At 74.2% G+C, this 56,679-nt stretch carries 47 protein-coding genes (2 of these 47 cut by a window edge); 23 read left to right on the plus strand and 24 right to left on the minus strand.

Annotated features, from left to right (window positions below):
* The 3 genes from iolC to iolD form a co-directional block, all read left to right on the plus strand.
* Window positions 1-490: the 3' portion of a 5-dehydro-2-deoxygluconokinase gene (gene iolC, locus AC3EVP_RS22055; protein ID WP_435132313.1), read on the plus strand. The gene continues 443 nt to the left of window position 1, outside the view; the window shows 490 of its 933 coding nt (coding positions 444-933); the start codon falls outside the window, past its left edge; it ends in the stop codon at window positions 488-490.
* 83 nt (window positions 491-573) lie between these two features.
* Window positions 574-1,470 carry a 5-deoxy-glucuronate isomerase gene (iolB, locus tag AC3EVP_RS22060; protein ID WP_435132316.1) on the plus strand — a complete coding sequence of 299 codons (897 nt, stop codon included), beginning with the start codon at window positions 574-576 and terminating at the stop codon, window positions 1,468-1,470.
* On the plus strand, window positions 1,467-3,317 hold the full coding sequence (gene iolD, locus AC3EVP_RS22065) for a 3D-(3,5/4)-trihydroxycyclohexane-1,2-dione acylhydrolase (decyclizing) (RefSeq protein WP_435132098.1): 1,851 nt from the start codon (window positions 1,467-1,469) through the stop codon (window positions 3,315-3,317). The genes iolB and iolD overlap by 4 nt, the downstream gene beginning before the upstream one ends.
* A gap of 356 nt (window positions 3,318-3,673) precedes the next feature.
* On the opposite strand, the gene aroA is transcribed toward iolD, so the two are convergent.
* The 4 genes from aroA to AC3EVP_RS22085 all read right to left on the minus strand — a co-directional run bounded on the left by aroA (window position 3,674) and on the right by AC3EVP_RS22085 (window position 8,409).
* Window positions 3,674-4,909 (minus strand): 3-phosphoshikimate 1-carboxyvinyltransferase, encoded by a 1,236-nt coding sequence (gene aroA, locus AC3EVP_RS22070; RefSeq protein WP_435132101.1) that lies wholly within the window; start codon window positions 4,907-4,909, stop codon window positions 3,674-3,676.
* A 425-nt stretch (window positions 4,910-5,334) separates the two neighbouring features.
* Window positions 5,335-5,958, minus strand: a complete 624-nt coding sequence (locus AC3EVP_RS22075) for a bifunctional 4-hydroxy-2-oxoglutarate aldolase/2-dehydro-3-deoxy-phosphogluconate aldolase (RefSeq protein WP_435132104.1) — start codon at window positions 5,956-5,958, stop codon at window positions 5,335-5,337.
* A 200-nt stretch (window positions 5,959-6,158) separates the two neighbouring features.
* The gene (locus tag AC3EVP_RS22080) at window positions 6,159-6,980 is read right to left on the minus strand and encodes an AIM24 family protein (protein WP_335979631.1); all 822 of its coding nucleotides are present in this window, start codon (window positions 6,978-6,980) and stop codon (window positions 6,159-6,161) included.
* Between the two features lie 94 nt (window positions 6,981-7,074).
* The gene (locus AC3EVP_RS22085; protein WP_335979632.1) at window positions 7,075-8,409 is read right to left on the minus strand and encodes an ROK family transcriptional regulator; all 1,335 of its coding nucleotides are present in this window, start codon (window positions 8,407-8,409) and stop codon (window positions 7,075-7,077) included.
* 148 nt (window positions 8,410-8,557) lie between these two features.
* On the opposite strand from AC3EVP_RS22085, the gene AC3EVP_RS22090 reads away from it, so the two are divergent.
* Genes AC3EVP_RS22090 through AC3EVP_RS22105 form a run of 4 tightly spaced genes read left to right on the plus strand, consistent with a single transcriptional unit; the run spans window position 8,558 to window position 13,136 of the window.
* Window positions 8,558-9,877 carry an ABC transporter substrate-binding protein gene (locus AC3EVP_RS22090; RefSeq protein WP_335979633.1) on the plus strand — a complete coding sequence of 440 codons (1,320 nt, stop codon included), beginning with the start codon at window positions 8,558-8,560 and terminating at the stop codon, window positions 9,875-9,877.
* A 16-nt stretch (window positions 9,878-9,893) separates the two neighbouring features.
* Entirely contained in the window at window positions 9,894-10,898 is a 1,005-nt protein-coding gene (locus tag AC3EVP_RS22095) for a carbohydrate ABC transporter permease (protein ID WP_435132109.1), read from the plus strand.
* Window positions 10,891-11,760: a carbohydrate ABC transporter permease gene (locus tag AC3EVP_RS22100; protein ID WP_435132112.1), complete on the plus strand. Its 870-nt coding sequence runs from the start codon at window positions 10,891-10,893 to the stop codon at window positions 11,758-11,760. The genes AC3EVP_RS22095 and AC3EVP_RS22100 overlap by 8 nt, the downstream gene beginning before the upstream one ends.
* A gap of 20 nt (window positions 11,761-11,780) precedes the next feature.
* Window positions 11,781-13,136 (plus strand): GH1 family beta-glucosidase, encoded by a 1,356-nt coding sequence (locus tag AC3EVP_RS22105; RefSeq protein ID WP_435132115.1) that lies wholly within the window; start codon window positions 11,781-11,783, stop codon window positions 13,134-13,136.
* Between the two features lie 73 nt (window positions 13,137-13,209).
* On the opposite strand, the gene allB is transcribed toward AC3EVP_RS22105, so the two are convergent.
* A complete protein-coding gene (gene allB, locus AC3EVP_RS22110; protein WP_435132118.1) occupies window positions 13,210-14,586 on the minus strand; it encodes an allantoinase AllB in 1,377 nt (458 codons plus the stop codon).
* Window positions 14,587-14,797: 211 nt separating this feature from the next.
* Here allB and AC3EVP_RS22115 point away from each other — a divergent pair, with 211 nt between their 5' ends.
* A complete protein-coding gene (locus AC3EVP_RS22115) occupies window positions 14,798-15,550 on the plus strand; it encodes an IclR family transcriptional regulator (RefSeq protein WP_335979642.1) in 753 nt (250 codons plus the stop codon).
* 102 nt (window positions 15,551-15,652) lie between these two features.
* Here AC3EVP_RS22115 and AC3EVP_RS22120 read toward each other — a convergent pair whose 3' ends face one another.
* Both AC3EVP_RS22120 and AC3EVP_RS22125 read right to left on the minus strand, forming a co-directional pair.
* The gene (locus AC3EVP_RS22120; RefSeq protein ID WP_335979644.1) at window positions 15,653-15,979 is read right to left on the minus strand and encodes a DUF5955 family protein; all 327 of its coding nucleotides are present in this window, start codon (window positions 15,977-15,979) and stop codon (window positions 15,653-15,655) included.
* Window positions 15,980-16,085: 106 nt separating this feature from the next.
* The gene (locus tag AC3EVP_RS22125) at window positions 16,086-18,095 is read right to left on the minus strand and encodes a protein kinase family protein (RefSeq protein WP_435132122.1); all 2,010 of its coding nucleotides are present in this window, start codon (window positions 18,093-18,095) and stop codon (window positions 16,086-16,088) included.
* Window positions 18,096-18,223: 128 nt separating this feature from the next.
* On the opposite strand from AC3EVP_RS22125, the gene AC3EVP_RS22130 reads away from it, so the two are divergent.
* The 3 genes from AC3EVP_RS22130 (at window position 18,224) to AC3EVP_RS22140 (ending at window position 21,104) form a co-directional block, all read left to right on the plus strand.
* Window positions 18,224-18,847 (plus strand): nucleotidyltransferase family protein, encoded by a 624-nt coding sequence (locus tag AC3EVP_RS22130; protein ID WP_435132125.1) that lies wholly within the window; start codon window positions 18,224-18,226, stop codon window positions 18,845-18,847.
* Between the two features lie 134 nt (window positions 18,848-18,981).
* Entirely contained in the window at window positions 18,982-20,601 is a 1,620-nt protein-coding gene (gene aceB / locus AC3EVP_RS22135; protein WP_335979650.1) for a malate synthase A, read from the plus strand.
* Window positions 20,598-21,104, plus strand: a complete 507-nt coding sequence (locus tag AC3EVP_RS22140; RefSeq protein WP_435132128.1) for a GNAT family N-acetyltransferase — start codon at window positions 20,598-20,600, stop codon at window positions 21,102-21,104. The genes aceB and AC3EVP_RS22140 overlap by 4 nt, the downstream gene beginning before the upstream one ends.
* A gap of 65 nt (window positions 21,105-21,169) precedes the next feature.
* Here the strand turns inward: AC3EVP_RS22140 and AC3EVP_RS22145 are convergent, their stop codons facing one another.
* The 6 genes from AC3EVP_RS22145 to AC3EVP_RS22170 all read right to left on the minus strand — a co-directional run bounded on the left by AC3EVP_RS22145 (window position 21,170) and on the right by AC3EVP_RS22170 (window position 25,187).
* Entirely contained in the window at window positions 21,170-22,579 is a 1,410-nt protein-coding gene (locus AC3EVP_RS22145) for an 8-oxoguanine deaminase (RefSeq protein ID WP_335979654.1), read from the minus strand.
* A 13-nt stretch (window positions 22,580-22,592) separates the two neighbouring features.
* Window positions 22,593-23,546: a factor-independent urate hydroxylase gene (pucL, locus tag AC3EVP_RS22150; protein ID WP_435132131.1), complete on the minus strand. Its 954-nt coding sequence runs from the start codon at window positions 23,544-23,546 to the stop codon at window positions 22,593-22,595.
* 4 nt (window positions 23,547-23,550) lie between these two features.
* Entirely contained in the window at window positions 23,551-23,955 is a 405-nt protein-coding gene (gene uraH, locus AC3EVP_RS22155; RefSeq protein ID WP_435132134.1) for a hydroxyisourate hydrolase, read from the minus strand.
* Window positions 23,952-24,452 (minus strand): 2-oxo-4-hydroxy-4-carboxy-5-ureidoimidazoline decarboxylase, encoded by a 501-nt coding sequence (gene uraD, locus AC3EVP_RS22160; protein WP_435132137.1) that lies wholly within the window; start codon window positions 24,450-24,452, stop codon window positions 23,952-23,954. The genes uraH and uraD overlap by 4 nt, the downstream gene beginning before the upstream one ends.
* A 94-nt stretch (window positions 24,453-24,546) precedes the next feature.
* Window positions 24,547-24,927: a helix-turn-helix domain-containing protein gene (locus tag AC3EVP_RS22165; RefSeq protein WP_335979663.1), complete on the minus strand. Its 381-nt coding sequence runs from the start codon at window positions 24,925-24,927 to the stop codon at window positions 24,547-24,549.
* Complete coding sequence (locus AC3EVP_RS22170; protein ID WP_435132139.1) at window positions 24,924-25,187, minus strand: YkoF family thiamine-binding protein; 264 nt, start codon at window positions 25,185-25,187, stop codon at window positions 24,924-24,926. The genes AC3EVP_RS22165 and AC3EVP_RS22170 overlap by 4 nt, the downstream gene beginning before the upstream one ends.
* A gap of 215 nt (window positions 25,188-25,402) precedes the next feature.
* Here AC3EVP_RS22170 and AC3EVP_RS22175 point away from each other — a divergent pair, with 215 nt between their 5' ends.
* Window positions 25,403-26,143, plus strand: coding sequence for a hypothetical protein (locus AC3EVP_RS22175; RefSeq protein WP_335979668.1), 741 nt, complete (start codon window positions 25,403-25,405; stop codon window positions 26,141-26,143).
* Window positions 26,144-26,177: 34 nt separating this feature from the next.
* Here AC3EVP_RS22175 and AC3EVP_RS22180 read toward each other — a convergent pair whose 3' ends face one another.
* Window positions 26,178-27,839, minus strand: a complete 1,662-nt coding sequence (locus AC3EVP_RS22180; RefSeq protein ID WP_435132142.1) for an AMP-binding protein — start codon at window positions 27,837-27,839, stop codon at window positions 26,178-26,180.
* Entirely contained in the window at window positions 27,836-29,518 is a 1,683-nt protein-coding gene (locus AC3EVP_RS22185; protein ID WP_435132145.1) for an AMP-binding protein, read from the minus strand. Before AC3EVP_RS22185 ends, AC3EVP_RS22180 begins: the two co-directional genes overlap by 4 nt.
* Before the next feature lie 86 nt (window positions 29,519-29,604).
* Here AC3EVP_RS22185 and AC3EVP_RS22190 point away from each other — a divergent pair, with 86 nt between their 5' ends.
* The 4 genes from AC3EVP_RS22190 (at window position 29,605) to AC3EVP_RS22205 (ending at window position 34,289) form a co-directional block, all read left to right on the plus strand.
* A complete protein-coding gene (locus AC3EVP_RS22190) occupies window positions 29,605-30,486 on the plus strand; it encodes a helix-turn-helix transcriptional regulator (RefSeq protein ID WP_335979673.1) in 882 nt (293 codons plus the stop codon).
* Window positions 30,487-30,599: 113 nt separating this feature from the next.
* Complete coding sequence (locus tag AC3EVP_RS22195) at window positions 30,600-31,346, plus strand: LysE family translocator (RefSeq protein ID WP_435132148.1); 747 nt, start codon at window positions 30,600-30,602, stop codon at window positions 31,344-31,346.
* A 262-nt stretch (window positions 31,347-31,608) separates the two neighbouring features.
* Window positions 31,609-33,150, plus strand: a complete 1,542-nt coding sequence (locus tag AC3EVP_RS22200; RefSeq protein ID WP_335979677.1) for an MFS transporter — start codon at window positions 31,609-31,611, stop codon at window positions 33,148-33,150.
* Window positions 33,151-33,905: 755 nt separating this feature from the next.
* Window positions 33,906-34,289, plus strand: coding sequence for an SAV_915 family protein (locus AC3EVP_RS22205; RefSeq protein ID WP_435132151.1), 384 nt, complete (start codon window positions 33,906-33,908; stop codon window positions 34,287-34,289).
* Window positions 34,290-34,350: 61 nt separating this feature from the next.
* Here AC3EVP_RS22205 and AC3EVP_RS22210 read toward each other — a convergent pair whose 3' ends face one another.
* From AC3EVP_RS22210 to AC3EVP_RS22220, 3 genes are all read right to left on the minus strand, one after another.
* A complete protein-coding gene (locus AC3EVP_RS22210; protein WP_435132319.1) occupies window positions 34,351-38,484 on the minus strand; it encodes a beta-galactosidase in 4,134 nt (1,377 codons plus the stop codon).
* A 232-nt stretch (window positions 38,485-38,716) separates the two neighbouring features.
* Entirely contained in the window at window positions 38,717-40,693 is a 1,977-nt protein-coding gene (locus AC3EVP_RS22215; protein ID WP_435132153.1) for a sigma-70 family RNA polymerase sigma factor, read from the minus strand.
* Window positions 40,694-41,064: 371 nt separating this feature from the next.
* On the minus strand, window positions 41,065-42,828 hold the full coding sequence (locus AC3EVP_RS22220; protein ID WP_435132156.1) for a DUF4132 domain-containing protein: 1,764 nt from the start codon (window positions 42,826-42,828) through the stop codon (window positions 41,065-41,067).
* 161 nt (window positions 42,829-42,989) lie between these two features.
* On the opposite strand from AC3EVP_RS22220, the gene AC3EVP_RS22225 reads away from it, so the two are divergent.
* Window positions 42,990-44,096, plus strand: coding sequence for a winged helix DNA-binding domain-containing protein (locus AC3EVP_RS22225; protein WP_435132158.1), 1,107 nt, complete (start codon window positions 42,990-42,992; stop codon window positions 44,094-44,096).
* 54 nt (window positions 44,097-44,150) lie between these two features.
* On the opposite strand, the gene AC3EVP_RS22230 is transcribed toward AC3EVP_RS22225, so the two are convergent.
* From AC3EVP_RS22230 to AC3EVP_RS22245, 4 genes are all read right to left on the minus strand, one after another.
* Complete coding sequence (locus AC3EVP_RS22230; protein ID WP_435132161.1) at window positions 44,151-45,275, minus strand: XdhC family protein; 1,125 nt, start codon at window positions 45,273-45,275, stop codon at window positions 44,151-44,153.
* 88 nt (window positions 45,276-45,363) lie between these two features.
* Complete coding sequence (gene pucD, locus AC3EVP_RS22235; RefSeq protein WP_435132164.1) at window positions 45,364-47,799, minus strand: xanthine dehydrogenase subunit D; 2,436 nt, start codon at window positions 47,797-47,799, stop codon at window positions 45,364-45,366.
* A 2-nt stretch (window positions 47,800-47,801) separates the two neighbouring features.
* Window positions 47,802-48,278 (minus strand): (2Fe-2S)-binding protein, encoded by a 477-nt coding sequence (locus AC3EVP_RS22240; RefSeq protein ID WP_335979691.1) that lies wholly within the window; start codon window positions 48,276-48,278, stop codon window positions 47,802-47,804.
* Entirely contained in the window at window positions 48,269-49,156 is an 888-nt protein-coding gene (locus AC3EVP_RS22245; protein ID WP_435132166.1) for an FAD binding domain-containing protein, read from the minus strand. Before AC3EVP_RS22245 ends, AC3EVP_RS22240 begins: the two co-directional genes overlap by 10 nt.
* Before the next feature lie 402 nt (window positions 49,157-49,558).
* Here AC3EVP_RS22245 and AC3EVP_RS22250 point away from each other — a divergent pair, with 402 nt between their 5' ends.
* From AC3EVP_RS22250 to AC3EVP_RS22265, 4 genes are all read left to right on the plus strand, one after another.
* A complete protein-coding gene (locus AC3EVP_RS22250; RefSeq protein ID WP_435132168.1) occupies window positions 49,559-51,256 on the plus strand; it encodes a PucR family transcriptional regulator ligand-binding domain-containing protein in 1,698 nt (565 codons plus the stop codon).
* Between the two features lie 364 nt (window positions 51,257-51,620).
* The gene (locus tag AC3EVP_RS22255; protein ID WP_435132170.1) at window positions 51,621-52,373 is read left to right on the plus strand and encodes a hypothetical protein; all 753 of its coding nucleotides are present in this window, start codon (window positions 51,621-51,623) and stop codon (window positions 52,371-52,373) included.
* A gap of 168 nt (window positions 52,374-52,541) precedes the next feature.
* Complete coding sequence (locus AC3EVP_RS22260) at window positions 52,542-53,249, plus strand: SDR family NAD(P)-dependent oxidoreductase (protein WP_435132172.1); 708 nt, start codon at window positions 52,542-52,544, stop codon at window positions 53,247-53,249.
* Window positions 53,250-53,408: 159 nt separating this feature from the next.
* The gene (locus AC3EVP_RS22265; RefSeq protein WP_435132174.1) at window positions 53,409-54,053 is read left to right on the plus strand and encodes a TetR/AcrR family transcriptional regulator; all 645 of its coding nucleotides are present in this window, start codon (window positions 53,409-53,411) and stop codon (window positions 54,051-54,053) included.
* A 628-nt stretch (window positions 54,054-54,681) separates the two neighbouring features.
* Here the strand turns inward: AC3EVP_RS22265 and AC3EVP_RS22270 are convergent.
* Window positions 54,682-55,533: a DUF4253 domain-containing protein gene (locus tag AC3EVP_RS22270; RefSeq protein WP_435132177.1), complete on the minus strand. Its 852-nt coding sequence runs from the start codon at window positions 55,531-55,533 to the stop codon at window positions 54,682-54,684.
* 341 nt (window positions 55,534-55,874) lie between these two features.
* Between AC3EVP_RS22270 and AC3EVP_RS22275 the strand changes: the two genes are divergently transcribed.
* A complete protein-coding gene (locus AC3EVP_RS22275) occupies window positions 55,875-56,048 on the plus strand; it encodes a hypothetical protein (RefSeq protein ID WP_435132179.1) in 174 nt (57 codons plus the stop codon).
* A gap of 173 nt (window positions 56,049-56,221) precedes the next feature.
* Window positions 56,222-56,464, plus strand: coding sequence for a DUF6879 family protein (locus AC3EVP_RS22280; protein ID WP_435132181.1), 243 nt, complete (start codon window positions 56,222-56,224; stop codon window positions 56,462-56,464).
* A 19-nt stretch (window positions 56,465-56,483) separates the two neighbouring features.
* On the opposite strand, the gene tgmC is transcribed toward AC3EVP_RS22280, so the two are convergent.
* Window positions 56,484-56,679, minus strand: partial view of an ATP-grasp peptide maturase system methyltransferase gene (tgmC, locus tag AC3EVP_RS22285; RefSeq protein ID WP_435132184.1) — the final stretch only. It continues 971 nt past the right edge of the window; 196 of the gene's 1,167 nt are visible here — the last part of the coding sequence; its start codon lies beyond the right edge, outside the window; the stop codon is at window positions 56,484-56,486.

Raw genomic sequence — 56,679 nt, forward strand, 5'->3', positions numbered from 1 at the left:
GCTGGACGCCCGGGAGGAGGGCACGGAGGTCTGGTTCGACCTGGACTGGCGCCCGGTGTTCTGGGCCGACCCCGCCGACGCCCCGGCCCTGTACGCCCGCGCGCTGTCGTACGCGACGCTCGCGGTCGGCAACGTCGCCGAGGCGGAGGTCGCCACCGGCAGCCGCGACCCGGCGCGGGCCGCGGAACTGCTGCTGCGCCGAGGGGTGCGCACGGCCGTGGTGAAGCAGGGCCCGGCCGGCGTGCTGGGCCGTACCGCCACCGAGTCCATCACGGTCCCGCCGGTGCCGGTCCGGGCGGTCAACGGGCTCGGCGCCGGCGACGCGTTCGGCGGCGCGCTGTGCGCCGGGCTGCTGGCGGGCGAAGGGCTGCGGGACGTGCTGCGGGCGGCGAACGCGGCGGGCGCGCTGGTGGCGTCGCGGCTGGCGTGCGCGGACGCGATGCCGACCCGCGCGGAGATCGACGCGGCGCTGCGGAAGGAGCCGGTGTGAGCACGGAAGAAGCCGGTGCGGGCACGGAAGGAGCCGGTACGGGCACGACGGACTGCGACCGGCCCCGGACACGGGCCCGGCATGTGCCGGCCGGAAGCACGGCACGGGACGGCTACGACCTGTGGGTGGACCCGCGGTCGGCCGGCTGGGAGCACTCCGCGCTGCGGGTGCTGACGCTGGCGCCCGGCGGCTCGGCGGACTTCGCGGCGGGCGGCAGCGAGTGGGTGGTGCTGCCGCTGGGCGGGGGCTGCACCGTGGACGTGCAGGAGGCCGGGCCCGGCGCGCGGCCGCGCTCGTTCACCCTGCGCGGCCGCGCCGACGTCTTCTCCGGCACCACCGACTTCTGCTACCTGCCGCGCGACAGCCGCGCGGTGATCGGCAGTACGGACGGCGGCCGGTTCGCGCTGGCGGGCGCGCGCTGCGCGCGGCGGCTGCCCGCACGCCGGGTCCCGGCGTCCGCGGTGCCGGTGGAGCTGCGCGGCGCGGGCAGCGCGAGCCGCCAGGTGAACAACTTCGCGGCGGCCGACGTGCTGGACTGCGACCGGCTCATCGCCGTCGAGGTGCTGACCCCGGGCGGCAACTGGTCGTCGTACCCGCCGCACAAGCACGACGAGGACGGGCCGCACGAGACCCGCCTGGAGGAGATCTACTACTACGAGCTGCGCGGCGGCCCGGCCGCGATCGGCTACCAGCGCGTCTACCCCTCGCCGACGGGCAGTGGCGACGTGCTCGCCGAGGTGCGCGGCGGCGACGCGGTGCTGATCCCCGACGGCTGGCACGGCCCGAGCATGGCCGTGCCCGGCTACGACATGTACTACCTGAACGTCATGGCCGGGCCGGGGCCGGTGCGGGCCTGGCTGATCAGCGACGACCCGGCGCACGCCTGGGTGCGGGAGACCTGGCGCGACCAGCGGCCCGACCCGCGGCTGCCGCTGTACCGGGCGCCGCGCGCCGCCGAGGAGGAAGAGGAGGACGTATGAGGCTCACCGTCGCGCAGGCGCTGGTCCGCTTCCTGTCCGCGCAGTACACCGAACGCGACGGCGTACGGCACCGGCTGGTCGCGGGCATGTGGGGGATCTTCGGCCACGGCAACGTCGCGGGCGTCGGCCAGGCGCTGCTGGAGGCCGGGCCGGAGGCGATGCCCTTCCACCAGGGCCGCAACGAACAGGCGATGGTGCACGCCGCGGTCGGCTACGCGCGCACCACGCACCGGCTGTCCGCGATGGCCTGCACCACCTCGATCGGCCCCGGAGCGACCAACCTCGTCACCGGCGCCGCGCTGGCCACCGTCAACCGCGTGCCGGTGCTGCTGCTGCCCGGCGACGTCTTCGCCACCCGCCCCGCCGACCCGGTGCTCCAGCAGCTCGAAGTGCCCTGGGCGTACGACGTGTCGGTGAACGACGCGCTGCGGCCGGTCTCCCGCTTCTTCGACCGGATCTGGCGGCCGGAGATGCTGGCGCCCTCGCTGCTCCAGGCGATGCGGGTGCTGGCCGACCCGGCCGACACCGGCGCGGTCACGCTCGCCCTGCCGCAGGACGTGCAGGCCGAGGCGTACGACTTCCCCGACGAGCTGTTCCGGACCCGGGTGTGGCCGGTGCGGCGGCCGGTGCCCGACGCCGGGGCGGTCGCCGAGGCGGCGGCGCTGCTGCGCGGCGCGCGGCGGCCGCTGGTCGTGGCCGGCGGCGGGGTGCGGCACTCCGAGGCGGGCGCGGCGCTGGCCGCCTTCGCCACGGCGACGGGGATTCCGGTGGCCGAGACGCAGGCCGGCAAGGGCGCCGTGCGCTGGGACCACCCCGGCAGCCTCGGGGGTCTGGGCCACACCGGTACGGCGCCGGCGGACACCGCCGCGCGCGCCGCCGACGTGGTGCTCGGCATCGGCACCCGCTGGACGGACTTCACCACCGCGTCCGGCTCGCTGTTCGGCCCGCGGACCCGGTTCGTGAACCTCAACGCGGCCGCGTTCGACGGCCACAAGATGGCGGGGCTGGCGCTGACCGGTGACGCCCGGGCCGGGATCGAGGCGCTGGCCGCGGAGTTGGGCGGCCACCGGTTCCCGGTGCCCGAGGACCAGGCGGCGGCCGTCGCCGACTGGCGGGCCCGTACGGACGCGGTGTTCACCGGCGCGGGCCCGGACAGCGGACCGGCGGGGGGCCTGTCGCAGGGCGAGGTGATCGGCGCGCTCGACGCGGTGCTGCACGACCGCGACGTGCTGGTCAACGCGGCCGGCTCGCTCCCCGGCGACCTGCACCGGCTGTGGCGGGCCCGCGACCCCGGGCAGTACCACCTGGAGTACGGCTACTCCTGCATGGGGTACGAGATCCCCGCCGCGATCGGCGTGAAGCTGGCCGCCCCCGACCGCGAGGTGTTCGCGCTGGTCGGCGACGGCACCTACCTGATGCTGCCCACCGAGATCGTCACGGCCGTGCAGGAGGGCATCCCGATCAACGTGGTCATCGTGCAGAACCACGGCTACGCGTCGATCGGCGGGCTGTCCGAGCAGGTCGGCGCCGAACGCTTCGGCACCGCCTACCGCTTCCGCGCCCCCGACGGCTCCTTCACCGGCGCGCCGCTGCCCGTCGACCTCGCGGCCAACGCCGCCAGCCTCGGCCTGGAGGTCCACACCGCCCGCACCGCCGAGGAGTTGCGCGCCGCGCTGGCCGCCGCCCGCGCCTCGCCGCGCCCCACCGCCGTCCATGTCACCACCGACCCGGACCGCCCGGGCCTGCCCGCGCAGGCCTGGTGGAACGTCCCCGTGGCCGAGACCGCCACCCGCCCGGCGGCCGTCGCCGCCCGCGCGGCCTACGACGCGGCGAAGGGCGCGCGCTAGGCCGTGTCTGACAAATAGCGTCGTCCCGCCCAAAGGGCGGGGGCCGACGGGGCCTGGTGCTCCCCCATGGCCTACGGCATGGGCGGTGCCCCCTGATCGCAAGGCGGAGGGTGGGGGTCCCTCCCAGGCGAAGCTCTGGGGGAGAGAGCGCAGCGGGCTGCGCCGACGACCGACAACGCTGGGGGCACCTCCCGCCGAAGGCAGGGGGAGAGCGTGCGTGCCAGGCCCCGCCCCCATGGCCAGGAGGCATGGGGGCGGGATTTGTCAGACACGGCCTAGGCCGGCCCGGACGGCGGGCGCTCAGCCGCCGGACGGGCCTCCAGGGCGTCGAGCTCCGTGCCCGCCCCGGGGGCGGGTCAGACGTCCCAGGTGCGGCGCAGGTCCGCGAAGAAGGAGTGGAACTGCGGGAACGTCTTCTTCACGCACCCCGGGTCATCGAAGGTGGTGCCCGGGGTGCGCAGCCCCGCGACGGCGAAGCTCATCGCGATGCGGTGGTCACCGTGGCAGGCGATCTCCACCGGCCGCGGTGTGCCCGGGCGGATCTCGATCCAGTCCCGGCCGGTGGCGACCTCGATGCCCTGCGCGCGCAGGTTCAGCGCGCACGCCTCCAGCCGGTCGCACTCCTTGACGCGGGTGTTGTAGACGTCCTCGATCCGGACCGGGCCGTCCGCGAAAGGCGCGATGGCCGCGAGGGTCGGCATCGTGTCGGAGATGTCCCGCATGTTGGCGGTCAGGCCGTGCAGGGTGCCGGTGCCGGTGACCGTGGTGGCGTCGGCCGTCGTCTCCACGTGCGCGCCCATCCGGCGCAGCACCTCCACGAAGCGCAGGTCGCCCTGGAGGGCGTCGCGGCCCAGCCCCGGAACGGTGGCCGTGCGCCCGGCCAGCGCGGCCGCGGCGAAGACGTAACTGGCGGTGGAGGCGTCCGGCTCGATCGGGTAGTCCTGGGCGCGGTAGCCGCCCGGCGGGACCACGAAGGTGTCACCCTCGCGGGTCACGTCGACGCCGAAGCGGCGCATCATCGCGAGCGTGATCTCCACGTACGGCACCGACACGATGCCGGTCACCCTGATCCGCAGGCCCTCGGCGGTGAGCGGGCCGACCAGCAGCAGGGCGGTGAGGAACTGCGAGGACAGGCTCGCGTCCAGGTCGATCGCGCCGCCCTTGAGGCTGGCTGCCGCCAGCCGCAGCGGGAGGTGGCCCTCCTGCTCCTCGTACGCCAGGTCCACGCCCAGGGTGCGGAGCGCTTCGGTGAGCGGGGCGACCGGGCGGCGGCGCATCTGCGCCGACGCGTCGAAGCGGAAGGTGCCGTGGCCGGCGGCGGCGAGTGCCGGCAGGAAGCGGGCGGCGGTCGCCGCGTCCCGCGTGAACACCTCGGCCCGGTCCGCCGGGGGGCCGGCCGGGCGGCCGGTCACCCGCCACTCGCCCTCGCGCCGCTCCACCTCGTACCCGAGCCGGGTCAGGCCCTCGGCGAAGCCCTCCGTGTCGTCCGATACCAACGGGCCGCGCAGCACCGTCGTCCCGTCGGCCGCCGCCGCCAAAAACAACGCCCGCGCGGTCACGGACTTCGAACCAGGCACACCCATCACGGTCACCCGCCGATTCTACGGTTCCCTGCGGGTGCGTCGTGGCGGGCCGCGGGTGCGCCCTGCCCCTCCCGGGTGCGTCGCGGTCCGCGGCTGCGTCGTGGCGGGCCGCGGGTGCGCCCTGCCCCTTCTGGTGCGTCGCGGTCTGCGGGCGCGTTGTGGCGGGCCGCGGGTGCGCCCTGCCCCTGGCGTACGTGCGGCTGCTCCGCAGCGCACAGCACCGGACCACGGCGAGCAACCACAACAGGGGCGCGGGGAACTGCGCGCGCAACCACCCACCGGGCGGCACCCGGCCGACTAGAGGCACCCCCACGGCGGGGAACCGCAAAACCCACCGCACCGCACCCGGCCGACGACACGTACCCCCACGGCGGGGAGGCGGGGCCGCCGGCCTGCGGCCGGCGGCGAGCGGCTGAGCCCCCGGCGGGGAACCGTCAGGAGGAGTCGGCCAGGCGGTCGAGGAGTTCGGTGAGGCGCTTGGTGACCGTGGAGCGGTCACCGTCGGTGAGGGCGGAGCCCATGCCGACGGCGACCGCACCCGCGGCGACCCAGTCGGGCGCCTGGCTGACGGTGATGCCGCCGATGGGCAGCAGCGCGGCCTGGGGGATGATCGCGCGGACGTCCCCGACCCAGGCGGGGGTGAACGCGGTCGCCGGGTAGAGCGTGAGCGCGTCGGCCCCGAGCTCCATCGCCCGGACCGCCTCGGTGGGCGTGGCGACCCCGGGGAAGACCGGAATCCCGTAGCGGTGCCCGGTGCGCAGCACCGACTCCTCGAGGTTGGGCGACAGCAGGAAGCGGGCGCCCGCGTCGATCGCCATCCGCGCGGAGACCTCGTCGAGCACGGTGCCCGCGCCGATCACCGCGTCGTCGCCGACCTCGCGCACCAGCGTGGTGACGGCTTCCAGCGCGAACGGCGTGGTCAGGGAGATCTCCAACGTCGTCAGGCCGGCCGACAGCAGCGTGTCCGCGGTGGCGGCGGCCTGGTCGTAGCTCTCGCTGCGGATCGTGGCGAATACCCGCTGGGCCAGCGCGGCCCGGGTGATCTCCCAGCGGTACACGGCTGTCGGTCCACCTTCCTGCGCGGATGCCACGCGCGGGTCATGCGGGGCTGCGGGATGCACGTGATCAGACGCTACCTGCCGGGCGGTACCGCCTTGGACCCCGGCGGAGGAGCTGTCACCGCACCGTGACATGAGAGGAGCATGAGACCCGAGGTGCGGGCCGGTCAAGGCGGCCCGCACCGGGGAAGCGGAACCGCTCAGCCGGCGTGCGTGGAGAACAGCCCGCCGGTCGGCCCCTGCTTGTCGCCGCCCTGCGCCTTCTTCAGCGCGTTGGCCAGCCCCTCGATCGTCATGGACTGGAGGATGACCTGCCCGTTGCCCTCCAGCGTGGCCAGCGACAGGCCCTCGCCGCCGAAGACGGCGTTCATGATGCCCTGCCGGTTGAGCCCGCCGATGCGCTGCACGCCGTACTGGATGCCCTCCTCGAAGGCGACGATGCAGCCGGTGTCCACCTCGATCCGGCCGCCGAAGTCGGCCGGGTTGAGGTCGATGAAGTTGCCGGCGCCGGCGATGATCACGGTGCCGGTGCCGGTGAACTTCTCCAGGATGAAGCCCTCGCCGCCGCTCATGCCCTGCCGCCCGCCGGCGAAGGCGATGCCGAAGCGGACGCTCTCCTCGGCCGCGACGAAGGCGTCCTTCTCGGCGAACCAGGCGCGCGAGCCGTTGAGTTCCAGGGCGCGCATCTCGCCGGGCAGCACCCCGGCGAAGCCGACGGTGCCCTCGCCGCCGGCGGCGGTGAAGTACTGGAAGGCCAGCGACTCGCCGGCCAGGGCGCGCTGGCCGACCTGCATCGCGGTGCCCATCGCCTGGCGCAGCAGCCCGCCCATGCCGCCGCCCTGCCCGCCGGGGCCGCCGCCCTGGCGGTTGCCGCCGCCGGGGCCGCCGAGCCGGGTCTCCATGCTGACGTTGGCGGTCTTGAAGAGGAACTTGCCCGCCTCGCAGTACACGGTCTGCCCGGGGTCGAGGCTGCAGACGGCCATCTGCATGGCGTTGCCGACGATCTGCTGTCGAAGGGTCATGGGCGGGCTCCTGGGGGCATGCTCGGCAAAACGCGACAATACGGTGCGAAGGCGGGCGTTCCGCGGTGCCCGCGGTGCGCCCCGCACCGACGTGTCAACGTACCGTCCGGGCGGATCGGTTCCGTACCGGAGCGCCGGGAACGCCACCCGAACGTGACCCGCGGCCCGCCGCCTGGGGCGAGGGGCCCCGGTCCTGCGCGGGCAGCCGCACCGGCCGCTCGCCGCCGGTGTCGAGGAAGCGGGCCAGCGGCAGCGTCGCGGCGCCGACGGTGACGGCGTCCGCGCCGAGCCGGCCGAGTTCGATCGAGGTCTGCGCGCAGGGGTGGCGCAGCGCGTACGCGGCGGCCACCTCGCGTACGGCGGGCAGCAGCCGGGGGCCCAGCAGCAGCCCGGCCCAGCCGCCGATCACGATCCGCTGCGGGTTGAAGAGGTTGATCAGGTCGGCGATGCCCGCGCCGAGGTACTCCGCGGCCTCGGCGAGCACCTCGGCGACCTGCGGGTCGTGGTCGGCGGCGGCCAGCAGCGCGGCGAGCGCGGTCTCCTCGCTGACCCCGCGCGGCGCGTGCGGCCAGCGGCGGAGCAGCGCCTCGGCGCCGACGTACGCCTCCAGGCAGCCGCGCGAGCCGCAGCGGCAGGCGCGGCCGCCGACCCGCAGGGTGGTGTGCCCCCACTCCCCCGCGCTGCTGCTGGCGCCGCGGTAGGGGCTGCCGTCGGCGACCACGCAGGCGCCGACGCCGGAGCCGATCAGGGCGATCACCACGTTGCGGAAGCCGCGGCCGCCGCCGAACCACATCTCGGCCTGGCCGAGGGTCTTGGCGCCGTTGTCGATGAACAGCGGCAGGTCGGTGCCGGCCCGCAGCAGGCGGCCGAGCGGCACCGCGTCCCAGCCGATGGTCTGGCCGTGCACCACGATGCCGTCGCCGATCCCGGCGGCGGCGTCCGGCGGCTCGCCCTGCGCCACGATGCCGGGCACGCCGATGCCGACGCCCAGCACCTCCCGCTCGTCGACGCCGGCCTCGCCGACCACGGCGGCGATGCCCTCCAGGGCGAGCCGGACCACCAGGTCCACGTCGTGCCCGCTGTCGGACAACGGCAGGTCCGCCGACGCCCGTTCGGTCAGGGCGAGGTCGAACAGCTCGACCCGCACCCGGGTCTCGCCGACGTCCACGCCGATCACGTGGCCGTAGCCGGGGGCGACCTGGAGCAGGGTGCGCGGGCGCCCGCCGTCGGAGTCGACGGCGCCCGCCTCCTCGACCATGCCGTCCGCGATCAACTCTCCAACGACGTTGCTGATCGAGCCGGCGCTCAGGCCGGTGTCCCGGCCCAGCTCCTGCCGGCTGAGGGGGCCTTCGAAATACAAATGACGCAGAAGCGAGGCACGGTTGCCGCGCCGCAGGTCACGCACCGTGCGCTTGGCCCGCTCAGCCATCTGGGCTCCCCTCTGCTCCGCCCCGCTGGAACCTATCGCTGCACGGGGTCTTGACGCCACCTTTTCTCACAAGTTAAATCACGGCCTGAATTAAGTCACAGGCGCTGTTCACTTCCTGAAGCGACCCCACCCCTGAGAGGGAACCGTTATGCGCACCAACAGAGTCTTCGCGGCCACCGCCCTCGTGGCCGCGCTGGGCCTCACCGCAGCCGCGTGCGGCGGTGGTTCGAGCGACAGCAGCAGCGGCAAGAACGGCAGCGACAAGGGCGTCACCCTGACGTACTGGGCGAGCAACCAGGGCACCAGCCTCGGCAACGACAAGCAGGTGCTCACCCCGGAACTCAAGAAGTTCGAGCAGCAGACCGGCATCAAGGTCAAGCTGGAGGTGATCGGCTGGGCCGACCTGCTCAACCGCATCCTCGCGGCGGCCACCTCCGGCCAGGGCCCGGACGTGCTGAACATCGGCAACACCTGGTCGGCCTCCCTCCAGGCCACCGGCGCCCTGCTGCCGTTCGACAGCGCCAACTTCACCGCCATCGGCGGCAAGGACCGCTTCGCCGCCTCGGCCATCGCCGCCTCCGGCGCGGCCGGCCAGGACCCGGCCGCGGTGCCGCTGTACTCCGAGTCGTACGGCCTGTACTACAACAAGAAGATGTTCGCCGACGCCGGCCTCCAGCCGCCGACGACCTGGGCCGAACTGGACGCCGACGCGAAGAAGCTGACCAAGGGCGGCGTGCACGGCATAGCCGTCGAGGGCAGCAACGGCGCCGAGAACATCCACCACGCGTTCGTGCTCGCCAAGCAGCGCGGCGCCGACTGGTTCGACTCCTCCGGCAAGCCCACCTTCACCGGCGACGCCAACGTGGCCGCGGTCAAGCAGTACGTCGACTTCATCGCCAGCGGCGAGGCCGCCAAGGGCGACGCGGAGTACGACCAGAACCAGACCATCACCGACTTCGCCACCGGCAAGGCGGCGATGATGATGTGGCAGTCCGCCGCCGCCACGATCAAGGCGCACGGCATGTCGCAGGACCAGTACGGCGTGGTGCCGGTGCCGACCCAGACCGCCGGCGCGACCGGTGACGCCGGGATCACCTCCATGGTGGCGGGCATCAACATCGCGGTGTTCAAGAGCACCAAGCACCAGTCCGCGGCGCTGAAGTTCGTGAACTTCATGACCAGCCCGGCCGAGCAGAAGATCCTCAACTCCACCTACGGCACGCTGCCGCCGGTCACCGCGGCGCAGAGCGACCCGGCGTTCCAGACGCCCGACCTGAAGACGCTGGCGAGCGTGCTGTCCAAGTCGGCCGCGCCGCTGCCGCAGGTGCCCAACGAGAGCCAGTTCGAGACCACCGTCGGCACCGCCATCAAGGACCTGTTCGCCGACGCCGCCGGCGGCAAGTCGGTCACCACCGCCGACGTCAAGGCCGCACTGGTCAAGGCGCAGTCGCAGATGCCCGCGTCCTGAGGATCGGCTCTCCCCCATGACTGCCACCACACCCCTGGAAAGCGCCCCCGAGGCCGGTCCCGACAGCGGCAAGCCCGCTGGCCGGGGCCGGCTCCGGCGGCGCGTCACGGCACGGCTGCGCCAAGGCGGCCTGCCCTACCTGCTGTTGCTGCCCGCGATCCTGCTGGAACTGCTGATCCACATCGTGCCGATGCTCTTCGGCATCCTGATCAGCTTCAAGGGCCTGACGCTCTTCTACATCCGCAACTGGAGCACCGCCCCCTGGACGGGCTTCGACAACTACAAGATCTCGGTCAAGTTCCACCAGCCGATCGGCGAGGCGCTGCTGCACTCGTTCCGGGTGACGCTGGAGTTCACGGTGCTGTCGGTCGGCCTGTCCTGGCTGATCGGCACCGCGGCGGCGATCCTGATGCAGGAGACCTTCCGCGGCCGGGCGGTGATGCGCGCGATCTTCCTGGTGCCGTACGCCCTGCCGGTGTACGCGACGGTGATCACCTGGACCTTCATGTTCCAGCAGAACACCGGCCTGGTGAACCACGTGCTCCACGACCAGCTGCACCTGACGTCGGACAAGTCGTTCTGGCTGATCGGCGGCAACAGCTTCTGGGCGCTGCTGATCGTCTCGGTCTGGAAGTCCTGGCCGTTCGCGTTCCTGGCGCTGATGGCCGGCCTGCAGAACATCCCGCGCGAACTGTACGAGGCCGCCGCCATGGACGGCGCCGGGGTGTGGCAGCAGATCCGGAAGATCACGCTGCCCTCGCTGCGCCCGGTCAACCAGGTAATGGTGCTGGTGCTGTTCCTGTGGACCTTCAACGACTTCAACACGCCGTACGTGCTGTTCGGTTCGGCGCCGCCGCACCAGGCGGACCTGATCTCCCTGCACATCTACCAGTCGTCGTTCATCACCTGGAACTTCGGCGAGGGCTCGGCGATGTCGGTGCTCCTGCTGCTGTTCCTGCTGCTGGTCACGGCGGTCTACCTGCTGCTCACGTCCCGGAAGCGAGGCGACGCCGATGCCTAGGACCTCAGTACCGCGGTCCCCGATGGCGCAGCCCAGGTCGTTCGTCTGGACCCGGCGCGTCGTGCTGACCCTGCTGCTGCTGTTCGTGCTCGTGCCGGTCTACGTGATGCTCAGCTCCTCGCTGAAGAGCCTGTCGGACGTGCAGGGTTCGTTCCAGTGGATTCCCCGGCACGTCACGGTCAAGCCGTACGTCGACATCTGGCACACCATCCCACTGGCGCACTACTTCGCGAACTCGCTGATCGTGTCGGTGAGCGCGACGGTGCTGTCGGTCGCGGTGGCGATCTTCGCGTCCTACGGTGTCAGCCGGTACCGCTTCGTGGGCCGCCGGCTGTTCACCGTCACGGTGCTGTCCACCCAGATGTTCCCCGGCATCCTCTTCCTGCTGCCGCTGTACCTGATCTTCGTCAACATCGGGAACGACACCGGCATCACGCTCAACGGCAGCCGGCTCGGGCTGGTCATCACCTACCTCACCTTCTCCCTGCCGTTCTCCATCTGGATGCTCGTCGGGTACTTCGACTCGATCCCCCGGGACCTGGACGAGGCGGCGAAGGTCGACGGCTGCGGGCCGATGGGCGCGCTGTTCCGCGTGGTGGTGCCGGCCGCGATCCCCGGCATCGTGGCGGTGAGCGTCTACGCCTTCATGACCGCCTGGGGCGAGGTGCTCTTCGCGTCGGTGATGACCAACGAGGGCACCCGCACGCTCGCGGTGGGCCTGCGCGAGTACGCCACCCAGAACGACGTGTACTGGAACCAGGTCATGGCCGCCTCGCTCGTGGTGAGCGTCCCCGTGGTCGCCGGATTCCTGCTTCTTCAGCGTTACTTGGTGGCCGGGCTGACCGCCGGCGCCGTCAAGTGACCCCCAGCGAAAGGCAACTCGTGAACGACCTGAGCGCTCTTCCCGCGGATTTCCTCTGGGGGGCGGCCACCGCCGCCTACCAGGTCGAGGGCGCGGTGGACGAGGACGGCCGGGCCCCGTCCATCTGGGACACCTTCTCCCACACCCCCGGCAAGGTCGCGGGCGGCGACACCGGCGACGTCGCCTGCGACCACTACCACCGCTGGAGCGAGGACCTGGGGCTGATGAAGTCCCTTGGCCTGGACGCCTACCGGTTCTCCATCGCCTGGCCGCGGATCGTGCCCGCGGGCGGCGGCGCGGTCAACCAGGCGGGCCTGGACTTCTACGACCGACTGGTGGACGGCCTGCTGGAGGCGGGCATCACCCCGAACGCGACGCTCTACCACTGGGACCTGCCGCAGGCGCAGCAGGACCGCGGCGGCTGGCCGGAGCGGGAGACCGCCGAGCGGTTCGCCGAGTACGCGGCCGTGGTCGGGCAGGCGCTCGGCGACCGCGTCACGTACTGGGCGACCCTCAACGAGCCGCTGTGCTCGGCCTGGATCGGCCACCTCGAAGGCACCATGGCCCCGGGCTGGACCGACCTGACCGCCGCGGTCCGCACCTCCTACCACCTGCACCTGGGCCACGGGCTCGCGGTACAGGCGCTGCGGGCCGCGCACAGCGGACTGCAGATCGGCATCGTCAACAACCTCAGCCCGTGCCTGCCGGCCAGCGACCGCGCGGCGGACGTGGCCGCCGCCCGGCGCGCCGACGGCCACACCAACCGCTGGTGGCTCGACCCGATCCACGGCCGCGGCTACCCGCAGGACATGGTGGACCTGTACGGCGTCGAACTCCCGGTCCGGGACGGCGACATGGAGCTGATCGCGGCGCCGCTGGACTGGCTGGGGCTGAACTACTACTTCCCGCAGTACATCACGGACGACCCGACCGGCCCGGCACCGTGGGCGAAGATGGCCTACCGCCCGGGGGTGCCGCGCACCGCGATGGACTGGGAGGTCGACGCGGACGGCCTGGAGTCGCTGCTGGTCCGGCTCAAGGAGGAGTACGGGCCGCACAAGATCTTCGTCACGGAGAACGGCTCCGCCTACCGCGACGTGGTCGGCCCGGACGGCCAGGTGGACGACCCGGAGCGCACGCGGTACCTGGAGGACCACCTCGCCGCCTGCGCCCGAGCGGTACGGCGCGGGGTGCCGCTGGCCGGCTACTTCGCCTGGTCGCTGCTGGACAACTTCGAGTGGGCATACGGCTACGACAAGCGCTTCGGCCTGGTGCACGTCGACTACGCCACGCAGCAGCGCACCATCAAGGGCAGCGGGCGGCGCTACGCCGACATCGTTGCCGGGCACCGCAGGAAGGGGCGTCGCGCGGCCTGACCCGCGCGACCGGTGGACCCGGCGGCGTGTCCCGCTCCAGGGGCGTGCCGCCGGGTCCGCTGCTGTCCGCGGCTCAGTTCCGGGCGGCCGGGCGGGTGATGAGGCGGCCGGCCGGCTCGCCCGTCGCGCGGGCCGGGCCGGCGCCGCCCACCTGCCCGGCGACGAGGCGGCCGCGCAGGTAGGTGGCGCGGACCACGCCGTGCAGGGTGCGGCCGGCGTAGGCGGTGATCGGGTTGCGGTGGTGCAGCCGGGCGGGGTCCACGGTGAAGGTCCGCTCCGGGTCGAGCACCGCGAAGTCCGCGTCGCGGCCCGGGGCGATCGCACCCTTGACCGCGTCGAGCCCGGCCAGCCGGGCCGGACCGGCCGACATCCAGCCGGCCACGTCGGCGAGGGTGTGCCCGCGCCGGCGGGCCTCGGTCCACACCGCGGGCAGGCCGAGCTGGAGGGAGGAGATGCCGCCCCAGGCGGTGGCGAAGTCCCCGGTGTCCTGGTGCTTGAGGTCGATGGTGGACGGCGAGTGGTCGGAGACGACGCAGTCGATGACGCCGTCGGCGAGCGCCTGCCACAGCACGTCCTGGTTGGCGGCCTGCCTGATCGGCGGGCAGCACTTGAACTCCGTCGCGCCGTCGGGGACTTCCTCGGCGGTGAGGGTGAGGAAGTGCGGGCAGGTCTCCACGGTCAGCCGGACCCCCTCCCGGCGGGCGGCGGAGATCAGCGGGACCGCGCCGGCGGAGGACAGGTGCAGGACATGCACCCGGGTGCCGCGTGCGGCGGCCAGTTCGATCAGCCCGGCGATCGCGTGGTCCTCGGCGGCCGGCGGGCGGGAGGCGAGGAAGTCCGCGTAGCGGCGGCCGCCGCGCTGCGGGGCGCCCTCGATCAGCGCCCGGTCCTCGGCGTGCACGATGAGCAGGCCGTCGAAGCGCGCCAACTCGTCCATCGCCTCCGCCAGTCCGGGCCGGTCCAGGTGCGGGAACTCCTCGACGCCCGAGGGCACCAGGAAGCACTTGAAGCCGAAGACGCCCGCGTCGTGGAGCGCCTCGAGGCCGGCGGTGTTGCCGGGCACCGCGCCGCCCCAGAAGCCGGTGTCGGTGTGCACCCGGCCCACGGCGGCGGCGCGCTTGACCTCGAGGTGGGCCGCGGTGGTGGTGGGCGGCAGGCTGTTGAGCGGCATGTCCACCAGGGTGGTGACGCCGCCGGCCACGGCGGCCGCGGTGGCGGTGGCGAAGCCCTCCCACTCCGCGCGGCCGGGGTCGTTGATGTGTACATGGGTGTCCACCAGGCCGGGCAGCAGCACGTCGTCGCCGAGGTCGGTGCAGCGGGCGCCGGGGGGCGGCACCGCGTCGTGCGGCAGCACCGCGGTGATCGTGCCGCCGGCGACGAGCACCGCTGCGGGCCGTTCGCCCTCCGGGGTGACCACCCGCGTCGAGCGCAGCACCTGCTCCTCCACCATGCGACCTCCGCCGTCCGGCCCGCTTCAACGTTCTGTTGACGGACATGGTGGGCAGCGCGCCCCGGGACGTCAAGGGCGGTAGGATTCCGCGAAGCGAAAACCTCCTTCCGCGCAGGAGGTGCGGCACCCCCGGGCGCGGCCCGCCGCGAGGTCCGCCACAGGTCCGTCACAGTGGTCCGCCACAGGTCCGCCACGAACGAGGGGAACGCAGGTGCCTGCTGACCGCGCCGGAGGCGTGCAGTCGCTCGCACGCGCCTTCGACCTGCTGGAGCGGATGGCCGACGCGGGCGGCGAGGTCGGGCTGAGCGAGCTGTCGGCCGGCAGCGGGCTGCCGCTGCCGACCATCCACCGCCTGATGCGCACCCTGCTGGACTGCGGCTACGTCCGCCAGCAGCCGAACCGGCGGTACGCCCTGGGCCCCCGGCTGATCCGGCTCGGCGAGAGCGCGTCCCGGCTGCTGGGCACCTGGGCCCGCCCGTACCTCGCCGAACTCGTCGACGCCACCGGCGAGACCGCGAACATGGCGCTGCTCGACGGCGACGAGGCGGTCTACGTCGCGCAGGTGCCCTCGCGGCACTCGATGCGGATGTTCACCGAGGTCGGGCGGCGGGTGCTGCCGCACTCCACGGGCGTCGGCAAGGCACTGCTGGCGCAGCTCCCGGACGAGCAGGTGCGGGCGCTGCTCGGGCGGACGGGGATGCCGGCCGCGACCGAGCACACCCTCACCGACCCGGACGTCTTCCTCACCGCGCTGGAGCGGGTCCGGGCACAGGGCTACGCCGTCGACGACAATGAGCAGGAGGCCGGGGTGCGGTGCCTGGCGGTCAGTGTGCCCGGTGCGCCGACCGCCACGGCGATCTCGATCTCCGGCCCGGCCGGGCGGGTGACCGAGGCGGCCACGGCCGCGATCGTGCCGGTGCTGCGGGACGTGGCCGGGAAGTTGGCGCTCGCGCTGACGACGTGAGGCGCGAAGGCGCGTCCGCGCGGGGAGCCCGTGCCGATGGAGCGCGTGCCCATGGAGCGCGTGCCCATGGAGCGCGTCAACAGGTGCACGCGGGCGCACGATTCAGGGGCGTGGTGGGGCCAGCAACTCGACGGCCTCGCGCAGGGCGTCGAGCGGGGCGGCGAGCGCGCTCACCGAGCCGATCACGGCCACCACCAGGAGTAAGGAGTGGCGCATCCGCTCGCAGTCCGCCGGGTCCGGCACCTGGTCCATGGCCGCGGCCGTCCGTGCCAGCGCGTCGAGTTCGTCCTCGGCGACGGCCCGGTCCGGCAGCGGCCGCCGGTAGGCGATCAGCTCCCGGCGCATCCGGCCGACCGCGGCCGCCAGGCCGGCGCCCAGCCCGCTCCCGGCCGGGCCCGTGTCCGCACCGCCGCACCCGTTGTCGAGCACGCGCGTCTCCCCCACCGCCACGTATGACCCACCCTTGCGTCGAACTGCGCCCGGGCGCCGTCCGGCAAGGGGCGCCCCGGGGCCGATCAGTATTCGCCAACCGGCGTTATTCCGCCACTGAGTTGACGAAATCTGCGCTGATTCCCGTACCCGGGGCGGAACGGCCGGCCACCTCGTGCCAGACGGTGACGTCGAACACGGCTGCGGTGTCCGGGTTCTGACGGGTCGGCAGCTGACGGAACGTCACCAGTGCGGTGACGGTGCCGTCGGCGGAGCGCACGCACAGCCGGGTGCCCGCGCCGAGCGTGGCCGCTTGGACGGAGTCCACGGCGTTCGAGGACTGGCAGGTGGCGGCGGTCCCGGCGCGGCCGGCGTCGATCAGGGCGAGGGTGTCCCGGGAGCGGTCCACGGTGAAGGCGCCGGCGTCCGCGGTCAGCCCGAAGTCGCCGCTGTAGGTGCCGGAGCCGACGGTCGGCGGGTCGGAGCGCAGCGACACCCCGTGGCCGGGCGGCAGCTTCAACTGCTGGTAGACCAGGCCGGTTTCGGGCGGTGAACCGGTGGCGCCGCCACCGGGCGGCGGCGAGGTCGCCCCGGGCGACGGCACCCCCTGGGCGGGCGGCGTCGTCGTGGGCGAGGGCTGCGGAAGGCCGCCCTGCGGCTCCTGGGACCCGACGGACGGCTGCCCGCCGCCCGAGGACAGCGCGACCGCGGCGGTGGCCGCGACCGCGACACAGGCGACCGCGGCCACCACGCCGACCGCCTTGCGCCGCTTGCGCGGCAGAGGCAGCGGCACATGGACGTACGGGGCGCGCGGCCACTGCTGCGGGTGCCACAGGTAGGTGCCCGGCGGACCGGCGGGGGGCGCGGGCGCCGGTACGGGAGCCGGTGCCGGTACGGGCGCCGGTGCCGGTACGGGCGCGGGAGCTGCGGCGTCGGGCCGTACCGGCTGCGGGCGCGCGGCCTGGGACGGCGGCCCGGCCGGGGGCGGGGAGAAGTGCGGCGGGGGTATCGCCGGGAGGATCGCGGCGAGCAGCGGTGCGGGCAGCCAGGACACCGGGCGGGACTCGGGCGCGGCCTGCGCGCACATCGTGGTGATCTGGGCCAGCGAGGGCCGCAGCGCGGGGTCCTTGATCAGGCAGCGGGTGACGATCTCCCGCAGCTGGCCCGGGAGTTCGTTGAGGTCCGGCTCCGCGCTCTGCACCCGGGAGCCGTCGCCGAAGGGCGCGGCGCCGATCGAGGCGTACGCGGCTATCTGCCCGAGTGCGAAGACGTCGGTGGCGGGCCGGGCGGGCTGGCCGGCGGCCTGCTCGGGTGAGCGGAAAGCGGTCGCCTCACCGACCGCGGCGGGTCCGTCCGCCGCGCCGGAAGAGCCCGCGGCCGCACCCGCGCCCGGCTCCGTACCGGTCCCCGGCTCCGTACCTGTGCCCGCGGCCTGTTCGCGCGCCGCAGCGGCGTCCGCGCCCTCGCCCGTGCCCGTACCGGCAGCGGCACCGGCACCGGCACCGGCACCGGCACCGGCACCCGTACCCGTGCTCGCGCCCGCCGGATCGGCGCCTTCCGCGACCCACGCCAGCCCGTGGCCCTTCACCCGGGGACCGTCGCCGGCGAGCAGCACATGCGCCGGCCGCAGCCCGCCGTGCACCACGCCGGCGTGGTGCATCGCCTGGAGCCCCTCGGCGAGCGCGGCGACCAGCCGCAGCACCACCCCGGTGGGCAGCGGCCCCGCGCCCTCGACGGCGGCACGCAGCGACAGCGACGGCACGTAGCCGGTGGCGATCCAGTACCGCTCGCCCTCCCGCCCGCTGCCGACCACCGGCACCGCCCGCGGCCCGGGCACCCGCGCCGCGGCCTGCGCGTCCTGGTGGAAGCGGGCGGCGAAGCCGTCGGCGGTGGTGAGTTCGGGGCGGATCACGGTGAGCGCGACCGGCTGCCCGCCGGGCTCGTAGGCGAGGTAGGTGACGCCCGCGGCGCCCGGCCCGTCCGCGCCGAGGCGCGCGCCGATGCGGTGCCCGGACACGCTCGCCGGGTCCTCGTCGGCGAGAGGTGCGAAGACCGGGCCGCGGAAGTCCGGCCCGAGGTCCTGACCGAAGTCCGGACCGGTGTGCGCTGGCCCCATCAGTCCCCTCAGTCCCCGTTCTTCACCTGGCAACCGCCCCCACCCGCAACAGGGCCAGACGATACCGGAACACGCCGCGCCGAAGGCGCCCTGTTCCGCGGCCGTGACACGCGGGGTATGCAGGACGGATGAACACACAGGGCGAGGTGGCCGGACTGCTGCTGGCGGCCGGTGGCGGGCGGCGGCTCGGCGGGCGGCCGAAGGCGCTGCTGGCCTACCGGGGGCGGCCGCTGGTGGAGCACGCGGTCGCGGTGCTGCGGGCGGGCGGCTGCGGGCCGGTGCACGTGGTGCTGGGCGCGGCGGCGCGGGAGGTGCGCGAGCACGCCGAGTTGGCCGGCTGCGTGCTGGTGGACAACCCGCACTGGGCCGGCGGCATGGGCTCCTCGCTGCGCGCGGGGCTGGCGTCGCTGGCCGCCGCGGCGGCGGAGCCGGGCGGGCCGGTCGCGGCGGTGGTCTGCCTGGTGGACCAGCCGGGGGTGCCGGGCGCGGCGGTGGCGCGGGTGGTCGCGGCGGCCCGGGCCTCCGGGGACCTGCCGTCGGGGCTGGCCGCGGCGGTGTACGGCGGCCGGCGGGGGCATCCGGTGCTGTTCGGCGCGAGCCGCTGGGCGGGGGTGGCGGGCAGCGCGGAAGGGGACCGCGGGGCGCGGACGTATCTGCGCGCGCACGCCGGGCAGACCGTGGCGGTGGAGTGCGGGGACCTCGGCGACCCGGCCGACATCGACACTCCGGCCGACCTGCGGCTGCTCGGCTGAACGGCGGGCCACCCGCACCACAGAACGTTGAACTTCCGCACTGCGAAAACTATGATCCGCTGTGCAGAAGTGAGCGCGCGCCCCGGGTGTGCCCCGGCCCCGTGCCACCCCCGCCTCCCGGAGGAGTGACCCGCATGTCAGCAAGCGCGCCGTCCCCGGCCGCCGTCTCCGCGGCCGCCGGTCCCGTACCCCGCTCGCAGGAGGTGCTGACTCCCGAGGCGCTGACCTTCGTCGCCGAGCTGCACCGGCGCTTCGCCGCCCGCCGCGACGAGCTGCTGGCACTGCGCAGGGAGCGCCGCGCCGAGATCGCCCGCACCGCCACCCTGGACTTCCTGCCGCAGACCGCGCACATCCGCGCGGGCGACTGGCGGGTGGCCGACGCGCCGCCCGCGCTCCAGGACCGCCGGGTGGAGATCACCGGGCCGACCGACCGCAAGATGACGGTCAACGCGCTCAACTCCGGCGCCCGCATCTGGCTCGCCGACTTCGAGGACGCCTCCGCCCCCACCTGGCACAACGTCGTCAGCGGCCAGCTCAACCTGACCGACGCCTACGAGCGCCGGATCGACTTCACCTCGCCCGAGGGCAGGAGCTACGCCCTCAAGGACGCCGCCGAGCTGGCGACGGTGGTGGTGCGCCCGCGCGGCTGGCACCTCGACGAGCGGCACCTGACCGTCGACGGCGAGCCGGTCGCCGGCGCCCTCGTCGACTTCGGCCTGTACTTCTTCCACAACGCGCAGCGCCTGCTGGACCTCGGCAAGGGCCCCTACTTCTACCTGCCGAAGACCGAGTCGCACCTCGAAGCGCGGCTGTGGAACGACGTGTTCGTCTTCGCCCAGGAGTACACCGGCATCCCGCGCGGCACCGTCCGCGCCACCGTGCTGATCGAGACGATCACCGCCGCGTACGAGATGGAGGAGATCCTCTACGAGCTGCGCGAGCACGCCTCGGGCCTGAACGCGGGCCGCTGGGACTACCTGTTCTCGATCGTGAAGAACTTCCGGGACGCCGGCGAGAAGTTCGTGCTGCCGGACCGCAACGCGGTGACGATGACCGCGCCGTTCATGCGCGCCTACACCGAACTGCTGGTGCGCACCTGCCACAAGCGCGGCGCGCACGCGATCGGCGGCATGGCCGCCTTCATCCCCTCCCGCCGCGACCCCGACGTCAACAAGCTGGCCTTCGAGAAGGTCAAGGCGGACAAGGACCGCGAGGCCGCCGACGGCTTCGACGGCTCCTGGGTGGCCCACCCCGACCTGGTGCCGATCGCCCGCGCCTCCTTCGACGCGGTGCTGGGCGAGCGCCCGCACCAGAAGGACCGGCTGCGCGAGGACGTGCACGTCACCGCCGCCGAGCTGATCGACATCGCCTCCCTGGACGCCCGCCCCACCTACGAGGGCCTGCGCAACGCGGTGCAGGTCGGCATCCGCTACATCGAGGCGTGGCTGCGCGGCTCGGGCGCGGTGGCGATCTTCAACCTGATGGAGGACGCGGCCACCGCGGAGATCTCCCGCTCGCAGATCTGGCAGTGGACCAACGCCGGGGTGGTCTTCGAGGGCGGCCGCCAGGCCACCGCGGAGCTGGTCCGGCAGGTCGCCGCCGACGAACTCCTCGCGATCCGGGACGAGATCGGCGAGGACGCGTTCATGGCGGGCAGGTGGGCCGAGGCGCACGACCTGCTGATCCGCACCGCGCTCGACGCGGAGTACGTCGACTTCCTCACCCTGCCCGCCTACCAGCACCTGGTGGGGTGAGCGCGGTGGCGGCGCCGGTGCTGCGCGACGCGACGGCCGCGGATCGGCCGCTGATCTGGCCGTTCCTGCAGCGGATCTGCGCCGAGGGCGAGACGTTCAGCTATCCGGTGGACCTCACGCAGGAGGTGGGCCGCGGCTACTGGATGCTCCCGCCGCCGGGCCGTACGGTCGTGGCCGCCGACGCCGGCGGCCGGGTGCTGGGCACCGCGAAGATGAACCCGAACCAGATGGGCAACGCCGGCCACGTCGCGAGCGCCAGCTTCATGGTCGACCCCGCGCACGCCGGGCGGGGCGTGGGGCGGGCGCTGTGCACGGAGGCGCTGCGCTGGGCGGCCGCGGAAGGCTACCGCGGGATGCAGTTCAACGCGGTGGTGGCGTCCAACACCCACGCGGTGGCGCTCTACCGGTCGCTGGGCTTCGAGGTGGTCGGCACCGTGCCCGACGGCTTCCGGCACCCGCGGCTGGGCTACGTGGGGCTGCACATCATGTACAAGTCGCTCTAGCGCCAGGGCCGCCGCCCGGCGGCAAGGGTCACCGGGCGGCAGTCGTGCGGCGGTTCTTCGGCGGTTCAGACCAGGCCGGCGATCCGGGCCAGGCGGCGGGCCTCGGCGCGGGTGAGCTTCGCGACGGCCTCCTCGTCGACCCGGGTGAGCCGGCCGTCCTCCACCACCGGGCGGCCGCCCACCAGCGACAGGGTGACCGGGGCGGCCGCGCCCAGCACCAGCGCCGCGACCGGGTCGGCGATCGAGGCGTGCCCGACGCCGTCGAGCCGCCACAGCACCAGGTCGGCGAGCTTGCCGGGCTCCAGGGAGCCGATCTCCCGCTCGCGGCCGAGCACTTGGGCGCCGCCGTAGGTGCCCAGGCGCAGCGCCTGCCGCGCGGTGAGCGCCTTCTCGCCGCCGCGCAGCCGGTTGACCAGCAGCGCGTTGCGCAGTTCGGTGTGCAGTTCGCCGGACTCGTTGGAGGCGGTGCCGTCGACGCCGAGGCCGACCGGGACGCCGGCAGTGAGCAGGTCCGGCACCCGCGCGATCCCCGCGGCCAGGCGCGCGTTGGAGGACGGGCAGTGCGCGACGCCGGTGCCGGTGCGGGCGAAGGCCGCGATGTCGGCGTCATTCATGTGCACGCAGTGCGCCATCCACACATCGCCGCCCAGCCACCCGGTGGACTCGAAGTAGTCCGTGGGGCCCATCCCGAACAGCTCGTGGCAGAACTTCTCCTCCTCCAGGGTCTCGCTGCCGTGGGTGTGCAGCCGCACCCCCTTGCGGCGGGCCAGCGCCGCCGCCTCCCGCATCAGTTCGGTGGAGACGGAGAAGGGCGAGCAGGGCGCGACGGCGATGTGCAGCATCGACCCGAAGGACGCGTCGTGGTGGGTGTCGATCGCGGCCTCGGTGGCCGCCAGCGCCTCCTTGGTGGCCTCCACCGCGAAGTCCGGCGGCAGCCCGCCGTCGGACTTCCCGCGGTCCATCGAGCCGCGGGCGGCGGTGAAGCGCACCCCGATCTCGGCGGCGGCCCGGATCTCCGCGCCGAGCAGGTCGCCGGTGCCGCGCGGGAAGACGTAGTGGTGGTCCATGGCGGTGGTGACGCCGCCGCGGACCATCATTGCCAGCGACCCGGCGGCGCCCGCGTACACCATGGGCTCGTCGATCCGGGCCCAGGTCGGGTAGAGCTCCACCAGCCAGTCGAAGAGGTTGCTGTCCTGGGCCAGGCCCCGGGTGAGCCACTGGTAGAAGTGGTGGTGGGTGTTGACCAGGCCGGGGGTGGCCAGGTGCCCGGTGCCGTCGATCCGGCGGGCGACTCCGGCGAGATCGGCGGGCGCGGGCCCGGCGCCGACCGCTTCGATGGTGCGGCCGGCCACCACGACGTGCCCGGAGGCGTACTCGGTGCCGGCGGCGTCCACGGTGGCGATCGCGCAGTTCTCGATCACCAGGCGCGGCTGCGCCGCGCCCCCCGCCGTACCGGTCGGGATCTGCTCTGCCATGCCTCGTGCCCTCTCAGTCCGTCACCGGGATCGCGGCCTGCGCGCCCTCGCGCAGCACGGTGCCCTCGATGAGCCCGTACGGGCGGTCGGCCGCGTAGTACACCTCGTTGTCGTTGGGCAGGCCGAAGGGGGCGAGGTCGACCAGGAAGTGGTGCTTGTTCGGCAGCGACAGCCGTATCTCGTCCACGCCGGGGGTCTGCTCGATGACGCGGGCGCCCATCGCGTACAGGGTCTGCTGGAGGGAGAAGGAGTAGGTCCGGGCGAAGGCCGCCAGCAGGTGGCCGCGCACCCGCGGGTACTGCTCCTCCCAGGCGGGCACCGGCTGGTCGTCGCTGCTCCAGGCGTGCCGCCAGCGGGCGTGGACCTCGGTGGCGAGGATGCGGTCGCGGGTCTCGGCCAGGGTGGTGAACTCGTCCCGGACGAAGCCGTGGAACTCCGAGTCGGTGGTGTTCAGCACCACCAGGTCCTTCAGCCCGGACACGACCTGCCAGCGCTCGCCGTCGTAAGCGGCCTCGGCGGTGCGGGTCTCGCGGGCGTCGCGGACGAAGGAGTGGCCGCTGTCCTGCGGCCCGATCCGGTCCCAGGCGTACTCCTCGACGCGGACCCGGGCGCGGTGGACGGCGTCCTGGCTGCTGACGAAGTGCCGGGCCAGCCGGATCGCGAACGCCTCCGCGGACGCCACGCCGTACTTCTGCGCGAAGGCGTAGACGGTGTTCTTGGTGGCGTCGGTGGTCAGCACGTTGGCGTTGGAGCCGGACAGGTGGACGTCGTCCATCGCGCCGGACAGCGCGATCGACACGTTGAGGTCCTTCAGGTGGTGGGTGGCGCCGTCGCGGACCACCCGCACCACCCGCACCTCGGCCTTGCCGTACTGGTTCTGGCCGAGGCGGGTCAGGCGGGCGGGCGCGGGGCCGGTATCCGGTGCGGTTCCGGCGTCCGGCGCGGGGCCGGTGTCCGGTGCGGTCATGGTGCTAGCTCCCTCGGTATACGGAGTAGCCGTACGGGCTGAGCAGCAGCGGTACATGGTGGTGCTCGCCGGGCGCGACCGCGAAGACGGCCGCCACCTCGGGGAAGAACGCGGCGCGGGCCGCGCCCGCCGGGTCCTGACCGGCCGGTCCGGTGAGGTAGGGCGCGACGGCGAAGCTGAGCCGCGCCTGCACGGCGTGCGCGGGCAGGGCGGGCAGGTCCGCGCAGCGGCCGTCGGCGTCGGTGGCCGAGGCGGCGTGCGCTTGCCAGGGCGCCCGCGGCCCGGTCCTGACCGCCAGTTCGACGCCGACGCCGGCCGCGGGGTGCCCGGCGCTGGTGTCCAGCACGTGGGTGGAGACCGAGGCCGGAGCAGCCTGGCCGGGCAGCGGGTCCTGCGGCACTGCCGTCATACGGGGTCCTCCTCGATGCGGCGGGTGAGCCTGATCCGGTTGATCCTTCCCAGTTCGGCCCGGACGATCTCGCGTTCGGCCGCCGCGCTGTTGCCGATCCGCTCCTTCAGCGCCGCCAGCATCTCGGCGCCGGTGCGGCCGGTGGCGCAGATCAGGAAGACCTGGCCGTGCGCCTGCTCGTAGGCGAGGTTGAGCCGGCGCAACTCGGCCCGCTCGCCGCCGCCGACACCGCCCTGCTCGCGCGCGGACTGCGCGTCACCCGGGGTGGGGCGGCCGATCGGCGGATGGCCGGCCACGGCCTCGCGCAGGTCGGCGGCGGTCAGCGCCGCCATGGCCGCGTCGCTCGCGGCGAGCAGGTCCTCCAACCGGGCGTACGGGCGCCCGGCCGCGACCGCGGCGGCCCACGCCCGGGCGGCGCACACCTCGTGCAGCAGTTCGGCGGCGCGGTCGCGGTCCGCGTTGAACCGGGCCAGACCCGGCGAAGCGCTGGTCGTCACCCTCGCAAACTACGAGCACCCGCACGGGCGCGTCAACAGTTTGTTGAACCCGTCCGCGGATGGCCGATCCACGGCATACCCCGGCGTACCGCGGCTACTTCGCGTCGTGGGCCGCGTCCTGCCGGTTCAGGTAGTTGTAGACGGTGAAGCGGCTGACCCCCAGCGCGGAGGCCGCCGTCTCCACGCCGTGCCGCAGCGCGAACGCACCGCGCTCCTCCAGCACCCGCACCACCGCCTGCTTCTCCCGGCGGCCCAACTCGTCCAGCGGGCCGTGCCGGCGCCGCAGGTCGGCGAGCAGGTGGTCCAGGGAGTCGGCCAGGTGCGGCAGCCGCACCGCGAGCGCCGGCGCGCCCGCCCAGCTCAGCACCACGTCGTCGGCCCCGGCCTCACCGGGCGGCAGCGCCTGCCCGCCGATGGCGTCCACCAGCGGCTGCACGGCGGCGGCGAAGGCGAGCCGCCCGTCGGTGTCGCTCACCGCTCCGCCCCGTCCACCACGCTGACCTGGAGTGATATCCGGGTGGCGCCCGCCTCCGTGGTCCGCCGCAGCAGCTCGCCGACCGCCGCGACCACCGCGTCCCGCTCGCCCTCCGCGGTGTTGCCGAACGGGCCGACCTCGACCGCCGCCAGCGCCCCGCCGGACTCCGCGTCCCACAGCACCTCGCGCGCGGTCAGCGCGTGCGCGGGCGGCTCCGCCAGGTCGAACGGCTCGGTGGTGAACTCCAGTCTCATGCGCACGGCGGCCCCCACGGTATCTGCGGCTCCTTGGGCCCTCCACCGCGGAGGCGGCCCGCAGGCGACCCTAACGGACCCCGCCCCCGGCGTACCGCCGCGCCTACTCCATCCGCTCACTGGTTGCGAAGGAAGGGTCCCAGCGGCGCCGGCTTCCTGCACTATGGGTGCACGACGCCCCGGCCCCCGAACCCGCCGGGGCCGGACAGGAGTTGCGAGCGATGGCTGAGAGCGTGCCGGTGCGCTGCCCCGCCTGCGGGCAGGAGCACGGCTACACCGCCCCGACGTTTCCGTGCGCCTGCGGCAAGCCGCTCGCCCCGCCGGTGCTGGCCGGCGGCGCGCCCGTGCAGGTGGTGCACCGGTCCTGGGACGACTCCTGGGTCCGGCTGCGCTGCCCGGAGTGCGGGCGCTCCGACCAGTGGCCGCAGCCGGAGTTCGACTGCGTGTGCGGGGCGCTGGTGCGGCTGCCGGTCGCGGGCTGCGCCGCCGAGCAGGGCGAGGTGCGGGTGCCGGTGCCGCATGAGGCGGCGCCGGAGCCGACCGGGCAGGTGCCGCCGCCGACCACCCGCCGGCCGCCCTTCCGCCCGGTCACCATCCGCACCGCCCGGGACGCGCTGAGCGCCGCCGCCCAGTACCTGAAGTGGCTGGGCTTCGGGAACGTCCGGCTGGCCGGGGACCGCACCGCCAACGGCATCGACCTGCGCGGCGACGACCTGGTGGCCCAGGTGGACCCGGCGACGCTGCCGACACCGCTGCGGGACGTGGAGTGCCTGTGGCTCAACTGCCTGCACGAGGACGCCACCGGCGCGTTCTTCTCGCTGGCCGGATACGCCCACGACGCGCGGCTGCGGGCCGACCAGCTCGGGGTGCCGCTGTTCGTGCTGGACCTGACCGGCACGCCCCAGCCGGTCAACGACGCCGCCGACCAGCTCACCCGCTCCGGTCCGCACCGGCCCGTGTGACGGCGGCCCGGGCCGGTGCGGCGCGGCTGAGGTATCACTGGTGCGCCGCCGGGGGCGCGGTGAACTCCTCGCGCAGCTGCACCTTGCGCACCTTGCCGCTGACCGTCATCGGGAACGCGTCGAGCACCCGCAGGTGGCGCGGCACCTTGTAGTGCGCGAGCCGCCCGGCGCAGAAGCCGGCGATCTCGTCGAGGGTGGGCGGGTCGGCCGGGTCGCGCGGTATCACGCAGGCGAGGACCTCCTCGCCGTAGCGCGCGTCGGGTACGCCGACCACCTGCACGTCGGAGACCTTCGGGTGGGTGTAGAGGAACTCCTCGACCTCGCGCGGGTAGACGTTCTCGCCGCCGCGGATGATCACGTCCTTGATCCGGCCCACGACGGCGACGTAGCCGTCCTCCCGCATCACCGCGAGGTCGCCGGTGTGCATCCAGCGCCCCTCGTCCACGGCTTCGGCGGTGCGTTGCGGCTCGTCCCAGTACCCGAGCATCACCGAGTAGCCCCGGGTGCACAGCTCACCCGGGGTGCCGCGGGGAAGGGTGATGCCCGAGGAAGGGTCCACGACCTTCACCTCCAGGTGCGGCAGGACCCGGCCGACCGTCTCGGTGCGGTGTTCCAGGTCGTCGTCCCGGCGGGTCTGGGTGGACACCGGCGAGGTCTCGGTCATGCCGTAGCAGATCGACACCTCGGCCATGTGCATCTCCGACATCACCCGCTTCATCACCTCGGTCGGGCACGGCGAGCCGGCCATGATCCCGGTGCGCAGCGAACTGAGGTCGTAGGAGGCGAAGTCGGGCAGGCCCAGCTCGGCGATGAACATCGTGGGCACCCCGTAGAGCGAGGTGCAGCGCTCCTGTTCGACCGCGCGCAGGGTCGCGGCCGGGTCGAAGACCGGGGCGGGGATCACGATGCACGCCGCGTGCGAGGTGATGCCGAGGTTGCCCATCACCATGCCGAAGCAGTGGTAGAAGGGCACCGGCAGGCAGACCCGGTCCTGTTCGGTGTAGCCGACCGTGCCGCCCACGAAGTAGCCGTTGTTGAGGATGTTGTGGTGGGAGAGGGTGGCGCCCTTGGGGAAGCCGGTGGTGCCGGAGGTGTACTGGATGTTGACCGGTTCGTCGCAGCTGAGCGACGCCTCCCGCACGGCGAGGAAGTCGGCGGGCAGGTCGGCGCCGGCGGCCATCAGCTCCGCCCACTGCGGGTCGCCGATGTGCACCACCTCGCGCAACCGCGGGCAGTCGGCGCGGACTTCGGCGGCCATCGCCCGGTAGTCGCTGGTGCGGTACTCGGTGGAGGCGATCAGCACCTCGACGCCGGACTGCCCCAGCACGAACGCCAACTCGTGCAGCCGGTAGGAGGGGTTGATGTTCACCATGATCGCGCCGAGCCGGGCGGTGGCGTACTGCACCAGCACCCACTCCGGGCAGTTGACCGCCCAGATGCCGACCCGGTCGCCCTTGTCCACGCCGTGTGCGGCCAGGCCCCGGGCCAGCGCGTCCACGTCGCGGCCGAACTCGCGGTAGGTCCAGCGCCGGCCGCCGGCGACGTCCACCAGCGCGTCGCGGTCGGGGTGCGCGGCCAGCGCCCGGTCGAGGTTGCGCCCTATCGTGTCGCCGAGCAGCGGTGTGCCGCCGGTGCCGTGGGCGTACGACGGCTGGGCGGGCGTGGTGTCGGCGACGGGCGTGTCGGTGTCGCTCACCGGTGGTCCTCCTCGCGGTATTCGCGGCTGCCGTCGCGTGCGGTCGCCTCGCGCAGCTCGATCCGGCGGATCTTGCCCGAGACGGTCTTGGGCAGGTCGGCGAACTCCAGCCGCCGCACCCGTTTGTAGGGGGCGAGCACCGCGCGGGAGTGCGCGAAGATCGCCTTGGCGGTCTCGCCGTCCGCCGCCCAGCCGGCCGCGAGCACCACGTACGCCTTGGGCACCGACAGCCGCAGGTCGTCGGGGGCGGGCACCACCGCGGCCTCGGCGACGGCCTCGTGCTCCAGCAGCGCGCTCTCCAGCTCGAACGGCGAGATCTTGTAGTCCGAGGACTTGAAGACGTCGTCGCTTCGGCCCACGTACGTGATGTAGCCGTCCGCGTCGCGGTGGCCGATGTCGCCGGTGTGGTAGTAGCCGCCGGCCATCGCCTCGGCGGTGCGCTCCTCGTCGCCCGCGTAGCCGGTCATCAGGCCGACCGGGCGGGTGGACAGGTCGAGGCAGATCTCGCCGTCGTCGCCGGGCTCGCCGGTCTGCGGGTCGACCAGGGCCACCGCGTACCCGGGGGTGGGCCGGCCCATCGAGCCGGCCTTCACCAGTTGCCCGGGCGGGTTGGCGACCTGCACGGCGGTCTCGGTCTGCCCGAAGCCGTCCCGGATCACCACGCCCCACAGCCGGCGGACGTGCTCGATCACCTCGGGGTTGAGCGGTTCGCCGGCCGCGACGGCCTCCCGCGGCGGGTTCGCCAGCGCCCGCAGGTCGGCCTGGATGAGCATCCGCCACACCGTGGGCGGCGCGCAGAAGCTGGTCACCTCGGCCCGGTCCATCTCGGCCATCAGCCGGGCCGCGTCGAACCGGGTGTAGTTGTGCACGAAGACCGTCGCCTCGGCGTTCCACGGCGCGAACAGGCTGGACCAGGCGTGCTTGGCCCAGCCCGGCGAGGAGATGTTCAGGTGCACGTCGCCCGGGCGCAGCCCGATCCAGTACATGGTGGACAGGTGCCCGACCGGGTACGACAGGTGGGTGTGCTGGACGAGCTTGGGCCGGGCGGTGGTGCCGGAGGTGAAGTACAGCATCAGCGGGTCGTCGCCGCGGGTCGGCCCGTCGGGCAGGAAGAGCGGGTCGGCGCGGTAGCCGTCCTCGAAGGCGTGCCAGCCCTCGGGGGCGCCGCCGACCGCGATCCGCGTGTAGTCGCCGGGCACGTCGGCGAACTTGGCGGTGTCGGCGGCGCGGACCACCGCGTGCCGGGCCCGGCCGCGGTCGATCCGGTCGCGCAGGTCGGCGGGGCCGAGCAGCGGGGTGGCCGGGATGGCGACCGCCCGCAGCTTCATCAGCGCCAGCGCGGTCTCCCACTGCTCGGTCTGGTTCCCGAGCATGACCAGCACCCGGTCGCCGGCGCGTACGCCGCGTTCGCGCAGCCAGTTCGCCACCCGGTCGGTCCGGGCGGACATCTCGCGGAACGTGGTGCGCGCCTGGCTGCCGTCCTCCTCGACGATCCACAGCGCGGGGCGGTCGGCGCGCGCGGGATCGGCGGCGATCTCGTCGAACCAGTCCAGCGCCCAGTTGAAGCGGTCCGGCCGCGGCGCGGTGTAGCCGTCGTACGCGGCCCGGTAGTCCGTGCGGTGCCGCAGCAGGAAGTCCCGGGCCTCCCGGAAGGTTCCGGTCGCGTCCGATGCCGCCATGTGTCCTCCTCGTCGACGGACCCCTGAGTAGCATCGTCGGGTAGTGACGTGGGTCTCACTACCCCCGTAAGGGGGTGAGGGGGTGAATGCGGGTGAACGGACGCGGCGAGTCGGTCGAGGTGCGTGCTGCGCTGCTGCGGATGCGCAGGTCGGGGCTGCTTCCGGTGTCGTTCGGCGGGCTGGTGCCGGGCGGCGGCGGGCTGCCGGCCGGGTACGGGGCGCGGCAGTTCCGGATCAGCGAGCTGGCGGGCACGGCCACCGAGTCGCTGCGCGGCCTCGCGATCACCACCGGCAACGGCCTGGGCGGCAAGACGCTGGCGATGGGCCGCCCGTACGCGGTCACCGAGTACCGCGAGTCGCGGGTGATCAGCCACGAGTACGACGCGGCGGTGGCCAGTGAGGGCCTGCGGTCGGTGCTCGCGGTGCCGATCGTGGTGCAGCGGCGGGTGCGCGGGGTGCTCTACGGGGCGCTGCGGCAGCCGTTCGCGCTGGGCGACCGGCCGCTGAACGTGGCGGTGGACGCGGCGCGGGAGCTGGAACAGGCGCTGGTGATAAGGGACGAGGCGCAGCGGCTGCTGTCCCTCGCGCAGGCGCCGGTGTCCGCGGACCCGCGGGCGTGGGAGGAAGTGCGGGAGGCGCACGCGGAGTTGCGGGCGCTGGCGGGGAAGGTGCCGGACCCGCGCCTGCGGGACGAGCTGCTGGGGGCGTGCACCCGGCTCGCGGCGGCCGGCGCGGCGCCGCCGGCCGCGCGGACCGGGCCGGCGCCCGGCGCCCCCCGGTTGACCCCGCGCGAACTCGACGTCCTCAGTGCGATCTCCTCCGGCGCGACGAACGCGGCGGCTGCCGCCCGGTTGCGGCTGCGGCCGGAGACCGTCAAGAGCTATCTGCGCTCCGCGATGCGCAAACTGGGCGCGCACACCCGCCTGGAAGCGGTGGTCGCCGCGCGGCGCGCGGGCCTCCTGCCGTAAGGGCGGCGCGTACTTCCCCCGCGGCGGGGGAAGCGGGCGGCCGCGACCCCGAAAACCCACCGGACGCGGCGCCGCTGACGGCCTACGCTCACGCGGAAGGCCCCCTGCCCTGAATGGAGTTCGCCGTGTCCGTCGACCGTCTGCTCGGCTTCGCCGGGATATCCCTGGTGCTGGTGCTGATCCCCGGCCCCAGTGTGCTGTTCGTCCTCGGCCGGGCACTGGCGCACGGCCGCCGCACCGCGCTCGGCAGCGTCGTGGGCAACGCGATCGGCGCGTACCTGCTGGCGGCGGCCGTGTCGCTGGGCCTGGGCGAGGTGATGGCGACCTCGGCGGCGGTCTTCACGGGCGTGAAGCTGGTGGGCGCGGTCTACCTGGTCTTCCTGGGCGTCAAGGCGTGGCGCCACCGCGCGGACCTGGCGACGGCGACGGCGACGGCCGTGCCGCAGGCGGGCGCGGAGCCGGAACCGGGCGCGGAGCCGGAACCGGGCGCGGGCGCGGCTGCCGGTGTGCAGGCCGGTGCGGCGAGGGTGCCGGGGCGGGCCCGCAGTGACGCGCGCACCCTGTGGGAGGGCTTCGTCGTGGGCGTGACGAACCCGAAGACCTGCATCTTCTTCGCCGCTGTGCTCCCGCAGTTCGTGAACCGGGAGGCGGGCGGCGTGCACGAGCAGATGCTGCTGCTCGGGCTGGTCTTCACCGTGCTCGCCCTGGTCTGCGACAGCGCGTGGGCGCTGACCGCGTCGGCGGCCCGCACCTGGTTCGCCCGCTCGCCGCGCCGCATGGCGGCCATCGGCGGCACTGGGGGCCTGGCGATGATCGGGCTGGGCGTGGCGGTCGCGGCGACCGGCCGCGCGGACTCCTGAGCCGTACGCCGCAGAGCCGCGCCCAGGGCACGGCGGCGAGCCCGGGGCCCGGCGGAGCGCACAGCACGCTGACAGTCAGACGCCGCGGCTCCGGGCCGGGGTTGAGCCGGGAAGCTGTGAGCAGTCGCACACCCCGGCAGGCAGCGAAACGTTTGCGTTTCGATATTTCGCGTCGTACGGTCGATCGAGTACGTCAGAGTACGAAACCGTTTCGTTCCTCCTCGCGGTTCGCCGCCCGTCCCTCTTCCAGGAGTCACTTGCCATGTCGACTCATTCCCCGGCCGACCTGAACGTCGGCGACCCGGCACCGGGCAGCCCGGTCGCCCTGGACAAGCCGACTCCAGGGGCACCCTCGTCACACCGCTGGTGGGTCCTCGCGGTGATCGCGATCGCGCAGCTCATGGTGGTGCTCGACGCGACCGTCGTCAACATCGCGCTGCCCTCCGCGCAGGAGGCGCTCCACTTCAGCGACGGCAACCGCCAGTGGATCGTCACCGCCTACTCGCTGTCCTTCGGCAGCCTGCTGCTGCTCGGCGGCCGGCTCGCGGACCTGATCGGCCGGAAGATCGTCTTCCTCACCGGTGTCGTCGGCTTCGCCGCCGCCTCCGCACTGGCCGGCGCCGCCCCGAACTTCGCGGTGCTGGTCAGCGGCCGCGCCCTCCAGGGCCTGTTCGGCGCCCTGCTCGCCCCGGCCGCCCTGGCCCTGCTGAACACCACGTTCACCGACGCCAAGGAGCGCGCCAAGGCGTTCGGCATCTACGGCGCCATCGCCGGCGCGGGCGGCGGCATCGGCCTGCTGCTCGGCGGCGTGCTCACCGAGCACCTCAGCTGGCGCTGGACGCTCTACGTCAACCTGATCTTCGCCGTCGTCGCCTTCTTCGGCGGCATGGCGCTGCTCCGCAAGGGCGCCCCGGCGATCCGCCCGCGGCTGGACGTGCCCGGCACCGTCCTGGTCACCACCGGCCTGTTCAGCGTCGTCTACGGCTTCTCCAACGCCGACAGCCACGACTGGGGCTCCCCGCTGACCTGGGGCTTCCTCGCCCTGGGCGTGGTACTGCTGGCCGCCTTCAGCTGGTCGCAGACCCGCGCCGCGCACCCGCTGCTGCCGCTGCGTGTGGTGCTCGACCGCAACCGCGGCGCGTCGTTCGCCATCCTCGGTATCGCCGGTATCGGGATGTTCGGCGTCTTCCTCTTCCTGACCTACTACCTCCAGCTGTCGCTGCACTACACCCCGGTGAAGACCGGTCTGGGCTTCCTGCCGATGATCGGCTCGCTGATGGTCGCCGCCCAGCTCGCGACGAACACGCTGCTGCCGAAGTTCGGCCCGCGGCCGATCGTGCCGGTGGGCATGGCCTTGGGCGCGGTCGGCATGGCCTGGCTCACCCAGCTCGACCTGAGCAGCACCTACGCGGCGAACGTCCTGCCGCCGCTGATCGTGATCGGCTTCGGTATCGGCCTGGCGATGCCGACCGTGATGAGCGTGGCCACCTCCGGAGTGCGCGCCGACGACGCCGGTGTCGCCTCCGCGGCGGTCAACACCATGCAGCAGGTCGGCGGCTCGATCGGCACCGCGCTGCTGAACACGCTGGCCGCCAGCGCCGCGACCGCCTACGTCACGGACCACGCGACCAGCAACCCGCCGAGCAACCTGGTCCTGGCCCACGCCCAGCTGCACAGCTACTCGACGGCCTACTGGTGGTCCGCGGCGTTCTTCGCGGCCGGCACCGTGCTCGCGGCGCTGATGTTCCGCAGCGGCCGCGCGGACCTGTCGACCGAAGGCGACGCCGTGGCCGTGCACATGTAGCCGCGGCACCCCCGACACCCCGGCGCGAACCGAGCGGAAGCAGCCGGGGAAGCCGGGGGGCCGACGACCGGGTCATCGTGGGGACGGGACACCCGGCCGCCGAGCCCCCCGACGCCGACCACCGCCCCGCCCGTGCGGCACCCCCGTGCGCACCGCCGGGGCGGTGGCCTGCTCATACGGCTACGGCCCCGCCCCTGCCTCACGTAGAGGCGGGGCGGGGCCGTATCCATAGGAGCGATCCCGGCGTACGGCGCTGAGCAGGCGCCCGCCACGTCCGGCTCCGGGGGCTGCCACGTACGGGGTGTGACGGCACCGCGAGAGCCGGGAGACCGCTCGGCCGCAGGTGCGGGCGGGCCGTGCCCACACTGCCGCCAGTCCACTTACGAGCGTCCACTCGTAACGCCAGCACCCTAATGAGGTGCCTGCGCCGCCGTCAAATACGTTGCCGGACCGCGGTGTTGCCCCGGCCGATCCGGCGTCCGGCAGCCCGCGGGGCGGACGGTCCGGACGCTCCGCGCAGTGACGTTGCGCACGTCCGACCCGTCACCGCCGAGCCGCGCAGTTCACCCGTTCGGACCGCCGCCGCCCACCGGGGCGGCCACGGGCGGCCGGCGCCGGCGGGTTCCTGCCTGGTCACCGGCCGTGGGCGCCCCCGGGTCGTACACCTGTCCGGCTCCACCCCGCCGCCCGTCCGCGCCGCCGGCGCCCGCCGGTCCGGCGGGGACGCGGCGGCCGCGCCGGGTTACCGTGAAGCCATGCACGTGAGCCAGCACCAGCCGTCCGTCGCCGGTGGCGCCGAGGAGTCCGACGGGGCGACCGGCCGAGCGCTCTACGTACCGATCCGGCGCGGTCCGGCCGGCGCCGTCGTACGGCTGTGGCGTACGCCCTTCGGCACCCGCACCGCGGTCGCCTTCACCACCGACCGGCGGCTGCGCTCGGTCCTCGGGCCGACCCAGCCCTGGATTCGGCTCTCGGAGTCCGCGCTGCGCCGCCTGGCCGAGCCGCTCGGCGCCCGGCACGTCACGATCGACCCGGTCCTCACCGCGCGGCCCCCGGCCTCCTGGGGCGCGCCCGACCCGGCCGGGCCGCGCACGGCGCCGCACTCCGCCCGCGGCACCCGCCCCGTCTCCCCCGCCTGACCCGGCACCCGGCGCCCCCGGGCCCGGCCCTGGGCGGGCCGGGCCGAGGGCCGGGCCCAGGTCAGGTGCAGGTCAGGGTCGGCGCTGCCCAGTCGCCGTGGTCGTTGCCGTTCCCGTCACCGGCGTCGCCCACCACCAGGTCGACCACTTCGGCGCCGGTGACGTCCACGTCGATCGGCACGGCTGCCTGCTTTCCGCGCAGGGTCGGCGTGGTGACCAGGGTCTTCCCGTCGGCGACCACCGAGAAGGTGACCGTGCCCGCACCGCCCGTCTCGTCGTCGACCCCGACGTCCGCGGTGAGGCGGGTGCAGCGGCCGGCGAGGTAGAGCTGCACGTCGCTGACCGCGTTGGTGCCCAGGCCCTTGGCGGAGGCGACGCCGTCGATGCTGATCGGACGGCCGTCCCCGGCCGCCTGCTCGCCGACGCTGGTGTCGCGCTCCACCGGCCCCCAGCCGTTGGTGGACGACAGGAACACCAGGTCGCTCACGGCGCTCGTCCCGGCCGGCGGGGCCGCCGGGACCGCGGCGACGACCCGCTCGTCGGAACTGGCCGCCTCGCGTCCGCGCTGGACGTAGTGCGTGGTGGCGGTGAGCACCGCGGCGGAGGGCAGGGTGCCGTCCGGCGGCCGGACCTGCCAGGTGACGGTCGCCGACCGGCCCGGCGCGAGGCGCGCGGGCAGCCCGGCGCCGACGGCCGTCGCGCTCCACCCGTCGGGCACACCCAGCGAGGCGGTGAGGCCCGTGGCCGCCGGCTGCCCGGCCGGCACGCGCACCGTCGTGGTGGCGGCGAACGCCGTACCGGACTTCACGTCGTCGGGCACGTCGAGCGCGGTGGTGAGGCCGGGGACGGCCGGCATCGCGTACTTCGCCGGGTCGTAGCCGGGGCTGGTGTTCTGCCGGACCTTCAGCGACGAGGCGTAGCTGCCGTAGTCGGTGAGCGCGACCTTGCCCAGGCCGCCGGTGCTGCCGTCCAGGTTCCACACCGCGATGGCGATGGAGTTGTCGCCGTCGGGGTTCAGGATGCCGTTCGGCACCGGGAACGAGTGCTGCGGGCCGAGGTAGTTGACGTAGTTGCCGACCTGCCAGCCGTTGACGAAGATCGTGGCGCGGTACTTGCGCGACGGGTCGTCGGTGAAGGTCAGCCCGAGCGAGGTGTCCTGGCCCTTGGGCAGGTTCAGCCGGGCGTCGGTGCGGTACCAGGAGACGCCGGGCCGGGTGTCGGTCGCCGGCAGGGTGGTGTTCGACCACGACGCGTCCGGGTAGCCCGGCAGCGACCAGCCGGCCCGCTCGCCGTAGAGGCCGCCGGTCGACAGGGTGCCGCGCACCGGGTCGATCAGGTCCTCCCCGCCCCGCACGCCCTGGAGCCGCCAGGTGACGGGGGTCAGCGGCGCGCCGATGAGGGCGGCGCTGGTCAGGCCGCGCGCGGACTTGTTGCCGTTGGACGAGTTGTAGTCCTCCTCGTGGCCCATGTTCACCGTCAGCACGGACACGACGTTGTCGCCGGTGGGTTTCAGCGCCCCGGCCGGGAAGGTGAAGTCGGCGCTGCCGGTGGTGGAGCTGCCGAGGAAGGTGCCGTTGAGCCAGGCGGAGAACGCCTGCGCCCCGCCGCCGGAGTCGGAGACCAGGTGGATGCCCTTCTCACCGTCGGCGGTGTGGAACCGGCCGCGGTACCAGGTGTTGCCGGTGTGGAAGCCGTAGTCGTCGGCGTAGAGCACCGGGAGCGAGGTGATACCGGAGGAGCTGGTGGTGGTCGACTTGTCGGCCGTCTGCCAGCTGGAGTCGTCGAAGCCGGGCGCCGACTCCGGGGACTCCTCGGCGTGCTTCCAGTTGGTCAGCTCCGGCAGCTTCACCGGGGCGGCGACGGGGATGGTGCCGCTGCGGCCGGCGGCGCCCGCGGTGGCCGTGGCGCCGCCCAGCGGGCGGCCGTTCCAGGTGACGCGGTCGGCGGAGGTGAAGACCTCGATGTCCTTGTCGTCGCCGTTGTCGCCGGTCAGGGCGACCGTGCGGCCGCCGTCCTGGCTGGTCGCGGTGCGCAGCAGGTGGCTGCCGCGGACCAGGACCGGCCCGGTGGCGGTGTCCTGCCGCCAGAAGGTCTCCGCGGTCGGCTTGTCGCCGACGAGCAGCAGGCTCGGCCGGGAGCCGCCGCCGCTGATGCCGATCCGGATCAGGCCCTGGTGCGTGTAGTTCAGCCGCAGGTCACCGGTGGCGGCGTCCCAGGTCGTGGTGACCTTGCCGCCGGTGCTGGTCACGGTCGGCCGGGAGGTGTAGCGCAGCACCGTCTCGCCGTCGCTGCCCGCGTCGCCGTACAGCACCGAGACGTCCCGGCCGCCGATGGTCGCGGTGGTCATGATCTCGGAGGTGGAGTACTGGAGCCGGGAGTCGCCGAGCCGGTAGTCGGCGACGATGACGTGCGAGTCGCGGCCGTCCAGGGTGATCGCGGTGCCGGGCTGCTGCGGGACCACCGGGTAGGTCGGCACGGCGGTGGCGGCGGTGGGCACGTCGATGGCGTCGATGGAGACGAAGTCGTCGGTGGAGCCCGCGGCGTGGCTGCCTGCCACCACGATCTTCAGCGTGTGCGCGCCGGCGGCCAGTCCCGTCTTCTGGAAGACCACCGCCTGGTTCTCGCTGCCGGAGTCGTCGACGGTCGCGACCTTGGCGCCGTCGAGGTAGACGTCGGCGTAGCCGTGGTTGTCGGTCTTCGACCCGATCCAGCGGACCGCGGTGCCGTCGAAGGGCACGGTGACCGAGTCGCCGGCGGTGCGGGAGAACGTCTCGGTGTTCTTGTAGTCGCCGCCGGTGTAGCTCTGGTTCGCCACGTGCGACCAGCTGCCGGTGTACTGAAGTGCGGAGTCGGGGTCGTCCCAGGTGTAGCTGGTGTCCGTGACGGGCTTGGCGTTGAAGTCCAGCGCGATGTGCGTGGTGTCGACGGCGGTGGACGTGGAGTCGGCGTGCCGCAGCACATGGAACTGGGTGCCGGTGTCGGGGTTGCGCCGGGCGGTGTCCACGACCGAGGTGTCGTCCGGTGGTGCGGCCTTGATCGGGTCGGTCTTCGTCAGCGGGGCCACGGACTGGGTGAAGTACCCGATGAGCTTGTCCTCGTCGTACTTCGGGTCGAGCTGGCGGGTCTCGCGGATCGCGGCGCCGTAGTCGTAGGAGGTGTAGTTCTCCGGTTCGCCGAGCCAGCCCCAGTTGGTGCCGCCGTAGGTCATGTAGAAGCTCTGGGCGGTGGCGCCGACGGCGATGTTCTGCTTGTAGAACACGTCGGCGAACTTGTCGTCGATGAGCTGGGCGCACTTGTCGTAGCCCGGGCCGCCCCACGGGTCGAAGGCGCCGCCCTGGAACTCCGGGGTGTAGAGCGGCTTTCCGGCCGGGTGGTCGTAGCTGATGTCGGGGACGCCGTTCCACTTCGCCGGGTTGGAGCAGTTGAAGCCCTGCGGGTAGGAGTCGGGGCCGTCCACGTCCAGGGCGCCGGTCCCGGAGTTGAAGGTGCCGTTGTTGTTGCCGGTGAGCGGCACCGTGATGCCGTCGGCGCGGGCCTTGTCCTCCAGGTGCTGCATGTAGGCGCGGGCCGTCGCGGACCCGTCGTAGTACTCGTTCTCGACCTGGTACGCGATGACCGTGCCGGTGCCGTTGGTGAGCTGGTGCCGGGCGAGGATGCGGTCGATCTGCGTCAGCCACTCGTCGGCGTACTTCAGGAACTGCGGGTCGTCCGTGCGGTTCTTCTCGTCCTTGGTGGTCAGCCAGCCGGGCAGCCCGCCGCCGTCGACCTCGGCGTTGATGTACGGCGCCGGGCGGGCGATCACGTAGAGGCCGGCCTGCTGCGCCATGTCGAGCAGCTTGTCGACGTCTCGCACGCCGGTGAAGTCGTACACGCCCGGCGCGGGCGAGTGGTAGCCCCAGTCGAAGTACAGGGAGGTGGCGTTGAACCCGGCGGCCTTCATCTTCTGGAAGATGTCCAGCCACAGGTCGGGGCTGGGCAGCCGGAAGTAGTGGAACTCGCCGGACCACAGGTAGGTGCGGGTGCCGTCGACGAGGAAGGAGTAGCCGTCGAAGGTGACGGTGTGGGGTGTCGCCGCGGCGCCCTTGGCAGCAGCGGGTACGGCGCCGGCGCGGTCGGCGCTCGCGGCGGCGGCCGTGTGCGCGGCTCCCGCCGCCATGGCGGGTGCGGTGGTGCCCGCGGACAGGGCGATCGCCATGGCCGCGGCGAGCCCGGCCCACCAGCGCCCTGTCCTGCGCCGCCCTGATCTGCCGGAACCTGCGTCGCCCGGGTGACTTCGCACTGCGGCCTCCACGCTCTCGGAAGAGTCAACTCCCAACAGAACCAACCGGAGTCGAACAATAAGAGCGGCTTCATGGCCGCACAATAGGCAGCACACAGGAACCCCTCGGGGCGGGCCGGGTGCGCGGGGGGTCAGCGGCGGGGCAGGGTCAGCGGGCGCGCTGGAACGCCCGGCCCTCGTCGGTGATGACGGGGCCGGTGTGGAACAGGCCGGTGCTGGGGGCGCCGTCCTTGGCCGGCAGGCCGAACCAGGCGTAGCGCTGGAGGTAGGGCAGGCCGTCGAGCATGGTCGTGGCGGCGGTCAGGAAGGCGGCCTGCTGCTGGTCGCTCGGGTAGCGCGCGCTGCCGCCGGAGAAGTCGGTGAGCGCGAACTCGGTGAGCCAGATCGGCTTGTGGTAGCGGTCGTGGACGGCCTGGAGGTAGGACTTCAGCTGGGCGACGGCGTCGGGCGTGGTGAAGTCCCCGCCGTACCAGTGCAGGGTGATGAAGTCGACGCGGTAGCCCTTCTGCCGCGCGCCGGTCATGAAGCGGTCCAGCCAGCCGCCGGCGGTGTCCGCGCCGTAGGCGACCGCCGGGCTGCCGAGCACTTTCCCGGCGGACTCCAGCTTCGGCCACAGCGCCAGGGCCTGGTCGACGGTCATGTTCGACTGGCCTGACATGTCGGGTTCGTTGAAGCCCAGCAGGTAGGGTCCGGCCGCCTTCGCCTGCGCCAGCGCCGTGGAGGTCGCGCTGTCCGCGCCCCAGATCATCGGGACGAAGCCGGGGCCGCTGATCCCGTCGTGGGCGGTGGACCAGGTGTAGTACCAGCTCGCGCCGGACCGGGCGAGCGCGGCGTCGACGCCGTCGAAGGTCCACACGCCCACGCCCTTGCGGGAGGACGTGGCGGGCGCGGCGGGCGGCGCCGCGGGAGCCGGGGCGCGGGTGGCGGCCTTCGGGGTGGGTGTACGGGTGGCGGGGGCGGTGGTCGTGGGGGTCGCCTTCGGCGGCGTGGTCGGTGCCGAGGTGGTGGGGGTGCGGGTCGCGGTGGCCCGCGCCGTGGTGGCGGCAGGGGCGGGCGCGGCGTGGGCGGCGGGCGCCGCCGAGTCGGTGGCCAGATGCACCGCGAGCAGGGCGCCCGCCGCGACGGCCGCGACCGCGGTGACGGCGGCGGCCGGGACGGCGACGGGCCCGTGCAGCAGGCGCGGCCGCAGCCGGTGGGCTCCCCGGTGCGCACCGCTCCGCTGTGGGGGGTGGGGGTGCGGAGCGGTGCGCTGGGTGGGGGGTGTGGGGGGTTCGGGGCTCGCGGGGGTCGCTGGGGCCGCGGGGGCTGTTGCGGGCAGCGGCGGCGGGCCGGCGTGCACAGCGGCGAGCGAGACCGGCAGCGGCAGCAGCGGCAGCCCGCTGAGCAGGCGCTCCATCGGCAGCAGCGCGGAGCCGGGCCGCCCGCACACCGGGCAGCGCCGGATGTGCCGGGCGAACCGCTTGCGCCACAGCGGGCTCGGCACGCCGTCCCAGGAGCCGGTCATCTCGCGCAGGTCCGGGCAGGGTTCGGCCGCGCCCAGCGCCCGCACCACGATCCGCGAGGTCTCCAGTTGCTCCTTCATCCGCTGGACCTTCACCGCGGCGTGCTGCCGGGTGAGCCCGAGCGCGTCGGCCAGTTCGGCCCGGCCGATGTCGCCGGTCTCCTCCAGCCACCACAGCGCCAGCAGCGTACGGTCGTCGTGGTCCAGCCAGCGGGTCGCCTCGGCGATCTCCCGGCGCTGGTCGGTCAGGCCCAGCCGCAGGATCGTCACCGACGCGAAGTCCGAGGCGGGGTCGGCCACCAGCTCGGCCGCGTCCAGGTCGGTCCGCTGGTGCCAGGACGCCTTCCTGGCCTGCTCCCGGTCGCGCACCTGCCGCACCGCGATCGCCACCAGCCAGGACCGGAAGGCCGCCGGGTCGCGCAGGTCCGCCAGGCCCCGCACCACCCGCAGCAGCGTCTCCTGCACCACGTCGTCCACGTCGTCGTGGCCGTCCAGCGCCCGGCCGACGATGTTGTAGACCAGCGGCAGACACTGCGCCACGAGCCGCTCCAGCGCCCGCTCGTCCCCGTCCCGCGCCGCGGACACCATCGCCGGGTCGGGCCCGCTCCGATCGCCTGCACGCATGCGTTCCGCCGTTCTGCTGTTCCGCTGGTCCGGTGTTCCGGTGTTCCGTCGTTGGACCGGGCTGGGTGCCCGCACCACAGGAGACCGCCACCGCCCGCCCCCGATAACAAAAACTTTCCCGCGCCCACGGTGAAAAGCCCGCCGCTCCCCCGGTGCCTGCGGCGGCACTCGACGTCAAGTCCGCTTGAGGCACGAGGCTGACCGGCATGGCGTCCGCCGGACCGGAGCGGGTGCTGCCCGGACCGTATCGTGCGTGGCCGGCCGGCCGGGCGTTCCGGCGGCCGATGCCGGTGTTCACGCGGCGGCTGGTGGTGACCGACGCGGCGCTGCGGGCCGTACCGCGGTGGGCGTTCGGCGGGAGGGGCGAAGGGTCAGGGGTGCGGCCGGAGTTGGGGGACGGGCTGGAGGAGGGCGCGGCGGGTCGCCGCCCGGGTCCAGGCGGCGGTCTCGGCCGCGTCGGCGCACGCGGGGTCCCAGAGGCGGACGGTGAGGTCGCCGGGGAGTTCGTGGACGCGGCCGCGCAGGTCGCGCAGCACCCACACGGTGGAGCGCTTGGGCCGTACCGGCATGCCGACGACGGGGCCGTTGGGGGTGTCGGCCTGCCAGACCAGCGCGCGGGTGAGCGGTTCGAAGAGCGGGTCGTCGAGGTGGGCGGCGATCCAGCGGGCCATGGGCCGGCCGGGGTCGGCGTGCCGCAGCTCGGCGAGCAGGCCCAGGTGGGCGGCCATGTCGGCGCGCAGGGCGGCGAGTTGGGTCTGCAAGGCGGTGTGCAGCGCCGGGTCGCCGTGGCGGATCTTCGACGGGGGGTGGGCCAGGTGGCGGCCGTGCGGGTTGCGGAACTCCAGCCGCACGTCTCCGTCGGCGCGGACCCGGAAGACGGCGGTGTACGGGCCGGCCGGCACCTGGAGCGTGCGGCGGCCGTCGGCCGGCGGCAGGTGCGCGAGGCGGGCCTTGGCCTCGGTGGCGGCGCGGACCGCCGAGGCGGGCGCGCCCGTCAGCAGGCGGCGGTGCCGGCCGGGCGCCGGGTCGCGGGCCAGCGCGGCGAGTGCGGCCAGGCCCCCGCGCAGGAAGAGCGCGGGGCCCGCGCCGCTCGGCCCGCGGTCCACCGCGAGCAGGGCCTCACCCAACTCCCGTACGGCCTCCGGGTCGTTGCTGACGCAGGCGGCCCAGGCGAGCCCGGCCAGCAGCCACCCGGTGCGCTCGCCGATCAGCCCGCGGTGGAGCTGTGCGGCGTGCTCGCAGTCGGCGGGCTCGCCACGGGCGGCCCGCAGCAACCGCCGTACGGCGCGGCGGGTTTCGGGCGAGTCGTGCAGCAACTCCCCCATGCCGCCGAGCCAGGTGTAGGAGGGCCGCACGCTCGTCACGCGGCTGAGCCGCTCCAGCAGGTCGAGCGCGGGCGGCCGGTAGAGGTCGGTGCCGAGCTCGCAGCGGGCCGCGGCGGCGAAGGGGTCGCCGTGCGGCAGGAGGGCGTCCACGTCGTAGGGCAGGCCGAGCAGGGCCCGCAGCCGGTCCAGGAAGGCGCCTGGCGCGGCCGGGTCGGACACCGGAGCCTCCGGTGCGCGGCCGTCGGCGGGTCCAGGGGCCTCGCCCGGGGTCCAGGCCGCGGTGCGGCAGCCCATCCGCACGGTGAGCGCGGTGCGCAGATACGACACGAACGGCGCGCGCGCCTGCTCGGGCAGCTCCTCCAGTGCGGCCAGCGGCAGTTGGAGGGAGCGCTCGCCGTCCGTCCAGGTGCCCGCCGGCCGCGGTCCCTGGAGGGTGCCGGACAGCGCGGCGCGGAACAGCTCGTGCACCTGCGCGGGCCGCCACCCGCACTGCGCCGCCGCGAGCGCCTGGCCGACGTACCACTCGGCGTCGGCCGCGCCCAGCCCGCCGCGCTCCTGCTGCAACCGCAGGGCGACACGGCGCCGTTCGTGCGCGGGCAGCCGGGCCACGAGCGCCGCGCAGTGGTCGAAGGGCGGCGCGCCGCCCTTCGCCCGGTCCGGCTGCCGCCGGTTCGCCCGCTCGTCCTTCCCGGCCGCCTTGAGCAGGGCGCGCGCTAGCCGGGCCGGCCGCAGCGGGTCCTGCGGCTTGCCGTGCAAGGTCCGCGGGAAGAGCCTTCCTTCGTACGGGAGTTCGCCGCGCCGCCAGATCACCGCTCGCCCTCGCCTTCGTCTCCGCCCGGGTCTTCCCCTTCGCCCGGGTCATCGCCCTCGCCCGGGTCTGCGCCTTCCCCTGTGCGCCCCGCTCCCGCATCCCCCGCGCCACACCGCCTCGCGGACCGTTTCCGTCCGCAAGCCCCCGTACCGTGGCGCCCATGGTCACCGAACCGGTCAGCCGGCGCACCCTCAACCGGACCCTCCTGTCCCGCCAACTCCTCCTGGAGCCGGCCGACATGGGCCCGGAGGACGTCGTCTCCCACCTGCTGGGCCTCCAGTCGCAGAACGCCTCCTCCGCCTATCCGGGGCTGTGGACCCGCCTGGCCGCCTTCGACTTCGCCGCGCTCGGCCGCCTGCTCACCGAACGCCGCGTCGTACGGCTCGCGTTGATGCGCGACACCGTGCATCTGGTGACGGCTGCGGACGCCCTGCGGTTGCGGCCCTGGCTGCAACCGGCCCTCGACCGCGGGCCGCGCTCCGCCCCCTGGGTCGCCGGGCTCACCGGGGTGGACCGGGCCGAGCTGATCGCCGCCGGGCGCTCGGCGCTGGCCGAACAGCCGCTCGGGCCTGGCGAGTTGAAGGAACTGCTCGGGCCGCGCTTCCCGGCCGCCGACCCCGCCTCGCTCGTCACCGCGCTGCGCTGCTGGGCGCCCCTGGTCCAGGTGCCGCCGCGCGGCGTGTGGGGGGTACCCGGCGGGCTGCGGTACGCCTTCGCCGACGACTGGCTCGGCGCACCGCTCGACGCCGACCCGGACCCGGCCGGTCTGGTGCGCCGCTACCTCGCGGCCTTCGGGCCCGCCGACGCGGCCGACATGCAGAAGTGGTCCGGGCGCACCGGCCTCAAGCAGCTCTTCACCGCACTCGACCTGCGCACCTACCGCACCGAGGACGGCCGGCTGCTGTACGACCTGCCCGACGCCGCGCTCACCGACCCCGACACGCCCGTCCCCGCCCGCTACGTCGCCGACTTCGACAACCTCCTGCTCTCGCACACCGACCGCACCCGCATCCTCGGCGACGTGCCCAAGTCCCGGGTCATCTCCGTCAACGGCCTGGTCAGCGGCACCGTCCTGGTGGACGGCTTCGTCGCCGGCACCTGGCGCTTCACCCGCGACAAGGCCACCGTCACGCTCGCCGTCACCCCCTTCGCACCGCTGCGCCCCGCCGACCGCGACACCCTGGAGGCCGCGGGCCTGCGCCTGCTCGCCGCCGCCCACGCCGCCACCCCGCCCGACCTGCGCACGGTCCGCTTCACCCCGGCGTAGGACGCGTCCGCGAAGCCCCCCGGGACGTCGCGGGCGCACCGCCTGGACGCCGGGTCAGGCCACCGCGTGGATGGGGCGGCCCGAGTCACGGAGGGGGCGGCCGGTGGCGCCGTAGCGCAGGGCGACGATCTCGGCGGCGATGGACAGCGCGGTCTCCTCGGGGGTGCGGGCGCCGAGGTCGAGGCCGATCGGGGAGCGCAGCCGGGCGAGGGCGGCTTCGGACAGCCCGGCCGCGCGGAGCCGGTCGAGCCGTTGGAGGTGGGTGCGGCGCGAGCCCATGGCGCCGACGTAGGCGAGCGGCAGGCGCAGCGCCCGCTCCAGCAGGGGCACGTCGAACTTCGCGTCATGGGTCAGGACGCACACCGCGGTGCGCGGGTCGATCCGCCCGGCGGCAGCCTCGGCGTCGAGGTAGCGGTGCGGCCACTCCACGACGACGCGGTCCGCGCCTGGGAAGCGCGGCGCGGTGGTGAACACCGGCCGGGCGTCGCACACGGTCACGTCGTACCCGAGGAACTTCCCGGCCCGCACCAGCGCGGCGGCGAAGTCGATCGCGCCGAAGACGAGCATCCGCGGCGGCGGCACGCTGGACTCGACCAGCAGCGTCAGCGGCCGCCCGCAGCGGCTGCCGTCGCGTCCGACGGCCACGGTGCCGGTGCGCCCGGCCGCGAGCATCGCGTGCGCCTGCCCGGCGGCCGTACGGTCCCGCGGCCCGTCGCCGAGGGTGCCGTCGTACGACCCGTCGGCGCGTACCAGCAGGGCGCGGCCGAGGAGTTCGGCCGGGCCGTCGGCGACCCGGACGAGCGCCGCGGCCCTTCCGGCGGCGGCGTCGGCCAGCGCGCGGGCGACCTCGGGCCGGGCGCGGGGGTCGATCCGCTGGACGAGGATGTCGATCTCGCCGCCGCAGCTCAGGCCGACGGCGAAGGCGTCCTCGTCGGAGTAGCCGAAGCGCTGCACCACGGTCGCCGGGCCCGCGCCGGACAGCGCGTCGCGGCACAGTTCGTAGACGGCGCCCTCGACGCACCCGCCGGAGACGCTACCGGCCGCGGCGCCCTCCTCGTCCACGGCGAGCGCGGCGCCGGGCTGCCGCGGGGCGCTGCCGCCGGTGGCGAGCACGGTCGCGACGGCGAACGGCCGCCCGCGCGCGCACCACCGGTGCAGTTCGGTCGCGAGGTCCAGCATGGCGGTCCGCCTCCTTGCTCAACTCGGGTTCACACAGCGGGACTCGGGGGCACGCGACTCCGGGGCCCGCGACTGCGGGCACGCGGGCTCAGGTGCCGGTGAGGTGCTCCGGCCGCACCGGTGTGCGGTTCAGCTCCAGCCCGGTCGCCTGCCGGATGGCGGCCAGCACCGCCGGGGTCGAGGACAGGGTGGGGGCCTCGCCGACGCCCCGCAGCCCGTACGGGGCGTGCTGGTCGGCGAGTTCGAGCACGTCGACGGGGATGGTGGGGGTGTCGAGGATGGTCGGGATCAGGTAGTCGGTGAAGGACGGGTTGCGGACCTTCGCCGTCCTCGGGTCGACCACGATCTCCTCCATGACGGCGATCCCGAGGCCCTGGGTGCTGCCGCCCTGGATCTGACCGGTCACCGACAGCGGGTTGATCGCCTTGCCGACGTCCTGCGCGCAGGCGAGTTCGACCACCTTGACCAGGCCGAGTTCGGTGTCCACCTCGACCACGGCCCGGTGCGCGGCGAAGCTGTACTGCACGTGCCCGTCGCCCTGCCCGGTGCGCAGGTCGAACGGCTGCGTCGGGCGGTGCCTGAACTCCCGTTCCAGGTCCACCGCTTCGCCCTCCAGCACGTCGGCGATGGCGGCCAGCACCTCGCCCCCGTCGGTCACCACGTGGCCGTCCTCCAGCAGCAACTCCGCGGTGGCCCACGCCGGATGGTGGGTGCCGAACCGGCGCCGGCCGATCTGGAGCACCTGTTCCCGTACCGCCTCGCAGGTGTGCTTGACCGCGCCGCCGGTCATGTACGTCTGCCGGGAGGCGGAGGTGGAGCCGGCCGAGCCGACGCGGGTGTCGGCGGGCTGGATCGTCACCTGGGTGACGCCGAGTTCGGAGCGGGCGATCTGCGCGTGCACGGTGACGCCGCCCTGCCCGACCTCGGCCATCGCGGTGTGCACGGTCGCGACCGCCTCACCGCCCACCGCCTCGATCCGCACCCGCGCGGTGGAGTAGTCGTCGAACCCCTCGGAGAAGCCGACGTTCTTGATGCCGACCGCGTAGCCGACGCCCCGCACGACGCCCTCGCCGTGCGTGGTGTTGGACAGGCCGCCGGGCAGCGCGCGGATGTCGGCGCCCTCGGTGGTGCGCCACTGCTGCTCGGGCGGCAGCGGCCGCGCCTTGACCCGGCGCAGCAGTTCGGCGACCGGCGCGGGCGAGTCGACGCGCTGCCCGGTCGGCATGAGCGTGCCCTGCCGCATGGCGTTGCGCTGCCGGAACTCCACCGGGTCCAGGCCGAGTTCGCCTGCGACCTTGTCCATCTGGGCCTCGTAGGCGAAGCACGCCTGGACCGCGCCGAAGCCGCGCATGGCGCCGCAGGGCGGGTTGTTGGTGTAGAGCGCGAGCGCCTCGATGTCCACGTCGTCCACCGCGTAGGGGCCGACCGACAGGGAGGCGGCGTTGCCGACGACGGCCGGGGAGGAGGAGGCGTAGGCGCCGCCGTCCAGCACGATCCGGCAGCGGACGTGGGTGAGCTTGCCGTCGCGGGTGGCGCCGTGCTCGTAGCTCAGCCGGGCCGGGTGCCGGTGCACATGGCCGAAGAACGACTCGAACCGGTTGTAGACGATCTTCACCGGGCGGCCGGTGCGCAGGGCCAGCAGGCAGCCGTGGATCTGCATCGACAGGTCCTCGCGGCCGCCGAAGGCCCCGCCGACCCCGGAGAGCGTCATGCGGACCTTGCGTTCGGGCAGGCCGAGCACCGGGGCGATCTGCCGCAGGTCGGAGTGGAGCCACTGGGTGGCCACGTACAGGTCGACGCCGCCGTCCTCGGCGGGTACCGCCAGACCCGACTCGGGGCCGAGGAACGCCTGGTCCTGCATGCCGAAGACGTACTCGCCGCGCACCACCACGTCGGCGCGGGCGGCCGCGGCGTCGGCGTCGCCGCGCACGATCGGCTGGCGGTGCACGATGTTGGGGTGCGGCACGTGCCCGCTGTGGTGGTCGTCGCGGTCCTCGTGCACCAGCACCGCGCCGGGCCCGGTCGCGGTCTCCTCGTCGGTGACCAGCGGCAGTTCCTCGTAGTCGACGCGGATCTTCGCGGCGGCCCGGCGGGCGGTCTCGGGGTGGTCGGCGGCCACCAGCGCGACCGGTTCGCCGTGGTGGCGGACCTTGCCGTGTGCGAGGACCGGGGTGTCGCGGATCTCCAGTCCGTAGTGGCGCACCTCGGTGGGCAGGTCGTCGTAGGTGAGGACGGCGTGGACGCCGGGGGTGGCCAGCGCCTCGGCGGTGTCGATGGCGAGGATCTTCGCGTGGGCGACGGTGCTGCGCAGGGTGTGGCCCCAGAGCATGTCCTCGTGCCACAGGTCGGAGGCGTACGCGAACTCGCCGGTGACCTTGAGGATGCCGTCGGGGCGCAGCGTGGACGCGCCGACGCCGCCCGCGGTGCCGGCGGCGCCCTGGGTGAGGCTGGTCGGCGCCCGGTCGGGGGTGCGGGGCCGGTCGGGGGTACGGGAGTGCGCCGGGGACTGCCGTCGTTCGTCCATCGTCACACCGCCTGGCCGGTCCGGGCGGCCGCCAGGCGCACCGCGTCGAGGATCTTCTCGTAGCCGGTGCAGCGGCACAGGTTGCCCGACAGCGCCTCGCGGATGTCGCCGTCGGACGGTTCCGGGGTGCGCTCCAGCAACTCGTCGGCGGCGACCAGCAGTCCGGGGGTGCAGAAGCCGCACTGCACGGCGCCGGCGTCCACGAACGCCTGCTGCACGGTGGAGAGCCGGCCGTCGGGCCGCAGCAGCCCCTCCACGGTGGTCACGTCGCGGCCCTGCGCCTGTCCGGCGGCCACCAGGCAGGCACAGACCGGCACCCCGTCCAACCGGACCGTGCAGGACCCGCACTCCCCCTGTTCGCAGGCGTTCTTGGCGCCCGGCAGCCCCAGCCGCTCGCGCAGCACGTACAGCAGGCTCTCGCCCTCCCACACGTCGTCCGCCTCCTGCGGGCGGCCGTTGACGGTCAACGTCACGCGCATGACTGGCTCCTCGGGTCGCCGCGGTACTCCTGCCAGGCCCACCCCAGGGTGCGGCGGGCCATCACGCCGAGCGCGTGCCTGCGGTAGGAGGCGGTGCCGCGCACGTCGTCGATCGGGTTGGCGGCGCCGGCCACCAGCTCCGCGAACTGCGCCGCCACCGACGGCGGCAGGGGCCCGCGGCTGTCCCACAGCCCGGCCTCGTCCAGCGCGGCGGCGAGGAACTCCTCGGCGGCCCTGGCCCGGATCGGGGTGGGCGCGGCCGAGCCGATACCGGTGCGGACCGTACGGTCGGCCGGGTGCAGCGCCAGGCCCAGGGCGCAGACCGCGATCACCATCGCGTTGCGGGTGCCGACCTTGGAGAACTGCTGCGGGCCGGTCGCCCGGGGCAGGTGGACGGCCCGGATCAGCTCGTCGGGTGCGAGGGCGTTGCGCTTCACGCCGAGGTAGAAGTCGTCGATCGGGATCATCCGGCTGCCGCGGACCGACTCGGCCTCGACCTGGCAGCCGCCGGCCAGCAGCGCGGGGTGGGCGTCGCCGGCCGGTGAGGCGGTGCCGAGGTTGCCGCCGACCCCGCCGCGGTTGCGGATCTGCGGGGAGGCCACGGTGTGGGCGGCCAGCGCCAGCCCGGGCAGTTCGGTGCGCAGGTGCTCGATGATCCTCGCGTAGGGGACGGACGCGCCGAGCCGTACGGTCTGCTCGCCGGTCTGCCACTCCTGGAGTTCGCCGATGCGGTTGAGGTCCATCAGGTGGGTGGGCCTGCGGTGGTCGAAGTTGATCTCGACCATCACGTCCGTGCCGCCGGCGATGGGCACGGCGGAGGGGTGCTCGGCCTTCGCGGCGAGCGCCTCCGGCCAGCTCGCGGGGCGCAGGAATTCCATACGGGCCCTCCTGTCGGAGCGCGGGGCTCGGGGTCCGGGGTCGGACTCGGGTCGTGTTCGGGGTCGGACTCGGGTCGTGTTCGGGGTCGGGCTCGGTCAGGCTCGGGTCGGGCTCGTGGGTCCGGGCCGGCGTCGGGTCCGGCGGGGTCCGCTCCTGTGCTGTACACACGGGGTGCCGCAAGTACACGGCAGCGCGGCCGTTCGGGTGCAGTCACCGAACACATGAAGCGTTTGGCTGGCCGGGCGGCGGGTCTTGTACATTCCTCCGAAAGGGGCTGCCGCGGAAACGTCACGGCATCCCGCCGGCAACACCGGTGCCCCACACTTCGCGGGAGGCGGCGCCGGTGATCACCACGGCCGGCCCGCCGGTACGGACGACGAGGCAAGGGCGAGGCGAGGACGATGCGGCTGCGCGCACTGCTGGACACCGACGCACTCGGCCTGCGGCTGCTCGGCGGCGGTGACGAGCTGGACCGGACCGTCCGCGGGGTGATGACCACCGACCTGCGCGACCCCAGCCGCTACCTGAGCGGCGGCGAGCTGGTGCTGACCGGCCTGGCCTGGCGGCACGCGCCGTCCGACTCGGAGTCCTTCGTCCGGCTGCTGGACGCGGCCGGGGTGGCCGCCCTGGCCGCGGGCGACGCGGAGATCGGCACCATCCCGCAGGACCTCGTGGCGGCGTGCGCCCGGCACCGGCTGCCGCTGTTCGCGGTCGGCGAGCACGTGGCGTTCGCGACGATCACCGAGTACGTGGTCCGGCAGGTGTCCGGCGAGCGGGCCGGGGACCTGGCCGCGGTGGTGGACCGGCACCGGCGGCTGATGTCGGCGGGCCCGGGCTCCGGCGGCCCGGAGGCGGTGCTCGACCTGCTCGGTAGCGACCTGGACCTGCGGGCGTGGGTGCTCTCCTCGACCGGCCGGGAGGTCGCCGGCGCCGCGCACCCGCTGCCCGCCCCCGTACGGGCCGAACTGGCCGGCGCCCAGCAGGCCGCGAGCCGCACCGGGCGCCCGGCACCGTACCGGGTCGCCGCGCAGAGCGGCCGGGTCTACGCGCTGTTCCCGGTGCGGACCGCCGCGGGCGCCGACGTACGCGCCATGGTGCTGTCCGACTGGTTCCTGGCCGTGGAGGCGGACGCCGCGGACTGGCCGGGCGAACGGCTGGACCTGCTGCACGGGGTGGCGCAGCTCATCGCGGTGGAACGGGAGCGGCGGGACACGGCCCGGGCGGTGCGGCGGCGGCTGGCCGCGGAGGTCCTCGAGCTGGTCGGGAGCGGCGCGGCGGCCTCGGAGATCGGGGCGCGGCTGCGGGCCGCGACGCCGGTGCTGCTGCCGGGGGCGGGTGCGGTGCCGCAGTGGCAGATCGTGGTGGCCCGGGTGGACTGGGCGGGCGCGGGCGCCGAGGCGGCACCGCCAGGACCGGTCGCGCGGGCCCTGCTCGAAGAGCTGCTGGCGGACCCGGCCGAGGCGGGCGCGGGCGCGGCGGACCGGGTGGCGGTGGCGGTCACGGAGGACGAGGCGGTGGCGCTGGTGCCGCTGGAGGCGGCGCCCCGGGCGGCCGCGGACGGCGAGGACGGCACCGCCGACTCGCCCGCCCCGGGCCGGCCCGTCGTACTGCGGGCGGACCTGCTGCTGGCCGCCGTCCGCGGCCCGCTCGCCCGCGGCCTGGCCGACGACGGGCGCCTGACCGTCGGGGTGAGCGCCGCCGTGGACTCCCCGGAGGGGCTGCGCGGCGCGCTGGAGGAGGCGCGGCACGCCCGCCGGGTGGCCGCGGCCCGACCCGGCCCGGTCAGCGTCGCCGGGCACGACGAACTCGCCTCCCACGTCCTGCTGCTGCCCTTCGTCCCCGACGACGTACGCCGGGCCTTCACCGCCCGGCTGCTCGATCCGCTGCACGCCTACGACCGCAAGCACCGCGCCGAGCTGATCCCCACGCTGGTGGCGTTCCTGGACTGCGACGGATCGTGGACGCGGTGCGCGAGCCGCCTGCACCTGCACGTCAACACGCTGCGGTACCGGATCGGGCGGATCGAGCAGCTCACCGGGCGGGACCTGTCCCGCCTGGAGGACAAGGTCGACTTCTTCCTCGCGTTGCGCATGCGCTGAGCGGGCGCCCTGCCCGCGGTGAGCCCTCGGCGTGCGCGCGCCCTGCCCGCTCCCGGCCCCCGCCGTGCCCCCGCCGTGCCGCGCGGTGTGCGCCCCATGTGCGCCGTTCGTGCGCTCGTGAAAGTGATCCCTTTCACAAGAACTGATCGCCGACCCCTTGGCGCGGGCCCCTTCCGCGTGCTGGACTTCCGCCACCGCGCACGCGCCCGCACCCCGGGCGCGCCCCGCGACGTACTGCAACGCGCCCGCACACCACATCGAGACGTACGCGCCCATACGTGTACGGACAACCGAACACAGGTAGATACAGGCACACACACGCACTTGCTCGCACTGGCTCGAAGACGCGCTTGGGGGAGATGCTGTGGCGGACACCGCCTTGTCGGAATCGGTGGTCGGGGTACCGGATGTGCGGCGGCTGCGGGCCCGCGGCTGCTGGGCGGAGGCGGCGGCGCTGCTCGCGCCCTTCGCGGCCGAGGACGCCGGGGCCGCGCTGCACAGGGCGGAACTCCTGGTCGAGGCGTGTTTCTACCAGGTCGACGGGTGGGCGGAGGCGGAGGACGCGCTGCGGACCGCCGAGGCGCTGGCCGGCACCGACGACGAGCGCGGCGCCGCCGCCTCCGAGCGCGGCTGCCTCGCCTACGGCGCCACCGTCTTCTCGGTGCACGACCGCGCCGACGAGGCCCGGTCCGCGTTCGGCCGCAGCGCCGCCCTGCTGGGGCCCGGCTCGCCCGGCCGCCCGCTGCTGGACTTCCGGCGCGGGCTCGTCGCGGAGAACATCGCGCGGAACCCGGCCGCCGCCCGCGCCGCCTACCGCCGCGCCCACGCCGGAGCCGTCGCGCACGGCGACGCCCTGCTCACCTCCTCGACCTGGCGCCACCTCGCCGGGCTCGCCGTGGCCGAGGGCGACCTCGCCGAGGCCCGGCACGGCTTCGCGGAGTCCCTGCGGATCAGGGTCGCGCTCGGGCACCTGGTCGGCACCGCGCCCGCGCTGCTCTCGCTGGCCACGGTCACGTCCGACAGCGTGGAGTCCGGGCGGCTGCGCGCCGAGGCGGCCCGGCTGCACGCGCTCCTGGGCGGCGTACCGGTCTGGCTGGCCCCCGAGCTCGCGCCCTGACCGGCCCGTGCGGGGCGGGGGCGGTGCTGCCGCAGGGCGGGGAGTGCCGCGGCCGTGAAGCCGGGAGCGGGGGTCCTCGCGGGCCCCCGGTCCGGCAGGACCCGGGGCCCGCGGGACCCGGACAAGCGGGTCCTGGTTGCGCGCGGCGGCCCGGCGCAGGCTGGAGCCATGACCACCACACTGATCACCGGAGCCAACAAGGGGCTCGGCCGGGAGACCGCCCGCCGCCTCCTCGCCGCGGGCCACACCGTCTACGTCGGCAGCCGCGACCCCGAGCGCGGCCGGCGCACCGCGGAGGAGCTGGGTGCGCGGACCGTCGTCATCGACGTGACCGACGACGCCTCCGTCGCCGCTGCCGCCGCCGCGATCGAGGCCGACGGCGGGCTGGACGTCCTCGTCAACAACGCGGGCATCGAGGCGCGGACCGAGGGCAACGGCATCATCGGCGCCGCGGAGCTCACCGTGGACACGATGCGGCCGCTGTTCGAGACCAACGTGTTCGGGACGGTACGCGTGACCCACGCGTTCCTGCCGCTGCTGGGCCGCTCCGCCGCACCCGTCATCGTCAACGTCAGCAGCGGCCTCGCCTCGCTGACCGGGCTCAGCACCCCGGGCACCCCGGGCTACGCCTACCCGGGCGTGGCCTACCCGGTGTCGAAGACCGCGGTCAACGCGCTCACCGTGCAGTACGCGAAGGCGTTCCCGGAGATCCGGATCAACGCGGTGGAGCCCGGCTTCACCGCGACCGACCTGAACGGGCGTACCGGGACGCAGACCGTGGAACAGGGCGCGGAGATCATCGTACGGATGGCGCGGATAGGCCCTGATGGGCCGACCGGCGGGTACTTCGACGCCAACGGGACGCTGCCGTGGTGAGGGTGGGGTAGCCGCGGGGGGCTCCGCCCGGGCGGCCTGGGCGGGGCGGTCCGGGCCGGGGCTCCCCGGGTGGTCCGGGCGGGGCGTTGCCGGCGCGAAGTAGACTCCTGCGTGGCCGCTCTCCCACCTGCCCGGAACGGCACCACGAGAGGACGGCGCATGGCCAAGCGCGGCGCGGAACTGCGGAAGCACATCCTGTGGGCGGCGAAGGACGTCTTCCTGGAGATGGGCTTCGAGCGTGCCTCCATGGACGTCGTCGCCGCCCGCGCCGAGACCTCCAAGCGCAGCGTCTACGCCCACTTCGAGAGCAAGGACAACCTCTTCCTCTCCGTCGTGGACCTCGTGCGCGAGCTGTACCTCGAGCGGCTCGGCACCCCCGCCGACTACGCCGAGGACCCCACCGAGGCCACCGTGCTCTACTGCGGCCGCCTCCTCCAGATGCTGCTGTGGACCCCCACCGTGCGCACCTGCCGCCTGGGCATCTCCGAGGCCGCCCACCTCCCCCAGGCCGCCGCCGGCTACTACGACGCGGTCTTCGACGCCGCCCACGACCGCCTCGCCGCCTTCCTCACCGACCGCCTCGCCCTCTCCCCCGAGACCGCCGCCACCGCCACCCGCGACCTCATCGCCCACACCGTCCACCCGCCCTTCACCCGCGCCCTCTTCGGCGTCGACCCCTCCCGCGACACGCCCCCCGACATCGCCGCCCTCCCCACCCACGTCGACCTCCCCCTCCTCCGCACCGCCGTCACCACCCACCTCCCGACTCAGACGGCGAACGACCAGGCCCCGCCGGGCGCGTAGAGGCGGCGCTCCTCCCCGGCAAGCCGCTGTGCCCGACCTGCCACGAGAGCCGACCGCGTCGTGCGCTGTGTGTGGTCGCTCCCGCAAAGCCGGTACGAGCGCGCACAACGCGACGCGATGGGCCACCTTGGCCAAGCGCGACTGGACGGAGTACATCGCCACCCGCCGTGAGCCGAACGCCTGAGCTCGCTGATGGCTCCAGAGCCAGTGACCTGTCATGCTCCCTGCTCGTACTGAGCATTTCCCGGACGGATCGCACGCCAGAGACGTCTGAGGGCTTCCAGCTCAGTACGAGGAAAGTGCTCACCCCATTTGCCTCGGTGCCCGCGTTGTCATGCAGTTCGCCGTGGCTCAGCTCCACGATGCGAATCCACACCGTGGCGTCCTGCCGGTAAAAGACCCACCTGTAGGCGGTGGGCTCGGCTTCGAACTGCGTTCGGACCTCGGTCTGCCCGATCAGCCGGCGGCTGACGGCGTTCAGCAGGTCTTCCGGTGCATTGCTGATGGAGGACGCTGTGAGGTCTGCTTCCCGCTCGTGGTCGGCGATGGTGCAGTCGGCCCAGCCGCTGCCGCTGAGCCTCCAGGAAAGGCTCAGGTCACTCGCCATCGCGAAGCCGCCGACAGTTGGTCAGTCCCACCAGAACCCCCAGTCGTGGGCATTGACCAACTGCTTGGCGTATGCCGTGAGACTTCCGGACCCCTGCCAGACGTTGTCGGGGCAGAAGGCGAAGTGCTCGGCGGCGATGGCCAAGGCAGCGTCGACATCGGCGGGCGGGGCGGCAACGCTCAATTCGAGGGTACTGAAGCCGGCGCAGACCACACGCGCACCGAAGCGGTGCTCCCAGTCGCGTAGGACAGCGGAGAACACGGCCGTGTCGTTGTCGTAGTTGGCGGGCCCTTGCCAGCCGGCGGTGGTCAAGGCGGCAGCTCCGGAAGAGGCGGCGATCAGACCGAGGCGGAGCCAGGGACGACGACCAAGGAGCACCGCTGCGTACTCGTCGGCGAGCTGATCGGGATCGCACCGCTGATTGCCGCTTCGAGCGAGGCCCGGCCAGCTTCGGCCGAAGGGGGCGGTGACCGCCAGCTGTTGGTCCGGCGTGAGGTTGTCGTCGTCCTCGTGGATGTCGGTGTAACCGTGCCACCAAGAGGCGAGCAGCGAAGCCGGCTGATGGGCATCGGGCGAGGTGAGGGCCTCGGGAAAGAGCTCGCCGCTGCCCCAGGGCCGGTAGTCGTGTTCCTGGTGGTCGAGAGCGTCGAGCAGCAGAGGGAACAGGCCTGACTGCGAGTGCTCAGCGCGCAGGGAAGTGACAAGGTCAACCGTGGCGGGCCCGTCGCTGAGCCACAGACTGTGGATCTCGCCTCGGCCTTCATCGGACAGTACGGTCCGGCCGCTGGGCAAAGCAGTAGCGAGACGGTACCGGTCTGGGCTCTGCGTGCGGAACAGAGGGTGCAAGTCGCGCGGCAGGGGTTCGGAGATCACGCGGGAACGCTAAGGCATGCCCGGCGGCAGCTGGCGCGAGGGCGGCGTCCTGCCGCAGGTGGGCGAGCAGCCCCGGGTGCGCGAGGGACCAGCCGAGCAGGTCGCGGGCCTTACGGCCGACGGCGGGACTGTCGACGGCGACGAAGGGCGCGAGGTAGCCGAAGTGCTCCGCCGCGCGGCCCGTAGAGACCTCGGCCGTAGGCAGGCCCAGCCGGTCCGCGAGGACGTCGGCGATGTCGCGCACAGCGCGATGCCCTCCTCGGCGACGGCGTGGAGCCGAGTTCCCGGGGCCGCGGACGCACGACCGCGGCCGCCTGGCGCACCCCGGCCTCGAGGGCCTCATGGTCACCGAGGCCACCGCGTCGTACATCGCCCCCAGCCACACCGACCGCACTTGCCTGCACCGGCTGGCGACGGCGAGCAGCGCCTCGATCAGCGCGCGGCCTGGATACTTGTGGAGCAACCCCCTGCGGAAGATGCCCAGCGCGGCGAAGAAGGACATCCCCGACGCTTGATCTCATCGCCCCCGCCCTCACTCCCGAGCAGGGTGAACGCCTCACCCGGAGCGCCTACAAGCAGGAGTTCCGGGAACGGGAGGACGCGATCCGCGACGGGAGTTCCTGGAAGCTGGAACGCGGGCAGCACTTCGAGGAGCAGGGCAATCCGAAGAGTCGTCCTCGCCGATCAGGTGGCCGCGTCGGAGCGCGCCCATCCGCTCCCCGAACTGGTCGTCCTCGGCAGCAGCGTCCTGTTCCAGGTGCTGTACACCGAGACGGGCGCATCGAACGGCGCCATCCGCTACACCGACCGTGATCTGGTGACGCGCTGGGCGGACTACATCAAGGCGCTCCACGCGGCGGGCGAGGATGTGACCTCCTACGTCGACCGTGAGGTGGCGCACCTCGCCCCGCCGACGCTGAGCCCGGAATAGCCGGCCGGCTACGGGTTCGTCAGATCGGGAGGGCCCAGCCGGCGTCGGGGTCCGGGTCCGGTTCCGGGGTCGGGGCCGGGTTGAGGCGGACGCGCTGGGCGGTAGGCGTGACCGTGAGGGCGAACTCCTGCTGGTGCGGCTCCCCGGCAGCCTGCCAGCGCCGCACCGCCTCTTCGACCCGGTCCCACAAGCGGAGCGGCCCGCGCTGGACGACG

The sequence above is a fragment of the Actinacidiphila sp. bgisy144 genome (genome assembly GCF_057708105.1).

Excerpts from the sequence above, each read along its gene's own strand:
- aceB (WP_335979650.1), top strand. The coding sequence starts at position 18,982 with ATGTCAGCAAGCGCGCCGTCCCCGGCCGCCGTCTCCGCGGCCGCCGGT.
- AC3EVP_RS22245 (WP_435132166.1), bottom strand. The coding sequence starts at position 49,156 with ATGGAATTCCTGCGCCCCGCGAGCTGGCCGGAGGCGCTCGCCGCGAAG.
- AC3EVP_RS22200 (WP_335979677.1), top strand. The coding sequence starts at position 31,609 with ATGTCGACTCATTCCCCGGCCGACCTGAACGTCGGCGACCCGGCACCG.
- allB (WP_435132118.1), bottom strand. The coding sequence starts at position 14,586 with ATGGTGGAGGAGCAGGTGCTGCGCTCGACGCGGGTGGTCACCCCGGAG.
- AC3EVP_RS22230 (WP_435132161.1), bottom strand. The coding sequence starts at position 45,275 with ATGCTGGACCTCGCGACCGAACTGCACCGGTGGTGCGCGCGCGGGCGG.
- pucL (WP_435132131.1), bottom strand. The coding sequence starts at position 23,546 with ATGACCGCACCGGACACCGGCCCCGCGCCGGACGCCGGAACCGCACCG.
- AC3EVP_RS22145 (WP_335979654.1), bottom strand. The coding sequence starts at position 22,579 with ATGGCAGAGCAGATCCCGACCGGTACGGCGGGGGGCGCGGCGCAGCCG.
- AC3EVP_RS22250 (WP_435132168.1), top strand. The coding sequence starts at position 49,559 with ATGCGGCTGCGCGCACTGCTGGACACCGACGCACTCGGCCTGCGGCTG.
- uraH (WP_435132134.1), bottom strand. The coding sequence starts at position 23,955 with ATGACGGCAGTGCCGCAGGACCCGCTGCCCGGCCAGGCTGCTCCGGCC.
- AC3EVP_RS22265 (WP_435132174.1), top strand. The coding sequence starts at position 53,409 with ATGGCCAAGCGCGGCGCGGAACTGCGGAAGCACATCCTGTGGGCGGCG.
- AC3EVP_RS22130 (WP_435132125.1), top strand. The coding sequence starts at position 18,224 with ATGAACACACAGGGCGAGGTGGCCGGACTGCTGCTGGCGGCCGGTGGC.
- iolD (WP_435132098.1), top strand. The coding sequence starts at position 1,467 with ATGAGGCTCACCGTCGCGCAGGCGCTGGTCCGCTTCCTGTCCGCGCAG.
- AC3EVP_RS22205 (WP_435132151.1), top strand. The coding sequence starts at position 33,906 with ATGCACGTGAGCCAGCACCAGCCGTCCGTCGCCGGTGGCGCCGAGGAG.
- AC3EVP_RS22210 (WP_435132319.1), bottom strand. The coding sequence starts at position 38,484 with ATGGCGATCGCCCTGTCCGCGGGCACCACCGCACCCGCCATGGCGGCG.
- AC3EVP_RS22240 (WP_335979691.1), bottom strand. The coding sequence starts at position 48,278 with ATGCGCGTGACGTTGACCGTCAACGGCCGCCCGCAGGAGGCGGACGAC.
- AC3EVP_RS22225 (WP_435132158.1), top strand. The coding sequence starts at position 42,990 with ATGGTCACCGAACCGGTCAGCCGGCGCACCCTCAACCGGACCCTCCTG.
- AC3EVP_RS22190 (WP_335979673.1), top strand. The coding sequence starts at position 29,605 with ATGCGGGTGAACGGACGCGGCGAGTCGGTCGAGGTGCGTGCTGCGCTG.
- AC3EVP_RS22185 (WP_435132145.1), bottom strand. The coding sequence starts at position 29,518 with ATGGCGGCATCGGACGCGACCGGAACCTTCCGGGAGGCCCGGGACTTC.
- AC3EVP_RS22090 (WP_335979633.1), top strand. The coding sequence starts at position 8,558 with ATGCGCACCAACAGAGTCTTCGCGGCCACCGCCCTCGTGGCCGCGCTG.
- AC3EVP_RS22100 (WP_435132112.1), top strand. The coding sequence starts at position 10,891 with ATGCCTAGGACCTCAGTACCGCGGTCCCCGATGGCGCAGCCCAGGTCG.
- AC3EVP_RS22215 (WP_435132153.1), bottom strand. The coding sequence starts at position 40,693 with ATGCGTGCAGGCGATCGGAGCGGGCCCGACCCGGCGATGGTGTCCGCG.
- pucD (WP_435132164.1), bottom strand. The coding sequence starts at position 47,799 with ATGGACGAACGACGGCAGTCCCCGGCGCACTCCCGTACCCCCGACCGG.
- AC3EVP_RS22195 (WP_435132148.1), top strand. The coding sequence starts at position 30,600 with ATGGAGTTCGCCGTGTCCGTCGACCGTCTGCTCGGCTTCGCCGGGATA.
- AC3EVP_RS22260 (WP_435132172.1), top strand. The coding sequence starts at position 52,542 with ATGACCACCACACTGATCACCGGAGCCAACAAGGGGCTCGGCCGGGAG.
- AC3EVP_RS22080 (WP_335979631.1), bottom strand. The coding sequence starts at position 6,980 with ATGACCCTTCGACAGCAGATCGTCGGCAACGCCATGCAGATGGCCGTC.
- AC3EVP_RS22175 (WP_335979668.1), top strand. The coding sequence starts at position 25,403 with ATGGCTGAGAGCGTGCCGGTGCGCTGCCCCGCCTGCGGGCAGGAGCAC.
- AC3EVP_RS22085 (WP_335979632.1), bottom strand. The coding sequence starts at position 8,409 with ATGGCTGAGCGGGCCAAGCGCACGGTGCGTGACCTGCGGCGCGGCAAC.
- AC3EVP_RS22095 (WP_435132109.1), top strand. The coding sequence starts at position 9,894 with ATGACTGCCACCACACCCCTGGAAAGCGCCCCCGAGGCCGGTCCCGAC.
- AC3EVP_RS22275 (WP_435132179.1), top strand. The coding sequence starts at position 55,875 with ATGGTCACCGAGGCCACCGCGTCGTACATCGCCCCCAGCCACACCGAC.
- AC3EVP_RS22125 (WP_435132122.1), bottom strand. The coding sequence starts at position 18,095 with ATGGGGCCAGCGCACACCGGTCCGGACTTCGGTCAGGACCTCGGGCCG.